The sequence below is a fragment of the Caulobacter sp. genome (assembly GCF_017744445.1).
Lineage (GTDB): Bacteria > Pseudomonadota > Alphaproteobacteria > Caulobacterales > Caulobacteraceae > Caulobacter.
This window is the reverse complement of the sequence record NZ_JAGIBH010000012.1, coordinates 115344-173014: the sequence shown is the minus strand read 5'-3', so window position 1 is coordinate 173014 and position 57671 is coordinate 115344. Positions and strand designations below refer to the sequence as shown.

46 protein-coding genes, 4 tRNA genes and 2 pseudogenes (2 of these 52 cut by a window edge) are annotated in these 57671 nt (G+C 67.2%); 39 read left to right on the top strand and 13 right to left on the bottom strand.

Annotation, left to right across the window (positions count from 1 at the left end; genetic code table 11):
- Nucleotides 1–752, top strand: partial view of an N-acetyl-gamma-glutamyl-phosphate reductase gene (gene argC / locus J7528_RS18145; RefSeq protein WP_291877211.1) — the 3' portion only. 202 nt of this gene lie to the left of the window's left edge; 752 of the gene's 954 nt are visible here — the last part of the coding sequence; its start codon lies beyond the left edge, outside the window; the stop codon is at nucleotides 750–752.
- Nucleotides 753–758: 6 nt separating this feature from the next.
- Here the strand turns inward: argC and J7528_RS18140 are convergent.
- Together J7528_RS18140 and soxR are read right to left on the bottom strand one after the other, a co-directional pair.
- Nucleotides 759–1393: pseudogene (locus J7528_RS18140) on the bottom strand (DUF1287 domain-containing protein).
- Nucleotides 1394–1452: 59 nt separating this feature from the next.
- Nucleotides 1453–1905: a redox-sensitive transcriptional activator SoxR gene (soxR, locus tag J7528_RS18135; RefSeq protein ID WP_291877209.1), complete on the bottom strand. Its 453-nt coding sequence runs from the start codon at nucleotides 1903–1905 to the stop codon at nucleotides 1453–1455.
- A 75-nt stretch (nucleotides 1906–1980) separates the two neighbouring features.
- On the opposite strand from soxR, the gene J7528_RS18130 reads away from it, so the two are divergent.
- Complete coding sequence (locus J7528_RS18130) at nucleotides 1981–2286, top strand: antibiotic biosynthesis monooxygenase (protein WP_291877207.1); 306 nt, start codon at nucleotides 1981–1983, stop codon at nucleotides 2284–2286.
- Nucleotides 2286–2627 carry a hypothetical protein gene (locus J7528_RS18125; RefSeq protein WP_291877205.1) on the top strand — a complete coding sequence of 114 codons (342 nt, stop codon included), beginning with the start codon at nucleotides 2286–2288 and terminating at the stop codon, nucleotides 2625–2627. The genes J7528_RS18130 and J7528_RS18125 overlap by 1 nt, the downstream gene beginning before the upstream one ends.
- 40 nt (nucleotides 2628–2667) lie before the next feature.
- Here the strand turns inward: J7528_RS18125 and J7528_RS18120 are convergent, their stop codons facing one another.
- Entirely contained in the window at nucleotides 2668–4668 is a 2001-nt protein-coding gene (locus J7528_RS18120) for a class I poly(R)-hydroxyalkanoic acid synthase (protein WP_291877204.1), read from the bottom strand.
- An 82-nt stretch (nucleotides 4669–4750) separates the two neighbouring features.
- On the opposite strand from J7528_RS18120, the gene J7528_RS18115 reads away from it, so the two are divergent.
- The 14 genes and pseudogenes from J7528_RS18115 (at nucleotide 4751) to J7528_RS25595 (ending at nucleotide 14225) form a co-directional block, all read left to right on the top strand.
- Complete coding sequence (locus J7528_RS18115) at nucleotides 4751–5194, top strand: hypothetical protein (protein WP_291877202.1); 444 nt, start codon at nucleotides 4751–4753, stop codon at nucleotides 5192–5194.
- Nucleotides 5195–5303: 109 nt separating this feature from the next.
- Complete coding sequence (locus J7528_RS18110) at nucleotides 5304–6527, top strand: LL-diaminopimelate aminotransferase (RefSeq protein WP_291877201.1); 1224 nt, start codon at nucleotides 5304–5306, stop codon at nucleotides 6525–6527.
- 27 nt (nucleotides 6528–6554) lie between these two features.
- Nucleotides 6555–7844 carry a homoserine dehydrogenase gene (locus J7528_RS18105; RefSeq protein ID WP_291877199.1) on the top strand — a complete coding sequence of 430 codons (1290 nt, stop codon included), beginning with the start codon at nucleotides 6555–6557 and terminating at the stop codon, nucleotides 7842–7844.
- A gap of 76 nt (nucleotides 7845–7920) precedes the next feature.
- Entirely contained in the window at nucleotides 7921–8874 is a 954-nt protein-coding gene (glpX, locus tag J7528_RS18100) for a class II fructose-bisphosphatase (protein WP_291877197.1), read from the top strand.
- Nucleotides 8875–8936: 62 nt separating this feature from the next.
- Nucleotides 8937–9914, top strand: a complete 978-nt coding sequence (locus tag J7528_RS18095; protein ID WP_291877195.1) for a class 1 fructose-bisphosphatase — start codon at nucleotides 8937–8939, stop codon at nucleotides 9912–9914.
- A 72-nt stretch (nucleotides 9915–9986) separates the two neighbouring features.
- Entirely contained in the window at nucleotides 9987–11807 is a 1821-nt protein-coding gene (gene recJ, locus J7528_RS18090; protein WP_291877193.1) for a single-stranded-DNA-specific exonuclease RecJ, read from the top strand.
- A 102-nt stretch (nucleotides 11808–11909) separates the two neighbouring features.
- Nucleotides 11910–11984, top strand: a tRNA-Glu gene (locus J7528_RS18085).
- A 46-nt stretch (nucleotides 11985–12030) separates the two neighbouring features.
- A tRNA-Glu gene (locus J7528_RS18080) sits at nucleotides 12031–12105 on the top strand.
- 172 nt (nucleotides 12106–12277) lie between these two features.
- A complete protein-coding gene (cspD, locus tag J7528_RS18075) occupies nucleotides 12278–12868 on the top strand; it encodes a stationary phase survival cold shock domain protein CspD (protein ID WP_291877190.1) in 591 nt (196 codons plus the stop codon).
- Nucleotides 12795–13396: pseudogene (locus tag J7528_RS18070) on the top strand (DUF192 domain-containing protein). Before cspD ends, J7528_RS18070 begins: the two are co-directional and overlap by 74 nt.
- Before the next feature lie 55 nt (nucleotides 13397–13451).
- Nucleotides 13452–13528, top strand: a tRNA-Pro gene (locus tag J7528_RS18065).
- 26 nt (nucleotides 13529–13554) lie between these two features.
- On the top strand, nucleotides 13555–13860 hold the full coding sequence (locus J7528_RS18060; protein ID WP_291877187.1) for an ETC complex I subunit: 306 nt from the start codon (nucleotides 13555–13557) through the stop codon (nucleotides 13858–13860).
- A 26-nt stretch (nucleotides 13861–13886) separates the two neighbouring features.
- A tRNA-Arg gene (locus J7528_RS18055) sits at nucleotides 13887–13963 on the top strand.
- 79 nt (nucleotides 13964–14042) lie between these two features.
- Nucleotides 14043–14225 carry a triose-phosphate isomerase gene (locus J7528_RS25595; RefSeq protein ID WP_363270123.1) on the top strand — a complete coding sequence of 61 codons (183 nt, stop codon included), beginning with the start codon at nucleotides 14043–14045 and terminating at the stop codon, nucleotides 14223–14225.
- 32 nt (nucleotides 14226–14257) lie between these two features.
- Here the strand turns inward: J7528_RS25595 and J7528_RS18050 are convergent, their stop codons facing one another.
- The gene (locus J7528_RS18050) at nucleotides 14258–14623 is read right to left on the bottom strand and encodes a PRC-barrel domain-containing protein (protein WP_291877184.1); all 366 of its coding nucleotides are present in this window, start codon (nucleotides 14621–14623) and stop codon (nucleotides 14258–14260) included.
- Nucleotides 14624–14995: 372 nt separating this feature from the next.
- Between J7528_RS18050 and J7528_RS18045 the strand changes: the two genes are divergently transcribed.
- The 3 genes from J7528_RS18045 (at nucleotide 14996) to J7528_RS18035 (ending at nucleotide 19724) form a co-directional block, all read left to right on the top strand.
- Nucleotides 14996–15580, top strand: a complete 585-nt coding sequence (locus J7528_RS18045) for a sigma-70 family RNA polymerase sigma factor (RefSeq protein ID WP_291877182.1) — start codon at nucleotides 14996–14998, stop codon at nucleotides 15578–15580.
- On the top strand, nucleotides 15546–16514 hold the full coding sequence (locus J7528_RS18040; RefSeq protein WP_291877181.1) for a FecR domain-containing protein: 969 nt from the start codon (nucleotides 15546–15548) through the stop codon (nucleotides 16512–16514). Before J7528_RS18045 ends, J7528_RS18040 begins: the two co-directional genes overlap by 35 nt.
- 219 nt (nucleotides 16515–16733) lie before the next feature.
- Complete coding sequence (locus J7528_RS18035) at nucleotides 16734–19724, top strand: TonB-dependent receptor (protein WP_291877180.1); 2991 nt, start codon at nucleotides 16734–16736, stop codon at nucleotides 19722–19724.
- A 43-nt stretch (nucleotides 19725–19767) separates the two neighbouring features.
- Here the strand turns inward: J7528_RS18035 and J7528_RS18030 are convergent, their stop codons facing one another.
- Both J7528_RS18030 and J7528_RS18025 read right to left on the bottom strand, forming a co-directional pair.
- Nucleotides 19768–23604 carry a LamG-like jellyroll fold domain-containing protein gene (locus J7528_RS18030; protein WP_291877179.1) on the bottom strand — a complete coding sequence of 1279 codons (3837 nt, stop codon included), beginning with the start codon at nucleotides 23602–23604 and terminating at the stop codon, nucleotides 19768–19770.
- 80 nt (nucleotides 23605–23684) lie between these two features.
- On the bottom strand, nucleotides 23685–26606 hold the full coding sequence (locus tag J7528_RS18025) for a TonB-dependent receptor (RefSeq protein ID WP_291877177.1): 2922 nt from the start codon (nucleotides 26604–26606) through the stop codon (nucleotides 23685–23687).
- A gap of 177 nt (nucleotides 26607–26783) precedes the next feature.
- Between J7528_RS18025 and J7528_RS18020 the strand changes: the two genes are divergently transcribed.
- The 3 genes from J7528_RS18020 (at nucleotide 26784) to J7528_RS18010 (ending at nucleotide 32040) form a co-directional block, all read left to right on the top strand.
- The gene (locus J7528_RS18020) at nucleotides 26784–28184 is read left to right on the top strand and encodes an MFS transporter (protein ID WP_291877175.1); all 1401 of its coding nucleotides are present in this window, start codon (nucleotides 26784–26786) and stop codon (nucleotides 28182–28184) included.
- A gap of 77 nt (nucleotides 28185–28261) precedes the next feature.
- Complete coding sequence (gene cobO, locus J7528_RS18015) at nucleotides 28262–28873, top strand: cob(I)yrinic acid a,c-diamide adenosyltransferase (protein WP_291877172.1); 612 nt, start codon at nucleotides 28262–28264, stop codon at nucleotides 28871–28873.
- Between the two features lie 239 nt (nucleotides 28874–29112).
- Complete coding sequence (locus tag J7528_RS18010) at nucleotides 29113–32040, top strand: TonB-dependent receptor (RefSeq protein WP_291877169.1); 2928 nt, start codon at nucleotides 29113–29115, stop codon at nucleotides 32038–32040.
- Between the two features lie 113 nt (nucleotides 32041–32153).
- Here J7528_RS18010 and J7528_RS18005 read toward each other — a convergent pair whose 3' ends face one another.
- Entirely contained in the window at nucleotides 32154–33461 is a 1308-nt protein-coding gene (locus J7528_RS18005) for a M28 family metallopeptidase (RefSeq protein ID WP_291877167.1), read from the bottom strand.
- Between the two features lie 362 nt (nucleotides 33462–33823).
- On the opposite strand from J7528_RS18005, the gene abc-f reads away from it, so the two are divergent.
- From abc-f to J7528_RS17960, 9 genes are all read left to right on the top strand, one after another.
- Nucleotides 33824–35452 (top strand): ribosomal protection-like ABC-F family protein, encoded by a 1629-nt coding sequence (gene abc-f / locus J7528_RS18000; protein ID WP_291877166.1) that lies wholly within the window; start codon nucleotides 33824–33826, stop codon nucleotides 35450–35452.
- Nucleotides 35453–35697: 245 nt separating this feature from the next.
- Nucleotides 35698–38115, top strand: a complete 2418-nt coding sequence (locus J7528_RS17995; protein WP_291877163.1) for a TonB-dependent receptor — start codon at nucleotides 35698–35700, stop codon at nucleotides 38113–38115.
- A 62-nt stretch (nucleotides 38116–38177) separates the two neighbouring features.
- Nucleotides 38178–39482: an MFS transporter gene (locus tag J7528_RS17990; protein ID WP_291877160.1), complete on the top strand. Its 1305-nt coding sequence runs from the start codon at nucleotides 38178–38180 to the stop codon at nucleotides 39480–39482.
- A gap of 21 nt (nucleotides 39483–39503) precedes the next feature.
- Nucleotides 39504–40568 (top strand): LLM class flavin-dependent oxidoreductase, encoded by a 1065-nt coding sequence (locus tag J7528_RS17985; RefSeq protein ID WP_291877156.1) that lies wholly within the window; start codon nucleotides 39504–39506, stop codon nucleotides 40566–40568.
- 5 nt (nucleotides 40569–40573) lie between these two features.
- Nucleotides 40574–41209 (top strand): cysteine hydrolase, encoded by a 636-nt coding sequence (locus J7528_RS17980; RefSeq protein ID WP_291877153.1) that lies wholly within the window; start codon nucleotides 40574–40576, stop codon nucleotides 41207–41209.
- Nucleotides 41210–41211: 2 nt separating this feature from the next.
- A complete protein-coding gene (locus J7528_RS17975) occupies nucleotides 41212–42597 on the top strand; it encodes a peptidase M20 (protein ID WP_291877151.1) in 1386 nt (461 codons plus the stop codon).
- On the top strand, nucleotides 42597–43091 hold the full coding sequence (locus tag J7528_RS17970; RefSeq protein WP_291877149.1) for a flavin reductase family protein: 495 nt from the start codon (nucleotides 42597–42599) through the stop codon (nucleotides 43089–43091). The genes J7528_RS17975 and J7528_RS17970 overlap by 1 nt, the downstream gene beginning before the upstream one ends.
- A gap of 15 nt (nucleotides 43092–43106) precedes the next feature.
- Nucleotides 43107–43919, top strand: coding sequence for a TauD/TfdA family dioxygenase (locus J7528_RS17965; RefSeq protein ID WP_291877146.1), 813 nt, complete (start codon nucleotides 43107–43109; stop codon nucleotides 43917–43919).
- Nucleotides 43920–44059: 140 nt separating this feature from the next.
- A complete protein-coding gene (locus J7528_RS17960; RefSeq protein ID WP_291877144.1) occupies nucleotides 44060–44878 on the top strand; it encodes an NAD(P)-dependent oxidoreductase in 819 nt (272 codons plus the stop codon).
- Here the strand turns inward: J7528_RS17960 and J7528_RS17955 are convergent, their stop codons facing one another.
- The 3 genes from J7528_RS17955 to J7528_RS17945 all read right to left on the bottom strand — a co-directional run bounded on the left by J7528_RS17955 (nucleotide 44879) and on the right by J7528_RS17945 (nucleotide 47208).
- Nucleotides 44879–45364 (bottom strand): VOC family protein, encoded by a 486-nt coding sequence (locus J7528_RS17955; RefSeq protein ID WP_291877143.1) that lies wholly within the window; start codon nucleotides 45362–45364, stop codon nucleotides 44879–44881.
- Between the two features lie 17 nt (nucleotides 45365–45381).
- Nucleotides 45382–46200 (bottom strand): oxidoreductase, encoded by an 819-nt coding sequence (locus J7528_RS17950; RefSeq protein ID WP_291877142.1) that lies wholly within the window; start codon nucleotides 46198–46200, stop codon nucleotides 45382–45384.
- Nucleotides 46201–46350: 150 nt separating this feature from the next.
- On the bottom strand, nucleotides 46351–47208 hold the full coding sequence (locus tag J7528_RS17945; protein ID WP_291877140.1) for a TauD/TfdA family dioxygenase: 858 nt from the start codon (nucleotides 47206–47208) through the stop codon (nucleotides 46351–46353).
- Between the two features lie 273 nt (nucleotides 47209–47481).
- Between J7528_RS17945 and J7528_RS17940 the strand changes: the two genes are divergently transcribed.
- The 7 genes from J7528_RS17940 (at nucleotide 47482) to J7528_RS17910 (ending at nucleotide 54356) form a co-directional block, all read left to right on the top strand.
- Nucleotides 47482–48705 (top strand): SRPBCC family protein, encoded by a 1224-nt coding sequence (locus tag J7528_RS17940; RefSeq protein ID WP_291877139.1) that lies wholly within the window; start codon nucleotides 47482–47484, stop codon nucleotides 48703–48705.
- The gene (gene ygiD, locus J7528_RS17935; protein WP_291877136.1) at nucleotides 48702–49490 is read left to right on the top strand and encodes a 4,5-DOPA dioxygenase extradiol; all 789 of its coding nucleotides are present in this window, start codon (nucleotides 48702–48704) and stop codon (nucleotides 49488–49490) included. Before J7528_RS17940 ends, ygiD begins: the two co-directional genes overlap by 4 nt.
- Before the next feature lie 9 nt (nucleotides 49491–49499).
- Nucleotides 49500–50576 carry an acetamidase/formamidase family protein gene (locus J7528_RS17930; protein WP_291877134.1) on the top strand — a complete coding sequence of 359 codons (1077 nt, stop codon included), beginning with the start codon at nucleotides 49500–49502 and terminating at the stop codon, nucleotides 50574–50576.
- Nucleotides 50577–50580: 4 nt separating this feature from the next.
- Nucleotides 50581–51618 carry an AraC family transcriptional regulator gene (locus J7528_RS17925; protein WP_291877131.1) on the top strand — a complete coding sequence of 346 codons (1038 nt, stop codon included), beginning with the start codon at nucleotides 50581–50583 and terminating at the stop codon, nucleotides 51616–51618.
- An 86-nt stretch (nucleotides 51619–51704) separates the two neighbouring features.
- A complete protein-coding gene (locus tag J7528_RS17920; protein WP_291877130.1) occupies nucleotides 51705–52034 on the top strand; it encodes a DUF2322 family protein in 330 nt (109 codons plus the stop codon).
- Between the two features lie 211 nt (nucleotides 52035–52245).
- On the top strand, nucleotides 52246–52929 hold the full coding sequence (locus J7528_RS17915; protein ID WP_291877129.1) for a heavy metal response regulator transcription factor: 684 nt from the start codon (nucleotides 52246–52248) through the stop codon (nucleotides 52927–52929).
- Complete coding sequence (locus J7528_RS17910; RefSeq protein ID WP_291877128.1) at nucleotides 52926–54356, top strand: heavy metal sensor histidine kinase; 1431 nt, start codon at nucleotides 52926–52928, stop codon at nucleotides 54354–54356. The genes J7528_RS17915 and J7528_RS17910 overlap by 4 nt, the downstream gene beginning before the upstream one ends.
- On the opposite strand, the gene J7528_RS17905 is transcribed toward J7528_RS17910, so the two are convergent.
- The 3 genes in view from J7528_RS17905 to J7528_RS17895 are tightly spaced (each overlapping or abutting the next) and all read right to left on the bottom strand, a layout consistent with a single transcriptional unit that may run on beyond the window.
- A complete protein-coding gene (locus tag J7528_RS17905) occupies nucleotides 54353–55729 on the bottom strand; it encodes an efflux transporter outer membrane subunit (RefSeq protein ID WP_291877127.1) in 1377 nt (458 codons plus the stop codon). The two genes, J7528_RS17910 and J7528_RS17905, sit on opposite strands and share 4 nt — an antisense overlap.
- Nucleotides 55716–56900 carry an efflux RND transporter periplasmic adaptor subunit gene (locus J7528_RS17900; protein ID WP_291877125.1) on the bottom strand — a complete coding sequence of 395 codons (1185 nt, stop codon included), beginning with the start codon at nucleotides 56898–56900 and terminating at the stop codon, nucleotides 55716–55718. Before J7528_RS17900 ends, J7528_RS17905 begins: the two co-directional genes overlap by 14 nt.
- On the bottom strand, nucleotides 56893–57671 hold the end of the coding sequence (locus J7528_RS17895) for an efflux RND transporter permease subunit (RefSeq protein WP_291877123.1). The gene runs 2404 nt beyond the window's last position; the window shows 779 of its 3183 coding nt (coding positions 2405–3183); its start codon lies beyond the right edge, outside the window; it ends in the stop codon at nucleotides 56893–56895. Before J7528_RS17895 ends, J7528_RS17900 begins: the two co-directional genes overlap by 8 nt.

Genomic DNA, 57671 nt, shown 5'->3' with positions numbered 1-57671 from the left:
CCGTGTCGCTGGTCACCAATCCGAACACGGTGATCATCGACGCCTCGACCGCCTATCGCACCGCCGAGGGCTGGGCCTATGGCTTCGCCGAGCTGGACAAGGAACAGCGCGGCAAGATCGCCGCGTCCAAGCGGATCTCGAACCCGGGCTGCTATCCGACCGGGGCCATCGCCCTGACGCGGCCGCTGGTCTCGGCGGGCATCCTGCCGCCCGAGCTGCCGGTCTCGTACAACGCCGTCTCGGGCTATACCGGCGGCGGCAAGACCATGATCGCCCAGTTCGAGAACGAGAGCGCCCCGGACTACACCCGGGCGCCCTACATCATCTACGGCCTGTCGCTGACCCATAAGCACGTGCCGGAGATGCAGAAGCATGGCGGCCTGCTGACCCGTCCGATCTTCACGCCGGCGGTGGGGCGCTACGCCCAGGGCATGATCGTCGAGCTGCCGCTGCACTTCGCCACCCTGGACGGCGCGCCGTCGCTGGGCGACATCCACGAGGCCCTGGCCAAGCACTACAAGGGCGAGAAGTTCGTCGAGGTCGCCTCGCTGGACGAGGCCAAGAGCCTGACGACCCTGGACCCGGAAGGCCTGAACGGCACCAACCGCCTGAAGCTCTTCGTGTTCGGCTCCGACACCAGCGGCCAGGCGCGCCTGGTGGCGCTGCTGGACAATCTGGGCAAGGGCGCTTCGGGCGCGGCGGTCCAGAACCTGAACATCGCCCTGGGCCTCAAGGAAGACGCGGGGCTCTAGCCCGCGTCAGACCCGCCAGCGATAGTGGCCGGCGGGCTTGTGCAGCTTGAACATCCACAGCGGTTCCTCACGGACGCCGGCGCCGATGTTGTGCGCTACCCGCACGGTCCCGTAGTCATCGACCACGACGCCCAGGTGCGGACGCCCGCCGCCGGACAGCCGCCAGGTCAGCACGTCGCCGGCCTGCGGGCTCTTGAACGCGTCACCGCCCAGCAGGCGGGCCGAGGGCAGGGGAATGCTGGCGTTCTGGCGGCCAGGAAGGTCTCGAGATTTAGCACCCGCCGGTGATCGATATTGGCGTCCGGCTTCTTCAAGCCCCAGGTGCGGCGCGACGGATAGGCCTCGAAGGCGCGGACCATGTCCTCATGCACCCGCCGCTGCAGGTCGATGTCCCAGGCGTCGCGAGCGGCGCGGATCAGCACGTCCGAGCAGACGCCACTGGTTCGCAGCACGTCGCCGTTGGGATAGCCTATCGATCGATAGCTGGGGTCGTAATCGACCGTGACGCCGATCTGCTCGCGGGCGGCGGAGGCCAGCTTCTGGCCGGCGTTCTGGATCAGGGCGAGGCCGGGCCCCGCGCCCGCCATCAGGGGCGAGGCGGCGAACATCCCCAAGGCTGTCCGGCGGTCGAGCGTGAGCATGGCGCGGAAGCTCCGCCGTACTCGTGGCGACTTTTGGGCGAACGTGGGTTGCCGATGTGTCAATCGTCGATAAGGACGCGGGGACCGGCCCCGGCGCTGGCCATGACGTCACCCGGATTGCGCAATGGGCATTCCTTGAGCGACAGGCAGCCGCAGCCGATGCAGCTGTCGATCTGGTCGCGCAGGCCGGTCAGGTGGCGGATGCGCTCGTCCAGCTCGGCGCGCCACGACTCGGACAGGGCGCGCCAGTCGTCGGCGCTGGGCGCGCGATCCTGGGGCAGGTGATCCAGGGCGGCCTTGATCTCGACCAGCGAGATGCCGGTGCGCTGGGCGATGCGGATCAGCGCCACCCGGCGCAGGACCGCTCGCGGATAGCGCCGCTGGTTGCCTTCGGTCCGCAGGCTGCGGATCAGGCCCTTGGCCTCGTAGAAATGCAGGGTCGAGACCGCCACGCCGCTGCGCTTGGCCACCTCGCCGACGCTCAAGGTCGGAGGCGAAGGAGATGTCGACATCGGCGCTTGACCTCAACTTTGGTTGAGGTTGTACGGGGAAGGCTCCTTCACAGGCAACAGCGCCAAGGAGCCCGCATGGATACCGCCCCCGTCATCAGCATTAGCGTCATCCGCCCCAAGGCCGGGCGCCTGGAGGACTTCATGGCGCTGCAGCTGGAGCAGCACCAGCGTGTGCGGGGCAAGGTCGACGGCCTGCGCGGCGCGCGGCTGTTCCGCTCGGATGACGGCGTGGTGCTGATCTCGGTGTTCGACAGCGCCGCGCAGGCCGATGCCTTCCGCCGCGACCCGATGTTCACCGATCACATCGCCCGCGTCCGACCGCTGATCGAGACCTCCGAGGCTGGCGCCTTCACTCAGGCCTATGCGGTGGGAGAAATCTGATGGCCGCGTCCGCTATCCGCCTGGTCGAGGTGCTGGAGCCGGCCGCGCCGGCGGTCTCGATCAGCGTGATCCATCCCAGGCCTGGCATGCTCGACGCCTTGCTGGCGGCGCAAGCTGCCCAACACCTCCGCCTGGAGGGCCGCGTCGCGGGCCTGCGCGGCGTGCGCTGTCTGCGGGCCGGGGAGGTCGTCGTGGTGATCACCACCTTCGACGACCCGCTGGACGTACTGGCCTTCGCCCGCGACCCGCGCCGGTTGGCGCATCTGGAGCGCATCCGGCCGCTGGTCGAACGGGTCGAGACCGATGTCTTCGAAGAGGTCTATGCCAGCGGCGTGCTCTAGAGCGCGTTAGGCGAAGTGTCTGCGGTTCGCCTCCTAAGCATCAAGCCTGCGACTTGACCATCACGAAGCTGCCGGGGGCATTCTCCAGCGGCTTCAGCTTGCCCTTGGCCGGATCGCGGGCCGGGACCTGATCGCCCGAGCGCGAGCGCAGCCACTCGGCCCAGTGCGGCCACCAAGAACCCGGATGCTCGGTCGCGCCGGCGATCCACTGGCTGACGTCGCTGGGCAGGCCTTCGTTGGTCCAGTGCTGGTACTTCTTGGCGTCCGGATGGTTGATGACCCCAGCGATGTGGCCCGAGCCGGCCATGGTGAAGGTCACCGGCCCGCCGAACGCCTTGGCCCCGCGATAGACGCTGCGATAGGGCGCGATGTGGTCGTCCTTGGACGACTGGACATAGATCGGGGTCTTCACCTTCGACAGGTCCAGATGTTCGCCACCCAGGCTGAGCTGGCCCGTGGTCAAGGCATTGTCCTTGTAGAAATTGCGCAGATAGAACAGGTGCAGCGCCTTGGGCATCCGCGTCTGGTCGGCGTTCCAGAACAGCAGGTCGAAGGGGCGGGGCTCCTTGCCCATCAGGTAGTTGCTGACGAAGAACGACCAGATCAGGTCGTTGCCGCGCAGGGCGTTGAAAGTGTCGGCCATCGACTGGCTGGGCAGGAAGCCGCCGGCGGCGTCCATCTGCTGCTCGATCGACTGCAGCCATTCCTCGTTGGTGAACAGCAGCAGGTCGCCGGCTTCGGCGAAGTCCTGCTGGGCGGCGAAGAAGGTGGCCGAGTTGATCCGCTTGTCGCCGCGCGCGGCCATGTGGGCCAGGGCCACCGACAGCAGAGTGCCGCCGATGCAGTAGCCGACGGTGTTGATCCGATCGACGCCGCACTGTGTCATGACCTGTTGGGTGGCGTCGTAGATGCCTTCGAGCATGTAGTCCTCGAAGGTCTTGGCGGCCAGCTGCTGGTCCGGATTGACCCACGAGGCGACGAACACCGTGAAGCCCTGGCTGGTCAGCCAGCGGATCATCGAGTTCTCGGGCCGCAGGTCCATGATGTAGAACTTGTTGATCCACGGCGGGAAGATCAGCAGTGGGATCTCGCTGACCTTGTCGGTGCTGGGATCGAACTGCAGCAGCTGCAGGATGTCGTTCTGGTAGACGACCTTGCCTGGCGCGGTGGCGACGTTCTCGCCGACCTTGAACTTGGCCAGGTCGGTCTGGCTGATCGCCAGCTGGCCGCCGCCGCGCTCCAGGTCGGCGGCGAAGTTCTCCATGCCGCGCACCAGGCTCTGGCCTTGCGTCTGCACCACCTCGCGCAGGGCGGCGGGATTGGAGATCAGGAAGTTCGACGGCGAAAAGGCGTCGGTCAGCATCTTGGTGAAGAACTCGACCCGGCGCTTGGTCGCGGGGTCGACGCCGTCGACCTCGGCGATCAGGCCGTTCAGCCAGTTCGACGACAGCAGGTACGACTGCTTCATCAGGTCGAACATCGGGTTCGACGCCCAGTCGGGATCGTTGAAGCGCTTGTCGCCGGCGGCCGGCGCAACCACGGGCGCGACTTCTTCGCCGGCGGCGCGGCGGGCGGTCGACTGCCACAGTTCCATGTACTGGCTGAAGAGGTCGGCCTGGGCCCGCATCAGCCGGTCGGGCTGGGCGGCTAGGCGGGTCATCACCTCGTTCAGGGCCGGGGCGACGTGGAACGGGTCCGGGGTGAGGGCGGCTGGGCGGTCGGCCTGGCGCAAGGCGGCTTCGGCTATCGCGCCCTGGGCAGTGACGGCCGCGCGGGCCAGGTTCGCCGACAGGGTCTCGACCATCTTCAGCTGTTCGGCCGACATCACGTTTTCGAACGGCGGGAAGGGCGGGGGCGTGGCGCCGCCATGGAAGCTGCCTGCGCCCTGACTGGCCGATTCGGTCTTCAGCGGCGGTTCAGCGGTTTCGGGCTTGGCCTTGGCTTTGGATGCCTTTGGCGCGCTCTTGGCCTTGGGTTCGGCGGTCTCGTCCTTGGGGGAAGCCTTCTTCCGGGCCTTGGGAGCCGCCTTTGCCGTGGCCATGAGTTCCTCCGCGTAGGGTGTTCGCGAAAAGCGGCGTCGAACGCCTTTCGCTCGCCGCGATCATCGCATAAGACCAGAACCAATGAACGGCGAAACCCGCAAAATCGTACGTGTCGCTCTGATCGTCGGCCTGGCCGCCGGCGCGGCCGCGTGCGTGGCCAGTCCGTTCACGACCGCGCAGGTCGATCCCAGCTCGCCGATCGCGGCCCGGGCGACCGCCGCCGCCAAGGCCAAGGCGCCGCGCCGCAAGTTCTCGGACATCCCGACGATCCCGAAGGACGTGCCGAACGCCAACCAGGTTCGCGCCGCCGTCGTCGATCAGCAGCGCGCGGGCGACGCCCTGACCAAGGCCGTCGCGCCGGGCACTTGGGAACTCAAGGACACCGAAGGCTACGCCGACAAGGCGCGCCGCGACGTCAAGCCGGGCAACTTCGAAGCCCCCACCGACGCCGACCGCGCCGCAACCGAAGCCTTCGCCCGCGCAGCCCGCGGCCGAGCTAGCGCGCCTCCGTCCCAGCCCCAATAGGGCGACGGAGGCATAATCTTCCTTGAACTGGCTTGGCTTGGCCCCGCTCGGGGTCTATCCATGCCCGACTTTTCGCTCCCAGAGCGCCGAAGCGGCGCACAGAGCCCTCATGAGCACCGATTTTCACCGTATCCGCCGCCTGCCGCCCTACGTTTTCGAAGAGGTCAACAAGATCAAGGCGCGCCTCCGCGCCGAGGGGACCGACATCATCGACTTCGGCATGGGCAATCCGGACATGCCCACGCCCCAGCACATCGTCGACAAGCTGATCGAGACGGCGCGTGATCCCAAGGCGGGCCGCTATTCCGCCTCCAAGGGCGTGCCTGGTCTGCGCAAGGCCATGGCCAACTACTACGGCCGCCGTTTCGGCGTGAAGCTGAACCCCGACACCGAGGTCATCGCGACCCTGGGCTCGAAGGAAGGCTTCGCCAACCTGGCCCAGGCCCTGACCGGTCCCGGCGACGTCATCATCTGCCCGAACCCGGCCTATCCGATCCACGCCTTCGGCTTCATCATGGCCGGCGGCATCATCCGCCACGTGCCGGCCCTGTCGCCGGAAGAGTACCTGTCCAACATCAGCCGCGCGGTGAAGCACTCGGTGCCGCCGCCCAGCGTGCTGATCCTGTCCTATCCGTCGAACCCGACGGCCCAGTGGGTGGACCTGGACTTCTACAAGGACGCCGTAGCGCTCGCGAAGAAGCACGACCTGCTGGTCATCAGCGACGTGGCCTATGGCGAGATCTATTTCGACAACAACCCGCCGCCGTCGATCCTACAGGTCGAGGGCGCCAAGGACATCGCCGTCGAGGTCAACTCGCTGTCAAAGACCTACGCCATGGCCGGCTGGCGGGTGGGCATGGTAGTCGGCAACGCCCGCATCTGCGCGGCCCTGGCCCGCGTGAAGTCGTATCTGGACTACGGCGCCTACACCCCGGTGCAGGTGGCCGCCGCCGCGGCGCTGAACGGCCCGCAGGACTGCGTCGACGAGATCCGCGGCATCTACAAGAGCCGCCGCGACACGCTGATCAAGTCGATGAAGGGCGCGGGCTGGGACATCCCCAATCCGCCAGCCTCGATGTTCGCCTGGGCCAAGATCCCCGAACAGTACCGCGAAGCCGGCTCGATGCTGTTCTCGCGCCTGCTGATCGAGGAGGCCGGCGTCGCCGTGGCTCCGGGCATCGGCTTTGGCGAATATGGCGAGGGCTATGTGCGGATCGGTCTGGTCGAGAACGAGCACCGCATCCGCCAGGCGGCGCGCAACGTGAAGAAATTCATCGCCAATGCCGACTCCATCCTGGCCAAGGCCCACAACAAGATGGAACAGGCCTCCTAGAGGCTGGTTCGACCTAAGGATTCGAAGATGACGAACAAGACCTGGCGCGTCGGCGTCGCGGGCCTGGGCACCGTTGGCGGTGGCCTCCTGCAGTTCCTGGCCGACCGTCCGGACTTCGCGCCGGCCGGCGACAAGGCGGTCGTGACGGCCGTCTCGGCGCGCTCCAAATCGCGTCCGCGCACGGTCGACATCTCGAACTTGGCCTGGTTCGACGATCCGGTGGCCCTGGCGGCCTCGCCGGACGTCGACATCTTTGTCGAACTGGTCGGCGGGTCTGACGGCCCGGCCAAGGCCGCCGTCGAGACGGCCCTGAAGGCCGGCAAGCCGGTGGTCACGGCCAACAAGGCCCTGATCGCCGAACACGGCGCCGAACTGGCCGCCCTGGCGGAAGCCAACAACGCGCCGCTGCTGTTCGAAGCCGCGGTGATGGGCGGCGTGCCCGCCGTGAAGATGATGCGCGAAGCCCTGGTCGGCGATGATATCGCCTCGGTGGCCGGCATCTTGAACGGCACCTGCAACTTCATCCTCTCGGAGATGGAGAAGACGGGCCGCTCGTTCGCCGACGTGCTGCGCGAGGCTCAGGGCCTGGGCTATGCCGAGGCCGACCCGACCATGGACGTCGGCGGTTTCGACGCCGGCCACAAGGTCAGCATCCTGGCCGCCCTGGCCTTCGGCTGCGCCCCGAACTTCGCGGCCGCCGAGATCGAAGGCATCAGCGAGGTCGACCTGCTCGACATCAAGCTGGCCAAGGACCTGGGCTATCGCATCAAGCTGATCGCCAGCGCCGCCAAGTCCGAGGACGGCGTCGCAGTGAAGGTGCATCCGTCGCTGGTGCCGCTGGACCACCCGCTGGCCCAGGCCGGCGGCGCGCTGAACGCGCTCTTCATCGAAGGCAAGCGTATCGGCCGCATCTTCGTGCAGGGTCCGGGCGCGGGCGCGGGTCCGACCGCCGCCGCCGTGGCCGCCGACATCGCCGATGTGATGACCAAGGCCGTGCGGCCTGTTTTCCAGGCGCCGGCCGGCGCGCTGACCTCGTTCACGCCGATCGATCCGGCTCGCGCCGTGGGCAAGGCCTATCTGCGCGTGATGGTGAAGGACGAGCCCGGCGTGATCGCCGCGATCTCGGAAACCCTGGCCGAATGCGGCGTCTCGATCGACAGCTTCCTGCAAAAGCCCGTCGATGGCGCGGGTGGCGTGCCGATCGTGCTCGTTACGCATGCGACGCCGGAATCGAAGCTGCTGGACGCGATTAGCCGCATCGAAAAGCTGCAGACCGTGCTAGAGCGTCCCCGCCTTCTGCGCGTCGCGCGCATCTAACGACCGGGAAAACTCGGCGTCGAGGGCGACATTGGGAACTAGGCCGCCCTTTTCCGGGGGCGGTCGGGAGAGACGGATGAGTTCGAACACCCTGGACCGCTCGCTGGTCCTGGACGCCGTTCGCGTGACCGAAGCCGCCGCCATCGCCTCGTGGACGATGCTGGGCCGCGGCGACGAGATGGCCGCCGACCAGGCGGCCGTCGACGCGATGCGCAACGCCCTCAATGAGCTGAACATCGACGGCGAGATCGTCATCGGCGAGGGCGAGCGCGACGAAGCGCCGATGCTCTACATCGGCGAGAAGGTCGGCACGGGCAAAGGCCCCAAAATCGACATCGCCCTGGACCCGCTGGAAGGCACCACCCTGGCCGCCAAGGCCCAGCCCAACGCCCTGACGGTGATGGCCTGGGCGCCGAAGGGGACGCTGCTGAACGCGCCCGACACCTATATGGACAAGATCGCCTGCGGTCCGGGCCTGCCCGCCGGGGTGATCGACCTGGACAAGTCGCCGGCTGACAACATCAAGGCGATCGCCGACGCCAAGGGCGTGGCCCCGACCGAGATCACCGTCTGCGTGCTGGACCGTCCGCGTCACGCCGAGATCATCGCCAAGGTCCGCGCCGCCGGCGCTCGCATCCATCTGATCACGGACGGCGATGTCGCCGGGGTGATCAACACCACCGATCCCTCGACCGGCATCGACCTGTACCTGGGTTCAGGCGGCGCGCCGGAAGGCGTCCTGGCCTGCGCGGCCCTTAAGTGCGTCGGCGGTCAGTTTCAGGGGCGCTTGCTGTTCCGCAACGGCGACGAGCGCGCCCGCGCCGCGCGTTGGGGCATCACCGAGCTGGACAAGAAGTACGACCTGCACGAGATCGTCCGTGACGAGGCGATCTTCGCCGCCACGGGCGTGACGCGCGGCGGGCTGGTGGACGGCGTTGTGTTCCGCGACGGCTGCGTCCACACCCACACCCTGGTAATGAACTCGTCGACGGGCACCGTCCGCGAAGTTCGCATGAAGCGGAAGGTCTGAGACTTATCCGTCACGGTCGCCCTGTAGAGGCGGCCGTTCTGCTTTCTGGTTTCGAGGTTCCTATGACCACCTTTGTCGACTTGGCCGCCTGGCTCGCGGCGGAGCCGGCGGACGCCGCCCTTAAGGACGTCGTCCAGACGGTCGCCACCACCTGCGCGCAGATCAGCCGCGTGGTCGCCTCCGGCGCCCTCTCGGGCAGCCTGGGCGCGGCTGGCAGCACCAATGTGCAGGACGAAGAGCAGAAGAAGCTCGACGTCATCACCAACGACATGCTGAGCGACGCCCTGAAGGGCTGCGCCGCCGTCGCGGGCCTGGCCTCGGAAGAGCTGGAACAGGTCGAGCCCACGGGCCGCGTTGGCGGCTATCTGGTGACCTTCGACCCGCTGGACGGCTCCAGCAATATCGACGTCAACGTCTCGGTCGGGACGATCTTCTCGGTGCTGCCGGCGCCGGCCGATCACGCGCCGGCGGAAGCCGACTTCCTGCAGTTGGGCCGCAACCAGGTCGCGGCCGGTTATGCCGTCTACGGCCCGCAGACCATGCTGGTCCTGACGCTGTCGGGCGGCGTCAACGGCTTCACCTTGAACGCTGACGGTCAGTGGCTGCTGACCCATCCGGCTATCGCCATCAAGGCCGACACCGCCGAGTTCGCCATCAACATGTCGAACCAGCGCCACTGGGCGCCGCCCGTGCGCCGCTATATCGACGGCTGCCTGCAGGGCAAGGACGGTCCTCGGGGCAAGAACTTCAACATGCGCTGGGTCGCCTCGATGGTCGCCGACGTCCACCGCATCATGATGCGCGGCGGCGTCTTCATGTATCCGTGGGACGCCCGCGAGCCCGATAAGCCCGGCAAGCTGCGCCTGATGTACGAGGCCAACCCGATGAGCCTGCTGGTCGAACGGGCCGGCGGCAAGTCGACCGAGGCGGTGATCGACATCCTCGACATCCAGCCGACCAAGCTGCACCAGCGCGTGCCGGTGGTGCTGGGCTCGGCGAACGAGGTGGAAGTTATCCGCGCGGAAGCCAAGGCAGGCTAAGCAGACTCACGTCCGGTACTGACGGGGCGGCGCCGCATGGTCCGAATCCGCCTTAACGGATAGTCTGCCGCGATGGCCGCTGATGGTGCTTCCAACTTCGATACTACCGCCTTCCTAGGCGTTGAGCGCTCGCTGAGCGGCCGCGCCTGGCGTGAGCGTCCGGCCGACATGGCCGTGGTGCGGGATATTCAGCAGCGCCATGGCCTGACGGAGCCGCTCGCCCGCGCCCTGGTCTCGCGCGGCGTCACCCTGGATCACGCCGAGCACTATCTGCGCCCGACCCTGAAGGCGCTGTTCCCCGATCCGTCCAGCTTCACCGACATGGACCGGGCCGCCGAGATCCTGATCGACGCCCTGGAGCAGGGCAGGCCGACCATGGTCTTTGCCGACTATGACGTCGACGGAGCTACCAGCGCCGCCCAGCTGGTCCGCTGGTTCCGCTACATGGGCGTCGAGCTGCCCATCTACATTCCCGACCGTCTGACCGAGGGCTATGGCCCCAGCCCAGCTGCCTTCAAGACGATCCGTGAGAGCGGGGCCGAGCTGGTCGTGACGCTGGACTGTGGCGCGGCGGCCTATGACGCCATCAACAGCGCCGGCCAGATCGGCCTGGAGGTCGTGGTCATCGACCACCACCTGATGCGCGAGGACCCGCCGGCCGCCGCCGCCGTGGTCAATCCTAACCGTCCGGGCTGCCAGAGCGGGCAGGGGGTCTTGGCCGCCGCCGGCGTCACCTTCGTGCTGCTGGCCGCGCTGAACCGCGAGGCCCGCAAGCGCGGCCTGTTCACCGACGATCGTCCGCAGCCGGACCTTCGCCAGTGGCTGGACCTGGTGGCCTTGGGCGAGGTCTGCGACGTCACCCAGCTGGTCGGCTTCAACCGCGCCCTGACGGCGCTGGGCCTGCGCACCATGGGCGCCTGGGCCAATCCGGGGCTGAAGGCCCTGTTCGAGGTTGGCAAGGGCTCGGGTGACCCGTCGGTCTTTCACGCCGGCTTCATCCTGGGGCCGCGCATCAACGCTGGCGGCCGTATCGGCCGCTCCGATCTCGGCGCCAAGCTGCTCTCGACCGACGACCCGCTGGAGGCCGCCGCCCTGGCCGAGGAGCTCGACAGCCTCAACACTGAACGCAAAGCCGTCGAGGCCGCCGTGGTCGAAGAAGCCGCGGCCCTGCTGGAGCGCGGCAGCAACTTCAACCCGGACGCGCCGGTGATAGTGGTGGCCGGCGACGACTGGCACCCGGGCGTCATCGGCATCGTCGCCGGCCGCCTGCGCGAACGTTATCGCAAGCCCGTGGTGGTCATCGGCGTCGACCGCGCCGCCAATGTCGGCAAGGGCTCGGGCCGTTCGCAGCCTGGCGTGAATCTGGGCAAGGCGATCCAGGCGGCCTTCGAGGCGGGCTTGTTGATGGCCGGCGGCGGCCACGCCATGGCGGCGGGTCTCTCAATTCGCCCCGACTCGATTCCCGAATTCCGCGCCTTCCTGGAAGAGCGCCTGGCCGGCGAGATGGAGGCGGTGGGAATCGAGTCAGTCGATATCGACGCCTTGCTGCAACCGCGCGCGGCGAATCGCGCATTGCTCGACGACTTCCAGCGCCTGGCGCCGTTCGGTCCCGGTAATCCCGAGCCGATGTTCGCCCTGAGCCAGGTGCGGCCCGATCGCGTCTCGGCCCTGAAGGGCGGGCATGTCCGCATGGACTTGGTCGGTCCCACGGGCGACCGCATCAAGGCGATCAGCTGGCGCAGCGCCGAGACGCCGCTGGGCCAGCGCCTGCTGGCTGGCGGCGGCGCGCTGGACGTCGTCGGCAAGCTGAAGCCGGACGACTACATGGGTCGCAACGGCGTGCAGCTGGAGATCGAGGACGCCAGCGATCCCAGAGCCAGATACTCGGAATAGGCTGTTTGCCGCACCCGATGTGGACGGACTGAAAAAATGACTTTCGGCGGCTTGCGCACCCCAAAGGTCGCGGCTATACACCCGCTTCCTCGCGGGGCCGCTGGTCCCTTCGTCTATCGGTTAGGACGCCAGATTTTCAATCTGGAGAGAGGGGTTCGACTCCCCTAGGGACTGCCACCCGCGAGGACTACATATCGGCTATGTTCCGCTTCGGCGGTTATGTGGTCCCTTCGTCTATCGGTTAGGACGCCAGATTTTCAATCTGGAGAGAGGGGTTCGACTCCCCTAGGGACTGCCATCTCTGGCTGTATTTCAGGATTGTTACTGTGCTGTTTCTGCGACGAAATGTCGCGGAACGCCCCCACCTGGGGTTTTGACGTGATTTCGTCATTGACGGTTCTCGTCACGCGAGAACACTGTTCTCGTAGTGCTCGCTCCGATGGGCTGATTGGGCGAGCCAGAGGGGTGGGATGTCTGGTTTCGATTTTGAGGACGCTGATGCGCACGAAGAGTTCGTGCGCATCAGCGGGAGGGTGAAGTGGTTCGACGCCGGCAAGGGCTATGGGTTCATCGTCCCCGATGATCCCGGCCAGACCGGGCTGAAGGACGTGCTTCTACATGTGACGTCGCTGCGTAATTGCGGCCGCGAAACCGCCATGGAGGGAGCGGTTATCGTGTGTGATGTCGTCAAAAGGCCGAAGGGCTGGCAGGTCTGCGAGGTGGTCAATCTCGACGAGACCTCGGCGCCCGCGCCGCTGGAGCGCCAGAGGCGGACCTTCGCCGAAGGCCCGACGCGACGCGATGTCCTGCGGGAAGGGCACGGGCGTCACGCGCTTGAGCCCGAGGGGCCGCCGGAGCACGCCAAGGTCAAGTGGTTCAACCGCACCAAGGGCTATGGCTTCGTGATCCGCGACGCCGAGCCGGGCGACATCTTCGTGCATATCGAGACGCTCCGCCGGGGCGGGCTCGAGGACCTGCAGCCGGGCGATGACGTCCTGGTGCGGTTCGCGCGGGGGCCCAAGGGCCTGGTCGTGGCGGAAATCACGGCCGGCGACGCCTGACTTCCGCCGTCTCGCGGCGAAAGCTAGTCTGATGGGGACTAGCTTTCAGCGAGGTGGTGCGTGGCGGAGCGGATGATCGACAGACGGGCCTTGCTGGCCGCGCTAGGACTTGGTCTTGGCGCGGGCGGTGAAGTGTTGGCCGCGCCCAAGCTGGAGACGGTCGAGGTCGTCACCGGCCGCGGTCGCGCGCGATTCCAGGTCGAGATCGCCGCCACCCTGGCTCAGCAGAAGCAGGGACTGATGTTCCGTAAGTCCCTGGCGCCAGACCGGGGCATGCTCTTCACCTACAAGCGGCCGCAACCGGCCGCCTACTGGATGAAGAACACGCTGATTCCGCTGGACATCATCTACATCGCGCCCGACGGCCGGGTCCTGTCGATCGTCCGCAACGCCCGTCCGCACGATGAGACGCCGTTGCCGTCGGGCGGCCTGATCCTGGGCGTTCTGGAGATCGCCGGAGGCCGCGCGGCCCAACTGGGGATCTTGCCGGGAGACCGCGTCTTGCACAGGATCTTTCCAAAGGCGTGACGCTTCCGTTGATCCGCGCTCCGAACCCCTGTAGAGCAGCCGCCTGCCGATGTTTCGGAGCGTAGCGCAGCCTGGTAGCGCATCTGTTTTGGGAGCAGAGGGTCGCAGGTTCAAATCCTGCCGCTCCGACCATCGGTAAGGTACTTTGGAGAAGGTCCATGCTGGCCCGCATCTATCGCCCCGCCAAGAACGCCATGCAGTCCGGCAAGGCCAAGACCAAGGACTGGGTGCTGGAGTTCGAACCGGCTTCGGCGCGCAAGCCTGACCCGCTGATGGGCTGGACCACGTCCAGCGACATGAACGGCCAGATCCGCCTGACTTTCGAGACCCGCGACGAAGCGGTGGCCTACGCCCAGCGTCACGAGATCGCCTTCCAGCTGTTCGAGCCGAAGGCCCCCAAGAAGATCATCAAGGCCTACGCCGACAACTTCGCGGCCAACCGCAAGCGGCCCTGGACCCACTAGGGCGCTCGCGGGGCTAGCCGGCATGCGCGCCCTTAGCTCAGCTGGATAGAGCACTCGCCTTCTAAGCGAGCGGTCGCTGGTTCGAATCCAGCAGGGCGCGCCAGCTTCCCGGATGGTCGCGGATATGCGCGACCATTCCGAATGGTTTCCTTTTTTCATGTTCAAAGCGGGGTGATGTCACGATGCCTTGGGCGCGGGGCTTCGTCCTTGGACACTCCGAGCGTCGGTCCGGTCATGGCGAAACCGATGACCTGATCGCCGCCAAGGTGCGGCGCCTCACTCAAGAGCGACAGCTTCCTTCCCATTATCCTCAGCGCCGCGGAGGCGGCGGCCCTAGTCGTGGGGTGAAAGGGGCCGTGGGGTGAACGGCGCCGGCGGGCTGGCCGGCGCCGATCGGTTAGCCCTTCCAGTCGGGCAGGGCGGCAAGTTGCGCCTTGGACAGCTTGGTCCGGACGATGTGGTCGTCGCGGTCGCCGGGCTCGGGCGCGACGGTCACGTCCGCCAGCGCCACCACGACCTTCTTGTCCGGACCCATGCGGTCAATCTCGATGACGATGGCGGTCGGCTTTCCGGCCGCGTCCAGCAGCACGTGCTCGACCTCGCCGGCCTCACGGTTGGCGGAGTCGATCACATCCGCGTCTTCGATCTGACCGACCGTGAAGGCGCCCTTGGCGGGCAGCGTCTCGTTGTGGGCGATGGTCGTCTGAGCCCAGGCGCCGGTGGCGATAGCGGCGAGGGACAGGCCAAGAACGGTGATCTTCATGAGCTTACTCCTTGCTACAGAGGCCCGGCCTATCCAGGCCGGGCCCCTTGCGTCGCCCCGCGGGAGCGAGAGGCGACGCCATGGCAAGACAGTGCGCCTGCTCAACTGACAGACCCCTGACGATTTTTCACGGCGTCCGCAGGTCTCGCCCGCTGCCGTGCTTATCGGATCGGGGCGATCCGAGTGTTCTCAAGCATCCCTGGAGGGTCTCTTATCTGCGGTCTCGGACTGAAACGGGGCGGAAAACACGCCCTCAATGTGATCCGCTATTTGGGATCCACGATGCGCGTGAAAAATGTTTCGCATCGGATGACGGAACCGCGCCGCCGGGGTGTCTTGATGTCTAAGATATGAGGGAAAGGCCTCAGCGGGGTGGAACGGCTTAGGCAGGACGTCGTCGTCTGGATCGGACGTGAGATCATTCCTCACGAACCGGCTGTACGCGCCTGGCTCAAACGCAACGCCCCGAGTTCGATCGAGGCGGAAGACATTCTACAGGAAGCCTATTGTCGCCTGTCCGATCTCCAGTCCGTGGAGCAGATCGCCAATCCGCGGGCGTACTTTTTCAGTGTCGCGCGCAACCTGCTGCTCAACGCCATCCGCCACGCTCGCGTGATCCGCATCAGCAGCATCACCGATCTGGAGCTGGCGACCCTGGACGATGGTCAGCCGTCACCGGAGCGCGTGGTGGCCGGGCGTCGAGAACTGGAACGCGTGCGAGATCTGTTGGCGAGCTTGCCCGAGCGTTGCCGACGCATCATCGAGATGCGGAAGGTCGAGGGCCTGTCCCAACGCGAAATCGCCGAACGGCTGAACGTCACGGAGAATGTCGTCGAAAACAACGTATCGAGGGGGCTTCGTTTCTTGAGCAAGGCCGTGAGCGAGGATCCGATCGCTCCGTCCAGAGCGCCTGGCAAAGACCATGACCGAACGAAGAACAGCAAGAACCGTCCATAAGGAGGCGGCCCAATGGGCGGCCCGCGCCGATCGCGGCGACCTGACGTCCGCCGAGACGCAGGCCCTGGACGCATGGCTGGCGGCCGATCCGCGCCACCGCGGCGCCTATGCGCGCGCCGCGGCCATCTGGAGCACGCTCGATCGCGCCAAGGCCCTGGCCGCGCCCGTTCATCTCAAGGTCGCGCGCTCGCGGCGGGGCTGGGGGCTGGCGGCGGGCGCCGCGGCGTTGGCCGCGGTGGCGGCGGCCGCGCTTGTTTCCGTGCAGGTCTTCCCGCGTTCGAGCGCGGCCTACGAGACCGTGGTCGGTGAGGTGAAGCACGTGGCCCTGGCCGACGGCTCCTCGGCGGACATCAACACCAACAGCGCCCTGAGCATATCGATGACGCCGCGGGCGCGGGCCGTCGCGCTCGAGCGGGGCGAGGCCTGGTTCAAGGTGGCCAAGAATCCGTCCCGGCCGTTCATCGTCTCCGCCGGAGATATTCGTGTCCGCGCCGTGGGCACCGCCTTCGCGGTGCGCCGGATGAGCGGCGGCGCCGAAGTCCACATCACCGAGGGCGTCGTCGAAATCTGGAGCACCGCGGCGCCCGGCGTGCGCACGCGGGCGCCGGCCGGCGGTCGCCTCTATGTGCCGGCGAGCGGCGAGGGGCCGCGGTCTCTGGCCGGACGTGGCGGTGTCGACGAGGGTCTGGCCTGGCGTCAGGGGCGCCTTGCCCTGGAGGGCATGTCGGTCGCCGAGGCTGCTGTCGAGTTCAATCGTTACAACAAGCGACGCATCGTCGTGGCCGATCCCGCCCTGGGCCGAAAGGGCTTGGTGGGCTGGTTCCGGACCAATCAGCCGGAGCATTTCGCCGAGGTGGTCGGCCAGACCTTCGGCGCTCCCGTGACGACCGACGCCACGACGATCAGATTGGGCGCGCCGCCGCACGAGCGATGAGTCGCGGCGGACGTTAGAACGACCGAGCGCGCCAAGATCGCGCCGGCGAGGGAAGGGGAGGAAAGTCTGAACAGCGGCGTGGGGCGAACGCCGTGGGCCTGGATGACGGGAGCGACGCTCGCGCTCGTCGCCGGGAACGCGACCGCCCAGACTCTAAGTTTCGATGTCGCCGCCCAACCCGCGTCCAGCGGGGTGCCCGCATTCGGCCGTCAAGCCGACTTGCAGATCTTGCTCGACCAGAGCGTGGCGGAGGGGCGGCGCGTCAATGCCGTGCGAGGACGCTTCAACGCCCGCGAAGGTCTCGCCCGTCTTCTGGCCGGTACGGGTCTTTCGATCCGCGCCGACTATGGCCACACCATTCTCCTGGCGGCGACGCCTGCGCCGCGTCCTCAGGCGCCTCCGCCGATCCTGGCCCCGGCCGCGCCTGAGCCTGACGTCGCCGTCGAGGCGGTGATCATCGCTGGTTACCGCGCCAGCCTGGCCAGCGCCATGGCGATCAAGCGCCAGGCGGCGGGAGTGGTCGAGGCGATCGTCAGCGAGGACGTCGGCGACTTCCCCGACGCGAACCTGGCGGAGTCGCTCCAGCGCCTTTCGGGCGTCTCGATCGAGCGCGACGCCGGCGAGGGGCGCGCCCTGTCGGTGCGGGGTCTCGGCGGCGATTTCGTCAGGGTGCGCCTAAACGGACTCGAAACCCTGGCGACGAGTGGCGGCACCGGTGCGGCGACCAATAGCGCCAACCGGACACGTGGGTTCGATTTCAACACCTTCGCGTCGGAGCTCTTCTCGACCCTGACCGTCCGCAAGACCGCCTCGGCCGAGATCGAAGAGGGTGGGCTGGGCGCGACCATCGATTTACAGACGCCCAGGCCCCTCGACACGCCGGGCCTTCACGCCACGGTCGCCAGCCAGGCGGCCTTCTACGAGCTGGGCGACCGTCAGGCCTATCCGCGGGTATCGGCCCTGGTGTCCGACACGTTCGCGCAGGACCGTCTGGGCGTCCTGTTTTCCGTGGCCTACAGCCGGCGGCGTAGCCTCGAGGACAGCTACAACTCGACCGGAGACTATATCGCCAGCTTCAACGGCGGCTTCTGCCCGCCGACGGGCGCCGCCTGTCCGGGCGGGGGCGAACGCTCGACGGCGGAGGCCTATGGCGTGATCACCGCCGGATCGCCGGTGACCTATATGCCGCTGGTCCCTCGCTATGGCCGCTATTCTCACGACCAGGAGCGCCTTGGCGTTTCGGCCACCGTGCAGGCCCGGCCGCGAGAGGGCACGCTGCTGACCCTGGACTATTTCGCCTCGCGCTACGACGAGCACCGGCTGGATCGGAACATCGAGATCCTGAGCCTCAATCGCGACAATCGGGGCGCGCCGGATCCGCGTTTCGTGGGGCGGCCAGCCATGGCGGTGACCGCGGCTCAGGTCTCGCCGCAGGGCGAGCTGGTCTATGCGCGGTTCGATAATACCGACATCCGCACCGAGGTCTTCGCCGACGACTTCGTGACTCGCTTTGATCAGCTGTCCCTGAAGCTGGACCAGACCCTGTCGCCCAGGCTGAGGGCGTCCGTGCTGCTGGGGCGCTCGCGCTCCCGGTTCTCGGACCCGAACCAGCGCCTCGTCGGCTATGACGCCTTCGACCAGGACGGCGTCGTGTTCGACGCCCGCGCCAAGGGTGAGGTGCCGATCCTGCGGTTTGGAAGCGGCCTCGATCCGGCCTCGGCCGGGGCCTGGAGCTTCGCCGAAGGCTATTCTGAAATCCGGCGCTTCAGCAATTTCATCGACAACCGGTATGACGCCGCGCAGGCCCATCTGGTCTTCGACGCGCGCCCTGGCGTGACGATCAAGGCCGGCGTCAGTCTGAGGCGCTACGGTTTCGATCAGACCCGCGATCAGCGGTCGGCGCCCTTCACCAGCGTGCCGGCCGTTGGCGATCTGCGCGATCTCAGTGTGCTGGTGGATCGCTGGGGCGTCAGTCTGCCGCGCGCGCCCGGAGGCATCAGCGCCTGGCTGTCGCCCGATATCGACGCGTTCGAGCGGCGTTTTGGCCTCAGCTGCAATTGCGTCAACGCCTGGGGCGACTGGCGTATGGCGGCGGCCGGCAACTCACGCCTGGAAAATCGCGGCGTCATCGAGGACGATCTGGGCGGCTATCTCCAGGCTGACGTGGTCGGCCAGGTGGGGGCCGTGCCGTTGCGGCTGGTGGCGGGCCTGCGATACGCGGCTACGCGCCAGCACGCCTATGGCCTGACGACCACGGGCGAGTGGCAGCACGATCGGCGCCGCTACGACAATCTGCTGCCTTCGGCGACGTTGGTGGGTGATCTGACGCCCGACACCCGGCTCCGCATCTCGCTGGCCCGCACCATGGCGCGTCCGGCGCTGAGCGCTTTGACGCCGGCCGGCGTGTTGACCAGCGATTCCGCCGGCTTGAAATACCTGACCGGCAATCCCTCGGTTTCTCCCTATCAGGCCACGAACCTTGATCTGTCGATCGATCATCGACTGGGACGAGAGGGGCTGATCTCGGCCTCGGTCTTCCATCTGACGATCGACAATTTCCCCCAGGCGCTCAGCCGTGTCGGCGTCCTGGCCGACACCGGCCTGCCGAACGTGGCGCTTCCCGCCGGCGCCACGAACCTGACGCCCGTTGCGATCACCCAGGTGGTCAATACCAAGGGCGGCTGGTTACGAGGGCTGGAGATCGGCTTCCAGAAACCCCTGACCTTCCTTCCGGCGCCGTTCGACCGCCTGGGCGTGATGGTCAACTACACGCGCATACAGTCGGCGCTGGACTATGTGCTGGCCCCGACCGCGCCGGACCAGACCTATCGCGCACCGCTGGTGGGGACGTCGCCGACGGCGATCAACGCCACGGTCTACTACCAGACCCCGCGCTACGCCGTGCGCCTGTCGGCCGCGCGACGCGGGGAGTACACCCGCACCGTGCCCAGCCGGGGCGGCGTCTGCGGGCCGGAGGCCACGGCCGAGTGCCCGACGCCCTATATCGCCGATGTCGACGGGGCCGACGCGACCTTCAATCTCGACGCCTCGGCCAGTCTTAATCTGACGGGGCGGCTGCAGCTGACCCTGGACCTGCTGAACCTGACCGACCAGGCCCAGTCCTACTGGACGGGCGCGGCGCGCCGCGGGCCGCTGGTCTATGGCCGCACGGGCCGCCAGATCTTCCTCGGCGCGCGCTGGCGGTACTGAAAAGGGTGCGGGCCCGCTGGGAGGACAGCGGACCCGCGTCTCGTCACCGCGTTGGAGGTAGGGACAGGGGGACGAGATTGTTGGCCTGGGTGACCTCGCGGACATCGCCCTCGAGCTTCAGGCGTACGCGGTAGTCGCCCGGCGCGGCCTTGGCCGGCAGGTTCAGCCGGACCTCGACGGTCTTGGGCGTCAGGTCGGCGGCCGAGGGCAGCGGCGGGATCGGCGCCGAGGCGATGGTCGCGCCGACGGCGGTTTCCAGGACGAGCGTTCCGGCCGGCGCCGGCTTGGACCCCAGGCTGTGGACGGTGGCGGTCAGGCGACCCTTGGTAAGTCGCAGGTCGTCGGTTCCAACCCCGATGTCCGGACGGGTGGAGGGATCCTCCCAGGCCGTATCCAGCGCCAGATCCAGCACAGTCGTCTGGCCGGGCGGCAGGACGATATCGATCCCGGCGCTCCGCTCCAGGACCACGCTGCGCTGCGTGGGCGCATCGGCCTTGTCGTCGCCATTGGCGTCGACGCCTTCGCTCAGAGTCCAGCGGCCCGCCGCGACGTCGGCGCCGACCAGCGTGGCCTTCACCGGCCGGTTGGCCAGGTTGAACAGCACCGCCTTGAAGGCTTTCGGCGTTGATTGCGGGATCAGGATAGCCACCTGCTCGGCCGCGTCGGGACGGTCGAAGCGCCAGCTGACCAGGTTGCCGGGGAAGTACTGGTTGCGGTTATGCGCGATCCCGCCCAGGCGCGAGCGCTGCAAGATGGACCAGGGCACATTGACCCGGTCCGACCACAGATGGCCCTCGGTGATCAGGTGCATGCGCTGGCTGTCGAGCGCGATCTCGCGGCCGTAGATATCGGCGAGGATCGACTTGTCGCCAGTCTCGCGCCAGCGCTCGAAACGGGCGTAGTCGGCCAGGTCGCCGCCGCGTCCGGTCAAGGACGCCTTGGGGGCCGCGAGCGCCGAGAGCTTGGCGCCCCAGCTATCCTTGCGGTTTGCCAGGCCCAGGACGTCGGCGTTGAGCAGCAGCAGGCTGGACCAGTCGCCCTTGGCGACCTCGCCGTTCAGCGGGCGGAGGTACTTCTCGTCGCCGGTCCACTTGTAGGCGGCCCAGAAGACGTGGATGGAACTGGCGAATCCCGAACCGCGATCGGCGTCGGTGCGCCAGTGGATTTCGGCCGGGAACGTCCAGGTCCCGTCGGCGGCCTGCTTGCCGTGGGCCAGGTAGCCGTCGGCCAGCTCCAAGACTGTCTGCTTGATCTTGGCCGAACCCCAGTATTCGCCGAGCAGCAGGCCAGGGTGCAGGACGAGGTAGGAGTAGGGCTTGCCCCATTCCCACACGCTCTCGCGCACGATGTCGTCGCCGCTGTAGTAGCTGGAGACCGGGTGGCGATGGCCGGCCGGATTGACCTGGTAGAGACGGTCGTAGTTGCGCGCCGTCTCCATGGCCCGCTCGACGGTCTTGGGATCGCCGAACTGCAGCATCATGCCCTGGGCGACGGCGTTTATGCCCTCTTCGTAGGTATGGAGTTCGTCGGTGCGGATGCGGCCCAGGCCGTTCGACCACATGCCGTTGACATAGGTCTCGTCCAGCATGCGGCGCTGCGAGCGCGCCAGACCCTCGGGATCGACGCCCATCTCCGCCAGGCCCACCCACTGGTTGGTCAGGTCGACGTCGTCGGAGAGGCCGCCGCCGAACTCGCCGTTGGCGATCTGGCGGTTGTCGATCCACCAGCGCACGAAGCGGCTGGCCAGCTTCAGGTCCTCGGTCTGGCGGAAGGCCCACAGCGGCACGCCCGCCGGCGGCTCTGGTTGGACGAACGGGGCATAAGGCTGCTCGGGGTTCTTCTCGACCCAGTAGCTGCGCGCCACGGCGTTGTCGGGGTCGACCTTCAGGACGTCGGAGATGTCGCGCTCGAAGCGGGTCCAGGTCGGATACAGCCGGATGTTGGGCTGCTCCTCGACCAGGAAGCTCAGATTGTCGCGGGCCTGCTCGAAGCGGTCGGCGATGTGTTCCGGGGCGGCGGCCTTGCGGTCCTTGAACACCAGGCGCACCCGCAGGCCGTCGACGGAGGCCGGCCCGAAGTCGCCGCCCGATCCGGCCAGGGTCAGGTACAGGCTCTTGCCGTCGGGCAGGATCCGGTCGCGGGTGTCCAGCCACAGGGTGCGGGCTTCATTCGGCTTGACGGCGACATTGACGTCCAGCAGGTCGCGCTCGGGCCAGCTGGGGTCCTTGACCCGGATGTTGAGCAGGAAGAACTCGCCGTGGGTCGGCTTGACGTCCAGAGCGGGCAGGTCGATCGCCAGGCCGTCCAGGCCCGCATTCAGGTTCTCCCAGCCATAGGAATAGCGGGCCACGGACCCCCCCGGCGCGACGTCTCGGAAGTCGGCTGGGATCAGCACGTGGACCAGCGGTAGCTGCGGTCCCGACGTCTTGGCGCGCGGCGCGGACGGCGCGCCGGCCGGCAGGGCGACCACGGTCGCGCGCTCGTCGGCGACATAGCGCCCGGCGATGAAGCCGTTCAATTCGGTCAGGGTCGGATAGGCCGCGCCCGCGCTGGCCCGGACCTGGTAGCTGAGCTTGAAGGCGTCTTTCGGCTCCTCGCCAGGCGTGACGTTGTAGGCGGCGATCTCCTGGATCGGCGTCTCCTGGGCGGTGTTGGAGAACCGCAGCACGCCGGCGCCTAGCGGGGCGGGCAGGCGAGTCGAGGTGCGCTCCTGGCCGGCGGGACGCGCGCCGATCGTCGTCTGGCGGCCGCCGGTCGGGGTGAAGCTCAAGGCCCCATAGGCCGCGCCGGTGATCTCCAGCGTGTTCCAGGGCTCGTCGGGCAGGGTCAGGTCGTAGGCCTTGCCGCCGTCGGCATAGACGTTCCAGTCCGGCAGCTCAAAATAGTCATGGCGTCCGGCCAGGCGCGAGCGGTTGTAGACGCCGGGCCAGGTCGTTTCGCGGATGCCGTCGGCGCCGCGGAACATCCGCATCTTCAGATCGCGGGTGTCGGCGAACTCGACCTTGCGGATCTTGGTGGCCGCCGCCGCCAGATAGGCGGGCAGGTCGCCTGGCCGGTTCCAGCCGTAGCGCATCCACCATTCGTCGCGCCAGCGCGGCTCGGACAGGTCGCGGCGCGGCGCGGGAGAGGCGACCTCGGTCTTGGCGGCCAGGGACGCGACTTCGGTCTCGGCCAAGCGGTGGTCGTAGATCTTCAGCTCGTCGATGTCGCCGCCGCGCCGATAGTTGTAGGCGCTCTGGACCTGATAGGGGCTGATCACCCGGCTGTGCGGGCCAAAGCCGAAAAGGCCCGCGTCGAGCGTGGTCTTGGCGTCCTTGCGGGCGGCGGGCTTGCCGTTGACGAACAGCTGCACGCCCTGGGTCTCGTCCCAGGCGAAGGCCAGGTGCGTCCAGGTCTCGGGCGAGGGGGCGGGGGCGTCGAAGCTGACGCGCGTGCGGGCCAGGTTGGTGTCGGTGACGAAGGCGTCGAAGCCGTGGCCGTTCCAGTCGATGCGCAGCCAGACCATGTCCCAGCTGGTGTGATCGGCATAGCCGACGCGGAAGATCGGGAAGGCGCTGCGACCCACCGGGGTGCGAGCGCGCCAGAAGAACGAGACGGTGCCACGCTGGGCATAGATGTTGGCCGGGCCTGACCAGGCCAGAACCTGGTCATCGGAGGCGCGCAGGGCGGGGCCCGCCGCGCCGTCGGCGACGACGTCGACGCCCTCGGCGAAGATCGGACCGGCCATGCCCGCCGCCCGGTCGGCCGTCAGGCCCTTGTCGCCCGACAGGCTGAACAGCAGACCGTCCGATTGCGCGTAGGCGGCGGACGCCAGGGTGAGCGCCGTGGTGGTGACAAGGGCCAGGCGCAGGGCGCGCGGCGTCATGAAGCTCGAGGACATCTTGGCCTGCATGGTCGGAATGAAAATGCGGGCGCCGGCCGCAGACCGGCGCCCAGGAGCTAGCGCGTTGGAGAGGGACGCTAGAACTTGTACTGCAGCCCCACGTTGAACTGCCGTCCGGTGTGGGTGTAGACGAACGCGCTGTTGCGCGCGGAGTCCTGGTACTGGTCGACGAATTCGTCGGTCAGATTCAGGCCCTCGAAGGTCAGCTTCAGCTTCTTGGTCACGGCGAACGAGGCCGAGGCGTCGACGGTCAGCAGCTCGTTGGTGCCGTTGATGTCGTTACCGGTGTTCCCGCCGGGGACCGAGGTCAGGTACTTGTCGCGATAGGCCGCCGAGACGCGGGCGCTGAAGCGGCTGTCTTCGTAGTAGAGCGTGGCGTTGAAGGCGTTCTTCGACAGGCCGACCAGGTCGGCGCTGGTCGACGAGCCACCCGTGGCGCTCAGGAAGTAATCGATCTTGCTGTCGACATAGGTGTAGTTCAGCAGCGTGCCGAAGTGCTCGGTCCAGCGGGGCAGGAACGGCAGCACGTCCGGCAGGAAGGTGAAGGCCTGCTGGTAGTTGATCTCGAAGCCCTTCAGCGGACCGCCCTTGGTGTTGGCCGGGGTGCGGAAGGTGAAGATGTCCGTCGGCGCGGTCTGCGAGTTGGCCAGCAGGTCCAGCGGCAGGCCCGACGTGTTGAACGGGCGATCTTCCTGCAGGCTTTGGATGTAGGTCTCGATGTCCTTGTAGAAGACGCCCACCGACAGCAGCGAGTCCTTGGCGAAATACCATTCGACCGCGCCGTCCACGGTCTTGGCGCGGATCGGGTCGAGGTCGGGATTGCCCGCGCTGACCGAACGCGCGCCGGTGACCGTGATGCTGCCGCCGGGGGTCAGGTTGCCCAGCTCGGGCCGGGCGATGACTTTCGAGGCCGCGAAGCGCACCAGCAGTTCGGGGGTCACCTCCGCCGTCAGGTTCAGCGACGGCAGGATGTCGTCGTACTCACGCTCGGCGGTGACCTGAACCGGCGCGGCGCCCAGCAGCTGATAGCCGCGCGAGCTCTGCTTCGTCTTCACGTAGCGCACGCCGATGTCGCCGCGCACCGTGAAGGGCAGGGCCTCGGTGCGGAAGTCCAGCTGGGTCCAGGCGGCCTTGGAGACTTCCTTCACGCCACGGATGTTGCCGCGGGCGCTGGAGTTGGTCACGCCGGTCAGCTCGAACAGGCCGGTGTTGCTGTAGATGCCCAGGGCTTCGGAGAACTTGTCGATGTCGGGCACCACCCAACTGGTGATGTTGGTCCCTGGCTGGCCCAGGTTCTTGCCAAAGCCGGTGACCAGCTTGGTCAGGTCGGCCAGGGTCTTGCCTGCCGGCAGGGCGGGCAGCAGTTGGCTGTTGAGACGGCCGGTGCTGCGCGTGTCGAACTCGTACTTCCGGTACTCGACCCCGGCCTTCAGCGTCAGGCCGTCGGTCAGGTCGAAGCCGCCGTTGAAGTTGGCGGTGTCGAAGGTGTTCTTCACCCACTGCGGCGCCATCCGGATTTCGGAGACGTTGTTGATGAAGGTGAAGTTGGCCGGATTGGTCGTGTCGAAGCCGTAGTTGATCGTCGGCAGGCGATTGTTCTGGCGCAGGTCGTAGCTGTAGCCGTCCGAGTTCAGGCGATCGAGCATGATCGTGGTCTGGATCGGGTTTGCGAAGTCCGAGGTCGAGTGGCCGACCAGGCCCTCGATGCGGAAACGGTCGTTGAACCGGTGCTTGCCAGTCAGCACGAACTGTTTGAATTCGGTGGTCAGCTCGTCATAGCGCATCTCCGAACGGATCCGCGCGCCGTCGAAGACGCCGTAGACGAGGTCGCCCGTCGGCGAGACCACGGCGCTGCGCACGCTGTTGAGCGGCTTGCCCAGGTTGGACAGCGCCCGGCTGAAGCCGAAGTTCTCGAGCCAGTCTTCCTCGCGCTTGGCGTCGAACTTCGAATAGAGGCCGTCCAGCGTCAGGGTCGTGTCGGGGGTCGGCTCCCACTGCAGCGAGGCCGTCACGCCGGTGCGCTTCTGGTCGTGGGTCAGGCGGCCGTAGCGCGGCAGGCGCGGCATGTGGACATTGGCGCCGCTGGCGGTGGTGTAGGCGGCGATGTTCTCGGGCGTGCCGGCCGCGCGTGGCACGGTGATGCCAGCGGCGGTCCCGCAGGCCGTGGCGCTGGTCCCAGTCGCGGCGCTGATGGGTGGATTGGCCGGGGTGACGCCGATCGGGCTGCAGAAGCCGCCATTGGTGTTGACCAGGTCCCAGCCGACGGTGCCGAAGCCGTCCTCATACATGTGGCGGCGGGTGTAGGCGGCCGAGACCAGAGCGCCGAAGCGGCCGATCGGGGTGTCCCAGGTGTTGGAGACCAGGCCAGCCAGGCGCGGGTCCCACTTGCCGCGCAGGTCGTTGTAGCCCTGCTGCGCCGACAGGGCGAGGTTGAAGCCCTTGTAGTCGAACGGCCGCGAGGTCTGCAGGTCGACCGTGGCGCCCAATGAGCCTTCCTGGACCTCGGCGGCCTGGGTCTTGCGCACCGTGATGCTGTTGAAGAGTTCCGAGGCGAAGGTGTTGAAGTCGAAGCCCCGGCCGCGATTGGCGCCGCCCGAGCTGTCGGTGCCGCCGGTCGTGCTCTGGGCTTCCATGCCGTTGATGCGCACCCGCGTGAAGCTGGCGCCCAGGCCGCGCACGGTGATCGAGCGACCCTCGCCCGCGTCGCGCGAGATCGAGACGCCTGGCACGCGTTGGATGGACTCGGCCAGATTGGCGTCCGGGAAGTCGGCGATGTCCTCGGCCTTGATGACGTCGACGACGCCGGCGGCGTTGCGCTTGAGGTTGATGGCGTTGGCGAGGCTGGCCCGGAAGCCGGTGACCACCACTTCCTCGACCGTCGCGGCCTGGTCGGCCGGCGGCGCCGTTTGCGCCAGGGCCGGAACCGCTGACGCCAGAACAGCGCCCGCCGTAGCGGTGAACAGATACCCCTTGAACGTGATTTTGCGCGTGGTTTTCACGGCAACCCTCCCATTGTTCGTTGTCACGCCTTGATGGCGCTTCAACCGGGAAGACCCGCCGACGGGCGGTTTCCGTCACCGTCCGATCGCTAAATTTTCGTGATCTCGCGCAGGCCCTAATCGCGCTTGGCAACCCTCGGCCGACTGCGGTAGCAGGGCCGAACCGAGGGGGTGGTCATGGATACAAACGAACCCGCCACGCCCATTCGGCGGAGCTACAGACTGGTCGCCCTGATCGTCGCCTGCGCGCTGTTCATGGAACAGATGGACGCGACGGTGCTCACCACCGCCTTGCCGACGATGGCGCAGGACCTGGCGGTCTCGGTCACGCGCCTGAGCTCGGCCCTGACCGGCTATCTCCTGGCGTTGGCCCTGTTCATCCCGGCCAGTGGGCGATTGGCCGATCGTTTCGGCGCTCGCGATCTCTTCCGCGTCGCCATCGTGCTCTTCACCCTGGGATCGTTGCTGTGCGCCCAGGCGCCGAACTTGCCGTTCCTGGTCGTCGCCCGATTTCTTCAGGGCGTGGGCGGCGCGATGATGATCCCGGTCGGACGCCTCATCCTCATCCGCAGCGTGGCCAAGGAGGACATGGTCGCCGCCACCGCCTCGCTGATCCTGCCTGCGTTGGCGGGCGCGGTGCTGGGGCCGCCGATCGGCGGGTTGATCGTCATGCATCTGGACTGGCGCTGGATCTTCTATCTGAACCTGCCCATCGGCCTGCTCGGGATCGTGCTCACCACGCTGTTCATCACCGAGACCCATGAGCCGCGCCCCTTCCAGCTGGATGTCGTGGGCTTCCTCATCGCGGGCGCCGCGATCAGCTGTCTGCTGTTCGGCTTCGAGATGGCCAGTCAGCCGGGGCGCGCCCTGGCGAGTGTCGCGGTCATTATCGCCGGGCTCGCGATCGGGGCTGTCTACCTGCGCCATGCCAGGCGCTGCGAAGACCCCGTGCTGGACCTGTCGCTGCTGACCTATCGATCCTTTCGCCTGTCGGTCATCGGCGGGTCGTTGACGCGTATCACCCAGGGGGCGCAGCCCTTCCTGCTGCCGATGATGTTTCAACTCGGCTTTGGCATGCCTGCGGCCACGAGTGGTCTGCTTATGATCGCCGGCGCGATCGGCGCGCTGCTGACCAGGTGGGCCGCTCCGGTCGCCTTCAAGCGTTTTGGTTTCCGCAACAGCATGATCTTCAACGGGCTTGCCGGCAGCCTGGGCTACGCCGTCTGCGGCCTGTTCAGGCCCGCCTGGCCCATGCCTCTCATCGTGGCGACGCTCCTGGTGTCGGGTTCCTTCATGTCGCTGCAGTTCACTGCCTACAATCTGGTGGCCTACGAGGAGATCCCGCCCGAGCGGATGAGCGCGGCGACCAGTTTCTATGCGACCCTCCAGCAGCTGATGCTGTCCATGGGGGTGTGCGCTGGCGCATTCGCGCTGCAGACGGCCATGACATTCACGGGCAGAACCGTTCCGTCTCTGATCGAGTTCACGGTCGCTCTGACCGTCGTCACGACCATTTCAGGCGTGGCGATCGTCTGGAATCGACGCTTCGCCCACAACGCCGGCGCGGCGTTTCATTGACACGGAAGGGCGCGTGGCGTCCCGGATCCAACAGCGTGGCGGAGGCTCGCCTGCCTCTCTCAGGAGTAAATCGTCCCATGACCGACGAAGCCGATCTCAACGCCCGGCACAACGCCAAGATGGCCAAGATCCAGACCGCGCGCGCCAAGATGATGGCCGAGCGCCAGATCGAGAAGGGCCTGCTGATCGTCAACACCGGGACCGGCAAGGGCAAGACCACGGCCGCCTTGGGCATGGTCTGCCGGGCCATCGGCCACGGCCAGAAGGTCGCCGTCATCCAGTTCGTGAAAGGGGCGCTGAAGACCGGCGAAAAGGTGGTCTTCGACGCCTTCCCCGACCAGGTCGAATTCACACCCATGGGCGAGGGTTTCACCTGGGACACCCAGGACCGCGCGCGCGATATCGCCGTCGCCCGCGTGGCCTGGGAGGCGGTGAAGGCGCGCATCGCGGATCCCGACATCGACATGGTGGTCGCTGACGAGCTGAACATCGTCTTGCGCTACGAGTACCTGCCGGTCGAGGAGGTAGTCGAGGCGATCACGGCGCGCCCGGAGGGCAAGCACGTTATCGTCACGGGCCGCAATGCGCCCCAGGCGCTTATCGACGCCGCGGATCTGGTTACCGACATGACCCTGGTCAAGCACCCGTTCCGGTCTGGCGTGAAGGCCCAGGCGGGTATCGAGTTTTGATTTTGACTCGCCGAAGCGCGGCGGCGGGACTGGGCATCCCGCACAGGGCGCCAACGGTGGCGCCGGGGCAAAGGGGCGCGCGGACTGCACAGGGTTGGTTTTGTGCGGCGCGAAAGATGCCCAATCTCTAGGCGATTGCCAATCTTAATGGCGACTACTCGACGCAAGCGCAATCTGTGGCAGATTTGTGGCGTAACGGCGTTACCAGTGTAACGTTTGTATCGGGGAGTGGCAGAGTTATGTTCCAAGTGCGTGTATCGAAGAGCCTGCGTTGGCGCCTTCTGACCGGCGTCGCCATCGCAGCGGGCTCTACCTTGAGTCTGGCGGCCAATCCGGTTGCCGCGGCCGAGCAGGCCGAAGTCCTCCAGCTGGCCGTCCAGGCGACGGGTGCGCCGGCGGCGCAACAGGGGGAGGCCAGCCAGGTCGAAGAGGTCGTCGTCACCGGTTCGCGCATCGTGCGCAACGGCAACGAGGCGCCGACGCCGACCACCGTGCTGTCGGCGGCGGACATCCAGGAACGCAACCCGACCAATATCGCCGACTACATCACCCAGCTGCCCTCGATGGGCACGGGGAATACGCCGCGCACGACAACTTTGTTCGCGAATGCCACCGGTGGCGCCAACCAGCTAAGCGCGCGTGACCTGGGCGTCACTCGCACGCTGGTGCTGCTGGACGGCCGTCGCGTGGTGGGCTCGGGCATGTCGCCGGCCGTGGACGTCAACATGCTGCCGCAGAACCTGGTGCAGCGGGTCGATGTCGTGACGGGCGGCGCCTCGGCCGCCTACGGCTCCGACGCCGTTGCTGGCGTCGTCAACTTCATCCTCGACACCGGCTTCACCGGTCTCAAGGGCGGCGTCAACTACAGCAAGACCGATCACGGCGACGGCAAGATCATCTCGACCGACCTGGCCTATGGCCGCAAGTTCGCGGGCGGCCGCGGCCATCTCCTGCTGAGCGGTAACTACTACAAGGGCGATCGGATCGACTTCTATGACGATCCCCGCGGCTGGTTCCAGCCGGGCCTGCGCCTGATGAACAACCCGAACTGGACGGCCACCAACGGCCAGCCCGGTCAGATCGTCCGCACGGACGCGGGCTACAACAGCACGCCGGGCGGCGTGGTCGCTTCCGGTCCGCTGATGGGCATGGCCTTCGGGCCAGGCGGGACGCTGCAGAACTTCGTCTTCGGTCCGATCCAGCAAGGCCAGGTGCAGGCCGGCGGCACGGTGGAATCCATGCCCATCCGCGGCGCTCTGCTGCCCGACGACGAGCACTGGAGCCTCTTTGGTCGCGCCAGCTTCGAGCTGACCGACAAGATCACCGCCACCTTCGAGGCCAGCTACGCCGGCAACGACACGGTCAACTGGTCGGCGGTCTATAACCGCCAAGGGGCCACCGCGATCACGGTCAACCGGGCCAACCCGTTCCTGCCGATCGGCGCGCAACAGGCCATGGACCGGGCCGGCGTCACGTCGTTCCAGATGAACCGGCTCTTCTACGACATGATCAACACGCCGGGGACCCACATCGGCGAGGCGGGTTACTATCGCCGGCAGGACCGGATCCTGGCGGCGCTGGACGGTCGCTTCCTGGATAGCGGCCGTTGGCGCGCCTACTACCAGCACGGCCACAGCAAGGTCTGGTACACCCGTGACAACAACATCATCCTGAACCGCTTCAACCAAGCCATCGACGTGATCGCCAACCCGGCGACCGGCGGCGTGGCCGGTGTCGCGGCCGGTTCGCCGATCTGCCGCTCGACCCTGACCGCGCCCACGAACGGCTGCGTACCGATGAACATCTTCGGCGAGGGCTCGCTGGGCGCGGCGTCCATCGCCTGGGTCACGGGCGCGTCCGAAGGGCTGCGCACCCGTCAGGATCTGGATTTCAACCAGGACGTCTGGTCGATCGACGCTCAGTACAGCCCGTTCTCGACCTGGGCTGGCGAGGTCTCGGTCGCCGCGGGCTTCGAGTATCGCAAGGAGACGTTCGACTCGACGGCTGACGCCTACTCGCTGCAGTCGCTGTGGAACGTTGGTAACTTCAAGAACGGCTCCAACGGCTACAACGTCAAGGAAGGCTTCGCAGAAGTCCTGGTGCCGCTGCTGAAGGACTCCGTCGTGGCCAAGAGCCTCGAGTTCAACGGCGCCGTCCGTCGGACCGACTACTCGACCAGCGGCAAGGTGACCACGTGGAAGGCGGGCCTGACCTGGGACATCAATGATGACCTGCGTCTGCGCGGCACCCGTTCGCGTGACATCCGCGCGCCGAACCTGAACGACCTGTTCGCGCCCAGCAGCCAGTTCGTGAACGCGTATCTGGACCGGACCCAGCCCGGCAGCCCGCAGGTGCCCAACATCACCTTGAGCGGCGGCAATCCGAACCTGACGCCGGAAATCGCCAAGACCTGGACCGCCGGCGGCGTCTATCAGCCTCACTGGGCGCCGGGCCTGAGCCTGTCGGTGGACTGGTACAAGATCGATATCGCCGACGCCATCACGGCCGTCGGCGCGCAACAGATCATCGACATGTGCTACGGCTTCAACCGGCCGCAGAACCCGGCGGCCTGCGACTCCATCGTCAAGGCGCCGGGCGCGACCAATCTGGTCAACGCCACCATCTACACCAGCGGCATCAACGCCCAGACGGTCTCCGTCGAGGGCATCGACTACGAAGCGGGCTATCGCACCACGCTGGACCGCATCAGCAAGTCGCTGCCGGGCGCCGTCAACTTCCGCCTGCTGGTCTCCCAGCGGCTGAAGGATGAAACTGTCCTGCCGGGCGATGTCGCGCCGCCGACCCTGGGCACCTTCGCGAGCCTGAAGTGGCGCGGCATGCTGACGACGACCTATGTCGTCGGCGACAGCCGCACCACCCTGACCACGCGCTACCTGGGCAAGGGCAAGATCACCAACCAGCCTGAAACCAGCCGCACCGGTATTCCCGAGGCGCTGAACAAGGTGGACCCGGTCTGGTACGTCGAAATCGCCGAGAACTATGACGTCACCATTGGCGGCCGTCGGATCACGCTGTTCGCAGCTGTGGAGAACCTGTTCAACCGCGATCCCGAGCCGATCCCTAGCAGCGGCACCTCGTTCGGCACCAGCGCGCCCTACGACCTGCTGGGCCGCTCGTTCCGGGCTGGCGCGCGCTTCAAGTTCTAAGCGCCAGACCGCAGCGTCGCCGCCGGCCTTGGTCCGGTGGCGACAAGGCCTAGAAATGAAAGAACCCGCGCAGGCTAGCCTGCGCGGGTTCAATCTTTTTGGTTGTCAGGCGCTTAGCGCGGAGGGCGCGGGGCGCGTCCGCCGAAGGTGACGATGCTGTCAGCGCCCGTGGACGACAGCGCCGAGACGCCGAAGAAGGTGTCGTCGACGTTTACGTTCTTGAGCAGCAGCTCAGTCGCATCAGCTGGAACGTCGCGATGATCGGTCCAGTCCTGCTTGTCGTTGCGACGCCAGTGGACCCGGTAGCCGGCCGCGCCGGGTGCGGCGGTCCAGGACACGGTCGTGTCGCTGCCCAGGGCGCCGCGCAGCAGCACCTGATCCGGCGCGGCCGGGGCGGCCGCGAGGCGCGCGATGGTCCCGACGTTCACCGCCGTCACCTTGGCCAGATACGGGAAGTCCATCTTGTCGACGGTGTCGCCATATTCGACGCCATCGGCGGTGCGCAGGTCCTGGTGCTGCTGGTTGTAGTTCTCGATGGCCACCGAGAAGCGGACCGCCGGATAGCCCAACTTCAGGAAGGGCTCATGGTCGCCGCCGCGGCCGAAGCGATCGGGACGGCGGTCCACGAAGACGTCCAGACCGCCAGGAATGCTCTCGCCGACATGGTCGATGGCCTTGGCCAGCGCGCGGCTGGGGCCGTCATCCTCGCCGCCGTTGCCGCGGCGGGTCAGCTGCTCGGGCGCGCCTTCGCTGGCCCGGATGCCTTCCGAGAACACCCGCACCCGGTCGGCGACGCGCGTGCCGTTCTGGCCGACCGTGTTGCCGACGATGTCGTTGTTCAGCACGGCGGTGACTTTCCAACCCCGTTCCTTGGCCGTGTCGGCCAGCAGGGTCCCGCCTAGCAGACCCTGTTCCTCGCCCGAGAGCGCGGCATAGACGATGGTGGCGTCGAACTTCTGGCCCGACAGCAGTCGCGCGGCTTCCAGCACCAGCGCCACGCCCGAGGCGTCGTCGTTGGCGCCCGGCGCGTCGCTGGTGAAATTCATGACGTCGGTCACGCGGCTGTCGATGTGACCCTGCACGATCACCACGCGGTTCGGATCGCGGCCCGGCTGGATGGCCAGGACGTCCACGACATTCACGCCCTTGGGCGCACGGTCATTGGTGAACACGCGCTCGATGGTGGAGATCTGCAGGCAGTCGCCGCACTTCGCGCCGGTCCGCTTCATCTCTTCGGCGAACCAGCGCCGCGCCGCGCCGATGCCGCGCGTCGGGTGATCGGGATCGGACAGCGTATGCCGCGTGCCGAAGCTGACCAGCTTGGTGACGTCAGCCTTGAGCCGGGCCGGATCGGGCGCCTTTTGAGCAGACGCGACTGTAGGCAGCAACAGAGCCGCCAGAACCATGGACGAGATACGCACAACTTCCCCTTCGTTTTCCGGTGAACCGGTTTGATCGCCCAAGGCAACACCAGCCCCGGTGTCGTCGTCATCTGATACGCGGCATTTCTCCCTACGCACCGTGACCACGCTTGAGCGCGGATGACTCTAGGGTCTGGCCGACGCCGAGCCCACGCCCGACGCCTTCCGTGCCCCAGAAGGTTGCGAGCTTGAGTTAAGGGCGCCTTGTATAGCGCTGGCAACGCCCAAATTTCGCCCTGACGTTGCGGTGGGCGTGTCTCTCGAAGACCAAGCCCCTAGGAAGCGAGTCGTTGTGACCCGCGCCTGGAATTGATGCTCTCTAAGGCTGGCGTTCCGCGTCCGCTCGGGCTAGCAGACCGCCCATGATCCGCCTCGACAACATCTCCAAGCAGAACGGCCACCAGATCCTGTTCATCGAAGCCTCGATGGGCATCCAGAAGGGTGAGAAGGTCGGGCTGGTCGGCCCGAACGGCGCCGGCAAGACGACCCTCTTCCGCATGGTCACCGGTCAGGAGCAGCCCGATGACGGCCTGGTCACGATCGATCCCGGCATGAAGATCGGCTACTTCAGCCAGGACGTCGGCGAGATGTCGGGTCAGAGCGCGGTCGCCGCGGTGATGGACGGCGTCGGTCCCGTCAGCGCGCTGGCCGCCGAGATGGCCACGCTGGAAGCGGACATGGTCGATCCCGACAAGGCTGACCAGCTTGACGCCATCATGGAACGCTACGGCGAGGTGCTGGAGCGCTTCCAGGAGCTGGACGGTTATGCGCTGGAGGCCCGCGCGCGCGAAGTGCTGGCGGGCCTGAGCTTCAGCCAGGAACGCATGGACGGCGATGTCGGCATGCTGTCTGGCGGCTGGAAGATGCGCGTGGCGTTGGCCCGCATCCTGCTGATGCGTCCCGACGGCATGCTGCTGGACGAACCGTCCAACCACTTGGATCTGGAAAGCCTGATCTGGCTTGAGGCCTTCCTCAAGAACTACGACGGCGCGTTGCTGATGACGTCGCACGACCGCGCCTTCATGAACCGCATCATCGGCAAGGTGGTCGAGATCGACGCCGGCTCGCTGATCACCTATTCGGGCGCCTTGGACTTCTACGACCAGCAGCGCGCGCTCAGCGAAGCCCAGCGTCAGGCGCAGTACGAACGCCAGCAGGCGATGCTGGCCAAGGAAATCAAGTTCATCGAGAAGTTCAAGGCGCGCGCCTCGCACGCCGCCCAGGTTCAGAGCCGGGTCAAGAAGCTCGACAAGATCGAACGCGTCGAGGCTCCGCGTCGTCGCCAGACGGTGCAGTTCGAGTTCCAGAGCCCGCCGCGTTCAGGCGAGGACGTGATCAGCCTGCGGGGCATCCACAAGGGCTATGGCGACAAGCCGATCTATGACGGCCTGGACTTCCTGGTGCGCCGCAAGGAGCGCTGGTGCGTTCTGGGCGCCAACGGGGCCGGCAAGTCGACGCTGCTGAAGCTGGTGGCCGGCGACACCAAGCCTGACAAGGGCGCGGTCCATATCGGGGCCAGCGTGAAGATGGGCTATTTCGCCCAGCATTCGATGGACCTGCTGGACGGCGAAGAGACGATCTTCGAATCCCTGGAGCGCTCGTTCCCGCAGGCGGGGCAGGGGGCGCTGCGCACTCTGGCGGGGTGCTTTGGCTTCTCCGGCGACGATGTCGAAAAGCCCTGCCGCGTGCTGTCCGGCGGCGAGAAGGCGCGTCTGGTCATGGCCAAGATGTTGTTTGATCCGCCCAATCTGTTGGTGCTGGACGAGCCGACCAACCACTTGGACATGGTCACCAAGGAGATGCTGGTCGCGGCCCTGGCGGATTTCGAGGGCACCATGCTCTTCGTCTCGCACGACCGCCACTTCTTGGGCGCCCTGTCGAACCGCGTGCTGGAGCTGACCCCCGAGGGCTTCCACCAGTACGGCGGCGGTTACACCGAGTATGTCGCCCGTACCGGCCAGGAGGCGCCCGGTCTGCATCCGGGCGGGTAGAGCGGGTCCCCTCAGAGGGGGCACCTTTGGGCCGCCTCTGGTTCGCTCTGAAGCAAGTTTCGATGGCGCCGCGCCGCTTTCGCGGTCGCCAATGGCTCAACATGCGTGCGGCGGGGACATTTTGAGTGAAATGTCAGTCGCCGCTGCTCGCCGCCGGGCCTGAGCGGCGGATGATCAGTCCCGAGGCGTCGACCTGGGGATAACCGCCGCAGGCGGTGGGCGCGACGGCCTCGGATGAGGACCGCATGTCGACCTATCGACTTTTGATGGCGGGTTGTTCCGCCCTAGTCCTGCTGGCGCACTCGCAGGCTGCTTTCGCTGACGACACCACCACGCCGCCGTCCGACACGGTCGACGAGGTCGTGGTCAAGGCGCGCGACAAGGCTGGGCTGATCGAGAAGCAGCCTAACAACACCGTCTTCGGCATCGACAAGCCGCTGCTGGAGACGCCGCGCTCGGCCAGCTTCGTCAGCGACGTGACGCTGCAACGCTACGGCATCGAGACGATCGACGGCCTGACCGCCGTTTCGCCCGGCACCTACACGGCCAGCTTCTACGGCGTGCCCGGCGCGCTGAACATTCGCGGCACCCTGGCCGAGAACTACTTCCGCGGCTTCAAGCGCATCGAGAACCGGGGCACCTATTCGACCCCGATCGGCGCGGCCGACCAGATCCAGATCGTGCGCGGTCCGCCAACCCCGATCTACGGCTCGGGCAAGGTGGGCGGCATGCTCAACTTCATTCCGAAGTCGGGCAAGAACGAGGGTGGTTACCTGACCGAGCCGACCGGCGAAGTCACCCTGACCTACGGCTCGTACAACAAGAAGAACGCCACGGCCCAGCTGGGCCTGCCGGCCAACTTCGGTTCGATCACCGGCGGCGTCTATCTGTACGGCGAGGTCGAGGACAGCCACAGCTACTACAAGGGCATCTATCCGCGTCGCCAGACGCTGGAGGCCTCGTCGGATTTCGACCTGGGCAACGGCTGGACCACGGCGTTCGGCGGCATGTACTACCACTCGGACGGCGACGTTCAGACGCCCGGCTGGAACCGCCTGACCCAGGACCTGATCGACAACCGGACCTACATCACCGGTCGCGACACCACGCTGAAGGACACCGACGGCAACGGCCGCCTGACGCCGAACGAGATCGGCTTCTATCCGTACTCCAGCGCCATGTACCTGGCCTATTACGGCTTCCCGGACAGCAACGCCTTGCACACGCTGGACGTCGGTGTCGGCACGACCAAGCTGAACCCGCGCAACGTCTATATCAGCGGCGCCGACTTCTCGAAGACCAACACCAACACCTTCTATTTCGACCTGGCCAAGGAGCTGTCGCCCGACAGCGCCCTGAAGCTGCAGCTGTTCTACGACGACCAGGAGAACAAGCGCTTCGTCAGCTACGGCTATCCGGCCTGGTTCGACAGCAAGGTGTGGGAAGCGCGCGCGACCTACAACTTCGCCTATGACGTGGGGGCCATCACCTCCAAGTCGTTCGTCGGGGCCTCGTACCGCAGCTTCGAGGGCCGTCGCCGCGAGAGCTACAACAGCGGCCTGATCGCCCTGGATCGTCGCGACATCAGCTTCGGCGCCACGCCGACCGACATCATCGACAGCCCGTTCTCGACCGAGACCGGCGCGGGCGTGCAAGGCCTGCTCTGGGAGAACGACAACAAGAGCACGTGGCAGCAGGCCGGCGTCTTCGCCATGACCGACATCATGGTCGGCGAGAAGCTGAACCTGATGCTGGGCGGCCGCTACGACGACTACGACGTTAAGTCGAACGACACGGGCTATCTCAGCTACCAGATCGCCGGCCAGCAAAAGGCCAGCAAGGGTAAGTTCACCTACAGCGCCAGCGCGACCTACAAGGCGCCGGCGGGCATCATGCCCTACATCACCTACGCCAAGGCTTCGGCCCTGGAGATGAGCCAGGCGGGTGACATCGCGCCGGGCCTGGTGGCCGACGCCAGCGACGCTTGGCTGTCCAACAGCGATCTGGCCGAGGCCGGCGTCAAGTTCCAATGGCTGAAGGGCACGCTGGTCGGCTCGCTGGCGGGCTATCGCCAGAACCGCACCCAGCTGACCGGCATCACCGGCACCCCGACCGGCACCCGCGCCAAGGGCGTGGAGCTGGAAGTGCGCTGGCTCGCCAGCGAGAACTTCAGCTTCACCTTCTCGGGCAATACCCAGCACACGACGGTGAAGGGGCCCGACAACTCGTTCCAGTACATCCCGGCCTATACCGCCGGCGTGCCGGGCGCTCAGGCCTATGGCGGCACCTATGTCGTCTGGGCGTTCAGCAGCCTGCCGGGCCGCGCGGGCGACTACGACTACACCCTGATCCCCAAGTCGGTGGTCAGCCTGTACGGCGCCTATACCAGCGACGAGCATAAGTGGGGCAAGGCCGGCGGCACTCTGGGCGTGACCCACGTGACCAAGACGGCCGGCACAGTCCAGAACGCCGTGACCTATCCCGCCTACTGGGTGGCCAGCGGCAGCGTCTACTACGAGTTCGGTCCGTACACGGCCACGCTCAACGTCGATAACCTGTTCGACAAGCTCTACTTCACACCCGACGCCGACAGCTACGCCAACCTCGGCGCGCTGCCCAGCAAGGGCCGTGAGTGGCGCCTGACCCTGTCCCGTAAATTCTAGTTCCCCCGCGCGGCGCGCCCCGCGAGGGACGCGCCGCGAGCTTGCATGGAGGCTCGATGGCGATGTCGACGATCCAATGGCGCTCCTGGACCCTCCTGGGCGCTCTTTCCCTGTTGTTGTTCCTGATCACGGCCTCGACGTTCTCGTCGCTGGGCGTGGTCCTGCCGGCCATGATCAAGGACCAGCAGTGGAGCTTCGCCTCGGCCTTCCTGGGCTTCACCCTGCTGGGCGCGTTCTGCGGCGGCTCGTCGTGGCTGCCGGCGCTGCTGATCCGCAAGATCGGCGTGCGGGCCACGATCGTCGCCGGCTCGGCCGTGATGATCGCGGGCTTCCTGTGCCTGACGACAGCGCAAGGGCTGCCGGTCTATCTGACGGGTACAGCCTTGCTGGGCATCGGCTACCAGATGATGGCGCTGATCCCGGGCACGCACCTCCTGTCGATGCTGTTCAAGAAGCGGGCGCTGCCCTTCGGGATCTATTTCACGATCGGCTCGCTGGGCGGGGTCGTCGGCCCCTGGATGGCCCTGGTCGGCATGGAGATGGCCGGCGGCGCCTGGCGGCCGTACTGGGCCTGGCAGGCGGTCGCCTCGGCCGTTGTCGGCGCCCTGGCCGCGGCCCTGGTCGGCGGCAAGGCGTGGCTGGAAAGCGCGGCGGTCGAGACCGACAAGGCGGTAGCTGAAGACGCCGCCGCACAACCGGCGAACGCTCGCGTCTACCGCACACAGGTCGACTGGACGATCAAGGAGGCGATCCGCACCCCGCAGTTCTATGTGATCGTCGCGGCCTATTTCGCTCACCTGCTGGGCGGCGTCACCGCCGTCAGCCTGGCGCCCAGCCACTTCAGCGAGATGGGCGTGGTCTCGGCCGTGGCGGTCGCCGCGCTGAGCCTGGAATCCCTGATGCAGGTCGTGGCTCGGATGGGCGGCGGCCTCCTGGGCGATCGCATCGACCCGCGCTGGCTGCTGGCCGGCGCGCAAGGGATGATGGCCGTGGGCCTGCTGGCCCTGGCCAATGCCGCGACCTGGCCGATGATGGTGATCTTCGCGCTGGGTGTGGGCGTCGGCTTTGGCATGACCGTGCTGGCGGTCAGCATCCTGCTGCTCAACTACTACGGCCGGAAGAACAATCTCGAGCTCTTCTCGATGGTCTGCCTGGCCGGCGCCGTCTCGGCCCTCGGGCCGGTGATCGGCGGCGTGATGCGCGACCGCCTGGGCGGCTTTGCACCCACCTTCCAGGTCTTCGCCGCCGTGATCGGCGTGATCTTCGTGGCGGCGCTATTCATGCGTCCGCCGCGCAAGGCCACCGAGGAAACCACGACCGCGCCGGTCCCGGCGCCCACGCCCGTCCTGCTGCGCGACGCGGCCTAAGACAGTTCAGGGAGTAACGCCATGTTCCACCGTCCTTCCCAGCACAAGGATTTCGGGGTGTTCCTGCCGGTCGCCAACGGCGGCTGGATCATCTCCAAGACCGCGCCGGTCCTCGACGGCCTTTATGAAACCAACCGCGCGGCGGCCGTGAAGGCCGATGAGGTCGGCATGGATTTCGTCATGTCGATGGGCAAGTTCCGCGGCTTCGGCGGCGAGACCGACCACTGGGGCACAGCCCTGGAGTCCGTCACCATGATGGCCGGCATCGCCGAGGCCACCAAGAACGTGAAGATCTGGGCGACCATCCATCCGCTGCTGCAGAACCCGGCCGTGGCGGCCAAGATGATCGCCACCCTGGACCACATCAGCGGCGGCCGCGCGGGCCTCAACATCGTGGCCGGCGCCTATCGCGGCGAGTTCGACCAGATGGGCGCGTGGGACGACAGCCTGACTCACGACGACCGCTACGCCCTGACCGAGGAATGGACCACGATCGTCAAGCGGCTGTGGTCGGAGGACAGCGTCGACTTCGACGGCAAGTACTTCCAGATGAAGGACTGCCAGTCCAAGCCCAAGCCGATGTCCAAGCCGCGCCCGGACCTGGTCTGCGCCGGCATGAGCGACCGGGGCTTCCAGTTCTCGGTGCGCGAGGCCGACATCTGCTTCATCGGCGGCCGCACGCCCGACGAGCGTCGCGACGCCTCGTTGCGCGCCAAGCAGGCCGCCGAGGGCATGGGCAAGACCATCAAGACCTTCGCCATGTGCACCGTCGTCCATGGCGACACGGATGCGGACGCGCAGGCCAAGGTCGAGCACTACAAGGACGGCGCCGACATGGGCGCGATCCTGGCCATGCTGGAAAGCTGGGGCGTGCCGGCCGAGAAGCTCTCGACCGTCGCCAAGGCCCAGGGCGCGTTCATGACCCACACCGTGGTCGGCTCGCCCAAAACCTGCAGCGCGCAGATCGAGGAGTATCTGCGCTACTGCGAGCTGGATGGCCTGATGATGATCTTCCCCGACTATGTCGAGGGCCTGACCATGTTCGGGGCCGAGATCCTGCCGGGTTTGCGCGCGGTGTTCTCGTGAATGCCATGACGTTGGAGCGTGACGGCCTGGCGACCTGGATCGCGCCATCGCGGACGGCGGTCCTGGTCATCGACATCCAGGTTGACTTCGCCTCGCCGGACGGTGCGCTGGGCGCCTATGTCGACATGGCCGCGGTGCGGCCCGCCGTGACCGCCGCCGAGCGCATGGTCGAGGCCGCGCGTGGGGCAGGGGTCCCAGTGATCTTCGTTGGCCTGTTCACGACGCCCGAGACCGACTCCCCCAGCTGGAAGGAGCGCATGCGTCGTCGCGGCGGCGATCCCGATAATGAGAGCGCTCTCTGCCGTGAGGGCGAGGTCGGCTCGGACTTCTACGGCCCCAAGCCGCTGCCCGACGAGCTGGTGGTGAAGAAGGTCCGCTACAGCGGCTTTGTCGGCACCAACCTGGATGCGCGCCTGAACGCCCTGGGCGTCGACACCCTGGTGGTGGCGGGCCTGACCACCGAGTGCTGCGTCGACAGCACCGTCCGCGACGCCTTCAGCCTGGACTACCACGTGTTTGTCGCCGCCGACGCCTGCGCCGCCTACGAGCCCGAGATCCACGCCGCCTCGCTGAAGGTGATGGAACTGAACAGCGCGATCCTGACCGACACGGCCGCGATCGCGCACGCCTGGAGCGCCTGATCATGGCCGATGGATTTCCGAACCTGGGCGGAGCCGCCCCCTACACGGTCACCGAAGCCGACCGCGCGGCGATCGCCGCCGCCATCGACGAGACCGAGATCGTCGAGCTGGCCCTGACCCTGGGCAATATTCCCGCGCCTTCGGGCAAGGAACTGGAGGTCGCCAACTACGTCCACGACTGGATGGCCCGTGAAGGCTTTTCGCCGCGCAAGGTGGGGGCCACGCCCGAGCGGCCCAACGTCATCGGCACGCACGGCGGCAAGGACGTGGGCAAGAACCTGCTGTTCACCGCCCACCTCGACACCGAGGCGCCGACCTGGAACCCCGACCTCGACAGCTACAAGTACAGCGCCGAGACCCTGGCCAATCCCGAGTGGGAGAAGTGCTGGCTGGAGGACGGCAAACTCTACGGCTACCCGATCGCCAATGACCGCGGTCCGATGAGCTGCTTCCTGATCGCGGCCAAGGCGCTGAAGAAGGCCGGCTATGAGCTGGCCGGGAAGATGTACCTGACCGCCTGTCCGGGCGAGATCGGCCCCGAGCCGATCGAGGAACACCGGGGCGTCGCCTACATGGGCAAGGACATCGGGGCCCACTACCTGTTCCACCACGGCGGCGTCGCTCCCGACTACGCCATCGCCGCCGAGGGCTGCGACTTTGGCCTGACCTGGGTCGGCTGCGGCTATGCCGTATTCCGCTTTCAGGTCTGGGGCGAGGGGGTCTTCACCCCGCTGCTGGAGCACCCGGCGACGGCGGACCAGCACCCCAACCCGATCTACAAGCTGGGCAAGCTGACCGAGGCGATCCACGCCTGGAGCGGCGAGTACGAGAAGAAGAGCCGCTACGACAGCCCGGGCGGCGTCGCCCAGCCCAAGTCGCAGATCGGCTCGGTACGCGGCGGCATTCCGTTCGCCTTCGGGGCGGGGACCGAGCTGGTGAACCTCTATCTGGAGGTCGGCCTGACGCCCAAACAGCGCGTGGCCGACATCCAGCATTCGCTGGAGGCCATGGTGCGCGAGGCGGGCCTGGGCCGCATCGACATCGAGCCCGTTGTGGTGCGCCACGGCTTCGAGGCCGACGCCGCCGAGGTGGCGCCGCTGGTCGGGGCCGTGGACGTCGCCACCCAGCTGGGCCTGGGCCATCCGGTCGCTTTGGCCAATCCGGTCTATTCCAGCATGTGGCGCGACCACAACGTCTTCAACATGCACCGGATTCCGGCGATCACGACCGGCTTCCGCCGCTGGCGTCCGACGCCCAAGGACCTGGTCGACAGCGCCCTGATCTACGCCCTGACGGCCCTGGCCATCTGTGGCCGCGCCAGCCCGGACGAGAGCGCCAGGCGCCCGGCCTCGGCGGTCTATCCCGACAACCCGTTCGGGAACGAGTGATGAGCGCCGCGCCTCAAGTCCACGCGCCCGAACCGGCGGACTTCCGCAAGGCCATGGGCAGCTTCGCCGCCGGCGTGACGGTGGTCACCGCCTGCCATGACGGCCGGCTGGTCGGCACGACGGTCAGCGCCTTCAGCTCGGTGTCGATGGACCCGCCGCTGGTCATGGTCTGCCTCAAGCGCGACAGCCGCACCCTGGCGGCGCTGAGTCAGGCGCGGACCTTCTGCGTCAACATCCTGGCGCAGGAGCAGGGCGACCTGGCCTACCGCTTCGCCAAGAGCGGGGCCGACGACCGCTTTGCCCTGACCGCCGTCGAGGCCGGCGTCTGCGGCGCGCCGCTGCTGGCCGATTGCGTGGCGGCGGTCGAGTGCGAACTGCATGCCGCCCACGACGGCGGCGATCACGAAATCCTGGTCGGACGCGTCCGGCGCGTCGTGACCGACGAAACCAAGACGCCGCTCGTCTATGTGCGCGGCGGCTTCCTGAACGCTTAGTTGGAGTTGCGCCGCATGGCCTATGACGTGCTCGACGTGAAGCCCATGACCCGCCGGATCGGCGCGGAGATCTTCGGCGTCGACCTTGGGCAGCCCCTCTCGAACCGCCAGTTCGAAGAGATCCACCAAGCCCTGACCCAGTACCAGGTGATCTTCTTCCGCGATCAGGAGATGTCGCACGACGCCCACAAGGACTTTGGCCGCAAGTTCGGGGACCTGGCCATCCATTCGGGCGTGCCGGGCCTGCCTGATCATCCCGAGATCGTGGCCATCCATGCCGACGCCAATTCCAAGTTCGTGGCCGGCGAGAACTGGCACTCGGACCTGACCTGCGATCCCGAGCCGCCGCTGGGCAGCATCCTCTACATGAAGGTCCTGCCCGACGATGGCGGCGACACCTGTTTCGCCAGCATGTACTGGGCCTACGACACCCTGTCGGACCGGATGAAGACCTATCTGGAAGGCCTGCACGCGGTGCACGACGCCAACCCGGTCTACAAGGCGATCTTTCCGGACATCGACCGCAAATACAATTGCTCGACCCATCCGATCGTGCGCACCCATCCGGTCAGCGGCCGCAAGAGCCTGTTCGTCAATCCGTCCTACACGACCCACATCGCGGGCGTGTCCAAGGCCGAGAGCCGCGCAATCCTGGAGTTCCTGTACCAGCACGCCAGCAATCCGGACTTCCAGGTGCGCTTCCGCTGGAAGCAGAACTCGGTGGCCTTCTGGGACAACCGTTGCACCTGGCACCAGGCGATATGGGACTATTTCCCCGACACGCGGACGGGCTTCCGGGTGACGGTCGCTGGCGACAAGCCGGTTTGATCAACAGCCGTTTCCCCGGCGAAAGCCGGGGCCTAGATCGAACCCACAGACGCCTGATGCGCTGACAACGGCGCATCTCGGATCATCCCAAGAGGCTCAGGCTGGATCTGGGCCCCGGCTTTCGCCGGGGAAACGGGAATATGTTGAGCGATCTTAGAATTCTTCTCCTCGGCGCCGCCGGCGGCATCGGAGACGCGATCCGCCAGGGCCTGCGCGGCCGCTATGACCTGATGCGGCTGGCCGACATCGCGCCTCTGGCGCCGGCGAGGGCAGGGGAGGAAACGCTGGCCGTCGACCTTCTGGATCTGCCCGGCCTGACAGCGGCCATGGCGGGGATCGATTGCGTGGTCCATATGGCTGGCGTGCCGGTCGAGCCCGAGGACAACGCCTGGGAACAGGTGCTGCCGGCGAACATCATTGGCGTCCATAACCTGTTCGAGGCGGCGCGGCTCGCTGGCGTAAAGCGGGTGCTCTTCGCCTCGTCGCACCACGCAGCGGGCTTCCATCAGCGCGCGACGCCGACGCCCGAGACGCTGGTCCCGCGCCCCGACAGCTACTACGGCGTCAGCAAGGTGTTCGGCGAGGCCATGGGTCGGATGTACGCCGACAAGTTCGGCTTGCAGGTGCTGTCCCTGCGCATCGGCGCCTATCGTGAGCGGCCGTCCGATCCGCGTCAGCTGGCGGTGTGGGTCAGCCCGCGCGACATGGTCGAACTGGTCCGGTGCGGGATCGAGGCGCCCGACTTCGGCTATGCCTCCGTCTACGGTGTCTCCGCCAACACGCGGAACTTCTGGGACAATTCAGCCGTCGCTTTCCTGGGCTATGCCCCGCGCGACAATGCCGAGGACTGGGCGGCCGAGGTGATGGCCGGGCCGCCCGAGGATCCGATCGCCGCCCCGTTTCAGGGCGGCTGGTACTGCGCTAAGGACTTCGTCGGTGAGCCTTCGCGCGTCGACTGACTATTCGCGCGTGAAGTCCGCCGGGATTTGCGGATCAGGACCCGCCTTGCCCCACAGCACGATCTCGTTGCCCCACGGGTCGCGGAAGGCGTGGTTGTAGCCGTTGAATTCCTTCCAGTAGTGGTTCTTCCAGAGGATCGTCGCGCCCAGTTCCTCAGCGGTCCCCAGGATGCGGTCGGCGCTGTCGTCGTCGCTGATCAGCACCCAGATGCGCGGCTTGCGGCCTTCGGTGCTGAGCGCGCGGGGCTCTACGCCTTCGGGCTCGGGGTGGGGACGCGCGTTGGCGGCCTTGAAGATCCCCAGGTGCAGGTTGCCGATCTGGCTGTCCGTCCCATCGGGCTGCTTGAAGAACCCCCCCGGCACCATGCGATGATAGACGCCTTCCGGGCGGGCGTCGTTCTGCCAGCCGAACACCTTGGCGTAGAAGTCGCCGGCTTTGGACGGGTCTTCGGAGGCCAGGTCGACGAAGATCAGGGTGTTGGTCACGTGAGGTCGCTCGCGGTTCAAAAGCCGATGGAGAGGGAGAGGTCTTTCCAGGTCTCGATGTCGGTCGACAGGCCCTGGGCGGCGTAGCCGGCGTACTTCAGGGCGTCCTCGCCCAGCAGCAGGTGCATCGGCGGGCTCTCGGCGTCGGCGATCGTCAGGATCGCCTGAGCCGCCTTGGCCGGGTCGCCGGGCTCCTGGCCGGCGTGGTCGGCCATGATCCGCTCGGCGTCGCGGGCCAGACCGTCATAGTCGGCCAGCTTGGTCGCCACGATGGTCTTGGAGCCCTGGGCGAAGTCGGTGCGCATGCCGCCGGGGGCGACGTTGATCACCTTGATCCCTAGCTCGGCGACCTCTTGCGCCAGGGTCTGGGTCAGGCCCTCCAGCGCCCACTTGCTGGCGCAGTAGACACCGGTGCCGGCCCAGACCGCCAGGCCCGAGACCGAGGTGATGTTGATGATCCGTCCCGCACGACGGGCGCGCATAGCGGGCAGGGCGGCCTTCAGCACCGCCAGCGGGCCGAAGACATTGGTCTCGAACTGCGCGCGGACCTCGTCCAGCGAGGCTTCTTCGACAGCGCCGACCAGGCCGTAGCCGGCGTTGTTGACCAGGACGTCGATCGTTCCGGTCACGCTCTTGGCCTTGGCGACGGCGGCCTTCACCGCCGTCTCGTCGGTGACATCAAGGATCACGGCACGACCGCCTAGCGCCTCGAACGCGGTCGCGGCTTCCGGCTTGCGCACCGTGCCGATGACGGTATCGCCACGCGCCATCGCCGCCAGCGCGATCTGGCGCCCCAGGCCGGCGGAAACGCCAGTGATGAACCAAGTCTTCGCCATGCGCGGTTCCAAATTCACAAACTCCGTCTTCCCGGCGAAAGCCGGGATCCAGATCCACCCCCAGCATTAACCAGCACGGGCGCGGTCCAGCCTTATGATCTGGGCCCCGGCCTTCGCCGGGGAGACGGCCATTTAGGGAGGCGGGTGAAGTCAGAAGGGCTTGTCGCCCTTCACCCACAGGCGGTGCATCGTCCGGATGTACTTGGTGTCGTCGTACAGCGTGCCGGTGTGCAGGGTGCAGCGGTTGTCCCACATCAGCAGATCGCCGACGCGCCACTTGTGGCGATAGACGAATTCGTCCTGGGTCATGAACTCCACGAGTTCGTCCAGCAGAGCCAGGCCCGCCGGACCGGGCATGCCGATCACCTCGGTGACCGTGCCGGTCGAGGGCCACAGCGCCTTGCGGCCGTCCGCCGGATGGGTGCGGATCAGCGGGTGCTCGACGTCGGGATTGGCCGCCTCCAGCTCGGGCGACAGGTTCTGCTGCTGGCCAAACTGCCGGGTGGCCATGAAGTGCTTGTAGCTGTGGTGCAGCCGCAGCTTTTCCAGCATGGCCTGCTTGTCGGCGGGCAGGGCGTTCCAGGCGGCGCAGCCGTCGGCCAGCAGGGTGTCGGAGCCTTCCTCCGGAACCTCGACCGCATAGAGCATGGTCAGCATGACCGGCTCGGGCTTGTAGCTGTAGTCGGTGTGCCAGCCGACCCCATCGTTGTGGGCTCCTATCGGCTTTCCGTCCACGACGCGGTTAGAGAGGATGAAGATCTTCGGATAGCCCGGCAGGGTGAAGCGGGTCTGGGTGTGATCCTCGGCGTCGCCGAAGCGGCCGATGAAGCGCATCAGATCATCGGGCGTCATCTTCTGGTCGCGCAGGGCGATGGCGCCGTGGCGATGGAAGGTGTCCACGACCTGATCCAGGGCCGCGTCGGGGGCCGAGGCCAGGTCGATGCCGGAGATCTCGGCCCCGAAGCCCGGCTTCAGATCCTTGATGGCGATGTCGGCGGTCAGCGTCATGGCGTCCTCCGTGGGCGATATCCACGATTAAGAGCCTAGGCGCAGCGATGACGCCGGTCTTGTCTCAGCGCGCACGACAGCTTTCTCGGCGGCGCGGTGAGTGACCGTGACTTGGGCGCCGCAAGCGTCATCCAGGCGCCGGACGCCTGCAAATCCGGCGGCGGGCCTCGAAGGGCGCGCGACGACCAACTCTTCGTGCGCGCTGAGGCAAGACCGTTCCACGGTGCGCTCCTAGCGTGATGGTCGACATCCGACCTTTCAGAGCGCTTCACGATGAACCCGCGCCCGCCATTCCTCAGCGACGCTTTCTTCGACGGCCTTTCACGCTCGATGCTGGGCGTCGAGGCCGCCGAGACCTTGCCGCCCGCCTGCTACACCGACGCCGACTTCTACGAGTTCGAGAAGGAGGCGCTGTTCAATCACGAATGGCTGTGCGTGGGCCGCGTCGACTGGGTGAAGGAGCCCGGCGACTTCTTCACGACCAAGATCATCGGCGAGCCGATCATCGTCACGCGTAACCGCGACAACGAGATCAAGGCGATGTCGGCGGTCTGCCAGCACCGCGCCATGCTGGTGGCCGAGGGCCGGGGCAATACGCGCGGCTTCGTCTGCCCCTATCACCACTGGGTCTATTCCCTGAACGGCGACCTGGTGAACGCCCCGGCCATGGAGCGCACCTGCGACTTCAACAAGAAAGCGGTGAAGCTGCCGACCTTCAAGGTCGAGGTCTGGCTGGGCTTCATCTTCATCAATTTCGACTCCGAGGCCGCGTCGCTGGCGCCGCGCCTGACGGCGGTCGAGGCGGCCGTGGCCAATTATGACCTCGCCAATGCCGACGGCCTGTCGCCGCCGATGACCGGCCAGTTCGCCTGGAACTGGAAGGTCATGTTCGAGAACAACAACGACGGCTACCACGCCAGCAAGCTGCATCGCGGGCCGCTGCACGACTTCATCCCCAGTGAGCTGTGCAGCTTCCCGGAAGCCGGGGAGGGGGACGCCGGTTTCCTGCGCTACAACGGCACACTGCACGCCGACGCCAGCTTCAACCCGACCCAGAAGGCCGTGCTACCGATCTTCCCGAACCTGACGGACGAAGACCGTAACCGCGCCACCTTCGCCAACATCCCGCCGACGCTGTCGCTGGTGATGACCAGCGACATGGTCATCTACCTGATCCTGCGGCCCACGGGTCCCGAGACCATGGAGCAGGACACCGGCATCCTGGTGGCGCCGGGCGCGACCGAAAGCTCCGGTTTCGAGGAGCGCCTCGAGATGATCATGACCTCGGCCGGCAAGATCATCGCTCAAGACATGCATGTCGACGAACTGGTCCAGCAGGGCCTGCGCTCACGCTTCGCCATCCGTGGTCGCTACTCCTGGCAGGAGGGCGCGCAGGTGCAGTTCAATCGCTGGCTCGCGCCTCGATACCAACAGACCTGGGCGGCGATGAAGGCCGGTAGCGCGCCGGCGCCCGCCAATTCGGAGGCCGCCGCATGAGCCGCTTGCCCGTCATCTTCTTTGGTCACGGCAGCCCGATGATCGCGCTGGAGACCAACGACACCACGCGGACCTGGAAGGCCATGGGCGACGCCGTCGGCAAGCCCAAGGCGATCCTGTGCGTCTCGGCCCACTGGCTGACGCGCGGCATTGCCGTCACCGCCATGACCAAGCCTCGGACCATCCACGACTTCGGAGCTTCCTTCCCCAAGGCCTTGTTCGATCAGCAATATCCCGCGCCCGGCTCGCCCGAATTGGCGGCGCGGGTGGCTCAGGTCCTGGCGCCGACGCCCGTGAAGCTGGACGACAACGGCTGGGGCCTGGATCACGGGACCTGGTCGGTGCTGGGCAAGGCGTTTCCGGACGCCGACGTGCCGGTGGTGCAGCTCAGCATGGACGCCACCAAGCCGCCGGCCTGGCACTTCGAGATCGGCCAGCGCCTGGCTCCGTTGCGGGATGAAGGCGTGCTGATCGTCGGCACCGGCAACATCGTCCACAACCTGCCGGCCATGGACTGGGGCGATCGCCACTGCGCGCCCTACGACTGGTCGCAGCGGTTCAACGACTACATCAAGACCGCCATCGCCGAGGACGCCCCCCAGCGCGCCGTCGACTTCGAGAGCCAGGGGCAGGACGCCAAACGTTCGGTGCCGACGCCCGACCACTATTGGCCGCTGCTGTACGTGCTGGGCGCGCGCCTGCCAGGCGACGTCGCCGCCTTCGCCCCCGACCATATCGAGCACGGCTCGCTGAGCATGACCTCGGTCACGCTCGCTAGCGCCTGAGGACATCCGATGCCTTTCATCTGCGAACCCGGCCAGACCCGTGAGGACATCGTTCCCGGCGCGCTGCACTGCCTGAAGGCCACGCCCCAGACCGTGCACTGGGGCTATTTCGATCCCTCGACCAAACCTTCGCTGCGAATCAAGAGCGGCGACCTGGTCCAGGCCGAGGCCATCACCCACCACGCCGGCGACGCGCCCGAGCTGATGATGGACGAAGCGATCACCCGGATCTTCAAGGAGATCCCCGAGGACGACCGCAACCCCGGCGTCCACATCATGACCGGCCCTATCTATGTCGAGGACGCCAAGCCCGGCGACGTGCTGGAAGTGCGCTACCTGCGCATGGTCCCGCGCAACAACTACGGCTCCAACCTCGCGGCCAACTGGGGCTATCTCTACAAGGAGTTCGGCGAGAAGGAGCGGGTGACGATCTACGAGCTGGACGCCAACACCAACACCGCCAGCGCCCTCTATGCCTATGACTTCGAGGGCAAATACCTGATCCCGGGCACGATCACGAACTGCCCGGAATGTGATCGCCAACCGGCCCTGAAGGGCGTGCGGATTCCGGCCCGTCCACACCTGGGCACCGCCGGCGTGGCGCCGGCCGTCAACGGGCGGATCAGCACCATTCCGCCCGGCGAGCACGGCGGCAATATCGACAACTGGCGCATCGGGGCGGGGGCCACGATGTACTACACGGTGCAGGTCGAGGGCGGCCTGTTCTCGATCGGTGACCCTCACGTCAGCCAGGGCGACGGCGAGCTGTCGGGCACGGCCATCGAAAGCTCGCTGAACGTCCTGATGCAGATCGTACTGCGCAAGGACATCCAGACCCCGGGACCGCTGCTGGAGACGCCCAAGTGGTGGATCGTCCACGGATTCAACGAAGATCTGAACCTGGCCATGCGCGACGCCTCGACCAAGATGCTGAGCCTGCTCAGCGACCAGGTCGGTCTGTCCAAGAACGACGCCTATTCGCTGATGAGCGTCGCGGCCGACTTCGGCGTCACCCAGGTGGTCGACGGCACGCAAGGCTGCCACGTGCGCATCCCGCGCGACATCTTCCCCAAGATGAAGGAATAGGACCATGAAGGCCTGGTCGTTCAGCACGGAAAGCCATCCTCGCGCCGAGCGGGCCGAGGCCTGGCGCGAAGCCATGAGCCGCCTAGGCCTGCCGATCGAAGGCCTGTCCGACGCCGAGCCGGCCGCGGCCCAGGTGGTGTGCCTGACCTCGCCGCTGGGCATCGAGTTCGCGCTGGTCGAGGCTGGGGCCCAGACCATCTCCGGCCGCCTGTCGGGACAGCCGGCGGCGGTCTGGCTGGCCGTACTGCTGCATGGCGAGGCGACGTTGGTCACCGAGGAGCTGGCCGTCAGCGTCGCCACCGGCGACATCGCCTTCGGCCCGACCGGCCAGGCCGCGGCCCTGCGGTTGGATACGCGCTCGCGGCTGCTGTTCGTCCGCGCGCCGCGCGTCGCCCTGGATCACCGCCTGATCCGGCCCTTCAACCTGCGGGTCGGCTGGCTGGACGGGTCCAAAGGCGTACCGCGCATCCTGTCGGACCTGCTGCGGGGCACGGCCGAGGAGCTGGAGAACCTGTCGGTCGACCAGCTGCGGCCGGTAGATCTGGCGCTCACGGAGTTCTTGGCCCAGTGCCTGATCGAGCAGGGCGCCGGGTCATCCGACGTCTTCGACCCCTCGGCCCCGACGGCGCATCTACAGCGCCTATGTCAGACCATCGAAACGTTGCTGCCGGATGCGGAGCTTTCGCTGCGCCGCGTCGCCGACGAGGAGGGGGTCTCTCCACGATATGTGCAGAAACTCTTCGCCTCGGCCAACGAGACCTTCAGCCACTACCTGCGCTCGCGCCGCCTGGAGCGCTGCCGGATCGACCTCGCCAGTCCGCAGCACGCGCGGCTGTCGATCTCCGAGATCTGCTTCCGCTGGGGCTTCAACGGTTCGGCGCACTTCAGCCGCGCCTTTCGCGAGCAATACGGTCTGTCACCACGTGAATTTCGGCACGCCAGTGAAGACGGCGCGGCGGTCGATCCTCCGCCTGCGCAGACGAGCAAACTGTCGGCCCAGGTCTCGGGAATGCACGCCTCGAGTTCGTCGTTTCGAGGCTAGCTCGGATTGGCTGATCGCCTGTCGCGGATAATTGCCGGGAGTGCTAAAGGGCCGCCCCTTACCTCAGGAATTCGAGATATCGGGCGATGATTCAACCAGGCGCGACCTTCAAGGACAATCTTCAGCAGCTGCCGACCATCGACGACGTGCAGCGCGTCGACCTCGTGGACGCCAGCGGCGACGTGGTCGCCAGCATTGAAAATCAGCCCGGCAAGCAAGGCTCGCTCGCGATCTACCAATACCTCAAGCGGCAGTTCGGCGGCCTGGACGCGAAGGCGGCGGAGCACGGCTTGGCTGTGTTCGGTGAGCACACGGCGGATGCCCGCAATCGTCCGGGCGCGCATCCCAACATCGACCGTCTGTTTTCGATCGCCGCCGGCGGGGCCCCACTGAAGATCGAAGTCATCGCGGTCTGACACTGACCGGCGCTTCCGGGCGTTTCCGGTCAGAAATGTCATCCGGCGGTCAGCCTTGTGACCGGGCAGGGGTGGCAGGATGCCCCTCGTCCTTGCCCCGCCGCCTGTCCACCACCCCCCACCCCCATGGCGACGGGCGCAAGGACGCTCTATCTTGCCGGCCTGGAGCGCGCCTGCGTTCCGGGCTGTTGGTCGTGAGACGCCTCGCTCTATGAAGATCCTGATCGTCGAGGACGAACCCAAGACCGTCGCCTACCTGCGTAAGGGGCTGACCGAGCAGGGCTATGCGGTGGATTTCGCCAGCAATGGCGAGGACGGCCTGCACCTGGCCCAGACCCTCGACTACGACGCCGTGGTGCTGGACGGCATGCTGCCCGGGCTGGACGGGGTCGAGGTGCTGGAGCAGCTGCGTCAGACCCGTCAGACGCCGGTGATCATGCTGACCGCTCGCGACAGTGTCGAGGATCGCCTGAAGGGCCTGGGAGCGGGCGCCGATGACTATCTGGTCAAGCCATTCTCGTTCCTGGAGCTGCTGGCCCGACTGCAGGCCATCACCCGTCGCGGGCGCAGCGAGTCGACCACCATCACGGTCGGCGACCTGCATCTGGACCTGATGGCGCGGCGCGCCACGCGGGCGGGCAAGCGGCTGAACCTGACGGCCAAGGAGTTCGCCCTGCTGGTCGTGTTGGGCCGCCGCCAGTCGCAGATCGTCTCCAAGACCATCATCACCGAGCTGGTCTGGGACATCAATTTCGACACCAACACCAACGTGGTCGAGGTCGCCATCAAGCGCCTGCGGGCCAAGATCGACGGCATGTTCGAGACCAAGCTGCTGCACACCGTGCGCGGCATGGGCTACGTCCTGGAACACCGCCCCGAGGGGAGCTCGTCATGATTTCAGCCCCCAAATCCATCGCCGGCCGCCTGGCCCTGATGTTCGCGGTCGCCACCAGTCTGGTCTCGATCCTGGCGGGCGTGGCGATGTTCAGCTTCCAGAGCCTGGAGCTGAAGCGCCACCAGGCCGAAGAGCTGAGCGCGCGGTCCGAGATCATCGTGGCGATGATCCGCCGTCTGGAGGATCCGACCCGCTGGCCGCTGATGGCGGACAAGCTGAGGTCCTTCACCCCGGCCGACGGCAGCATCCGCTACCGCATCGAGTCTCCCGATCCGCGCTTCCAGTTCACGCCGGGCAAGGCGCTGGAGCCTGCGCGCAATGGCTTCGGCGTCATCCACGCCGACGGCAAGCGGTTCATGACTCTGGCGCGCAAAGTGCCCGCCTATGGGCGACGTCCCGACGTGAGGCTGGTGATCGCGGCCGACACCGCGCCGTTCGACGCGTCGCGCTATGTGCTGGGTGTCGGCGTACTGGGCGTGTCGGTGCTGACGACGGCGCTGGTCAGCCTGCTGGGCTGGTGGATCGCGCGACGGGGCTTGGCGCCCGTCGATCGTCTGTCGCACCGCGCCGGGGCGCTCAACCCCGCCGACCTGTCCCTACGCATGCCGACCCAGGACCTGCCGGCCGAGCTGGTGGGTCTGATGAGCGCCTTCAACGGCGCGCTGGATCGTTTGCAGGCGGCCTATGAGCGGTTGGCGGCCTTCAATGCGGACGTCGCCCACGAGCTGCGCACGCCGCTGGGCAACCTGATCGGCCAGACCCAGGTCGCTCTGTCGCGCACGCGAGACGCCGACGAGCTGGAAGACACGCTGCATTCCAATCTCGAAGAACTGGAACGGCTGCGCACCATCATCAACGACATGCTGTTCATGGCCCGCGCCGACCAGGGGGCGCTCGCGGCCAACCTGGCGCCGCTGTCGCTGGCGGCTCTGACTCACAAGACCGCCGACTTCCTGGATGTGCTACTCGAGGACGCCGAGGTGCGGCTGGAGGTGCGCGGCGACGCGACCGTTACCGCAGACGCCTCGCTGCTGGGCCGGGCGGTCACCAACCTGCTCGACAACGCCATTCGACATGGTGTCGATTGCAAGACCGTGCGGGTCACGATTGAGCTCCAGGACAAGGCTGTCTGCCTATCGGTGCGCAACAAGGGGGGACCGATCCCCGAACCACACCTGGCGCGCTTGTTCGACCGCTTCTACCGGATGGATCGCGCCCGCGAGCACAGCGGCGAGATCCACGGCCTGGGCCTGGCGGTGGTCAAGGCCATCGTCACCATGCACGGCGGGTCGGTCTTCGCCCGCTGCGAGGGCGGCGAGGTGCTGATCGGGTTCCTGCTGCCGAAGGCGGAGCCGCTCACGATGGACGGTGGTCCGGCGACCGCAGCCGCCGTTCCGCCGCCCGAGCGGGAAACCGTCAACGCCTAGCCGGCGCTCCAGCTGCCGCCCAGCGCCCGGATCAGATCGACGCTGGCCGAAAGGCGACGCGTGCGCAGGTCCAGCGCCTCGCGCCGGGCCTGTAACTCCGCGGTCTGCGCCGTAACCACGTCCAGATAACTGGCCGCGCCTTCGCGATAGCGGGTCGTGGCGAGCCCCGTGGTGCGCACGGCGGCATCGACGGCTTCGTCCTGGCGGCCTTGGGCGGCAGCCAGGCGGTTGGCCAGGACCATCTGGTCCTCGACCTCGCGGAAGGCGTCCAGCACGGTCTGGCGATAGCCGGCGGCGGTCTCGTCGAACACGGCGCGGCTGCGGGCGACCTCGGCCTTGCGGGCGCCGCCGTCGAACAGCGGCAAGGCGGCCGCCAGGGGACCTAGAGCCCAGACGTGGTTGGCGGCGGTCAGTAGCTCGCCGCCGTTGGACTGATAGCCGCCCGCGGCCGCGAGCGTCACGCTGGGGAACCAGGCGGCGCGGGCCACGCCGATACGGGCGTTGGCGGCGGCCATCCGGCGCTCGGCGGCGGCGACGTCCGGACGGCGTTGCAGCAGGATCGAGGGCGCGCCGACCGGGGTGATGGGCGCGTCGCTCAGGCCTTCCGTCGAGGCGACGCTGAAGGTCGAGGCCGGCTCGCCGACCAGCACGGCGATGGCGTGTTCCAGCAGGGCGCGGTTGGCCACGGCCTGCTCGTACTGGGCCTGGGTCGCCGCCAGCTGGGTCTGAGCCCGGCCGGTGTCGAGGCCGCTGGCCGCGCCGCCGGCCTGGCGGCGGTTGGTCAGATCAAGGGCCTGGCGATAGGCCTCGACCGTCGAGCCCAGCACCGCGATCTGAGCGTCGGCGCCCCGCAGGCTGAAATAGGTGTCGGCCAGTTGGGCTTGCAGGCTGAGGCGCACCCCGGCTAGATCGGCGGCGCTGGCCTGGGCGTCGGCCTTGCCGGCGGCGACCAGGTTACGGATGCGGCCCCAGAGATCGAGCTCATAGCTGGCGCTGGCCGTCACCGTGTTGGTGTCAAAGCGGCCGTTGGCGGGCGTGCGCTGACGCTCTGTGCTGGCCGAGGCGCCGATGCTGGGCAGCAGGGCGCTGGAGGCCTGGCGCGATAGGGCGCGAGCCTGGTCGTAGCGGGCGAGGGCGGCGGCGAGATCGGCGCTACCCTTCTCCAGTCGGTGTTCCAGGCCATCTAGCGTCGGGTCCTTGAACGTGGCCCACCAGGCGCCGTTCTGCATCGTCTCGGCCGGAGCTGCCGGGGTCCAGGGACCAGTGTCGCGGAAGGTGGCGGGCGCGGCCGTGGTGGGCGGGGCATAGGCCGGCGCCATCGAGCAGCCGGCCAGGCCCAGGCTCGCCAGGACCAGGAGGCTAGCCTTTTGCATTGGCGGCACCCTTCTTGGCCTTCACCGGATTGACCTTGTCGCCGGTGGCGATGGCGTCCGGCGGGCTGGTGACGATCCAATCGTTGGCGGCGATGCCGGAGGCCAGCTCCAGCTCGGCGCCGTCGTCGCGGGCGATCTTGACCGGGTGGATCGCAACGGTGTTGTCGCCGCCGACCACGGCCACAGCGGTGCCTTCCTTGCGGAACAGCAGGGCGTTGGACGGAATCCGCACCGAGGCCGTCGAGGTCGTGCTGGCGGCCTTCAGGTCGAGATTGACCTGGGCGTAGCCGCCCGGCTTCAGGCGGCCGCCGGCATTGTCGACCTCCAGCTGGATCAGCATCGCGCCGGACTGGGCGTCCACCGCGTCGGCCGTGCGCACCAGGCGGGCGTTGAAGGTCTGGCCCTGCAGGTCGGGCGTGGAGAAGGTCGCGCTCATGCCGGGCCGGATCTGGCCGGCCAGGCTCTGGGGCACGCTGACATAGAGGCGCAGGCGCTTGGTGTCGGAAACAGTGAACAGCGGCGTGGTGCGGCCGCCGCCGGCGCTGATCAGGTCGCCCTGGTCGGTGTCGCGACTGGTCACCACCCCGTCAAACGGGGCGACGATGCGCTTGAAGGCCGTGAGACTCTCCAGGCGGCGGACATTCGCGAGCGCCTCGTTGCGCATGGCCTCGCGGGCGGCCAGATCGCCGGCGCGCTCGTCGGCCTCCTGCTGCGAGACGGCGTTGTCGGCCACCAGGCGTTTCCAGCGGGCGGCGCTGGTGGCGGCGAGATCCCGCTGGGCCTGGGCCGTGGCGAGGGCGGCGCGGGCGGCGACCAGCTGCTGGTCGACTTCCGGCGCGTCGATCTCGGCCAGCACCTGACCCGTCTTCACCGGCTGGCCGATATCGACATACCAGCGGCGCAGATAGCCGTCGGTGCGGGCGAAGACCGGGGCCTCGTTCCAGGCCTGCAGGCGGCCGGGCAGGACCAGCTCGCCGGTCTCGCCGCCGCCGGGCTGAATGATGCTGACCGTGGTGACGGCGCTGGCCTGGCTGGTCTTCTTCAGGTCGTTGCTGGCCATCAGCCGCGAGGCCGTGCCGGCCGCCAGGATCAGGACGAAGCCGGCGGCGCCCACCAGGGCGAGACGGCGCAGCCGCTGGGGGCTGGTCTTGGGCAGGTTGGACTCAGACATGGGCGACGCCTTCGGGGGAGGCGGCTTCCGCGTGGGGGCGGCGGCCGTGGACGATGGAGAAGATGGTGGGGACGAACAGCAGGGACGCGCAGGTGGCGAAGATCAAGCCGCCGATCACCGCGCGACCCAGCGGAGCGTTCTGCTCGGCGCCTTCGCCCAGGGCCAGGGCCATGGGCGCCATGCCGATGATCATGGCCAGGGCCGTCATCAGTACGGGGCGGAAGCGGGTGACGCCGGCCTCGAACGCGGCCTGGACCGCGTCGCCGGTGGCGTCCAGCCGCTCGCGGGCGAAGCTGACCACCAGGATCGAATTGGCCGTGGCCACGCCCATGCACATGATCGCGCCGGTCAGGGCCGGGACGGACAGCGGCGTCTCGGTCGCGAACAGCATCCAGGCGATGCCGGCCAGGGCGGCGGGCAGGGCCGAGATGATCACGAACGGATCCAGCCAGGATTGGAAGTTGATGACGATCAGCAGATAGATCATCACGACCGCGCCCAAGAGACCCCAGCCCATGCCGGAGAAGGCGGTGTTCATGGTCTGGTACTGGCCGCGCAGGGTCACCTTGATCTTGGCGGGCTTATCCTTCTCCAGCTTTTTCAGGACCTTCTGGATGTCGGTGGCAACGCCGCCTAGGTCGCGCCCTTGCGTGGCGGCATAGACATTGACCATCGGCTGGATGTTGTACTGCGAGATCACGGCGGGCGTGGCGCCGCGGCTGAGCGTGCCCAGGCCGCCCAGGACCTGCGGGGCTTGGTTGGGCGTACGGG

Coding starts and splice junctions, on each gene's coding strand:
- J7528_RS18030 (WP_291877179.1), bottom strand. CDS start 23,604: ATGTCCTCGAGCTTCATGACGCCGCGCGCCCTGCGCCTGGCCCTTGTC.
- J7528_RS18130 (WP_291877207.1), top strand. CDS start 1,981: ATGGATACCGCCCCCGTCATCAGCATTAGCGTCATCCGCCCCAAGGCC.
- J7528_RS17910 (WP_291877128.1), top strand. CDS start 52,926: ATGATTTCAGCCCCCAAATCCATCGCCGGCCGCCTGGCCCTGATGTTC.
- J7528_RS17995 (WP_291877163.1), top strand. CDS start 35,698: ATGTCGACCTATCGACTTTTGATGGCGGGTTGTTCCGCCCTAGTCCTG.
- soxR (WP_291877209.1), bottom strand. CDS start 1,905: ATGTCGACATCTCCTTCGCCTCCGACCTTGAGCGTCGGCGAGGTGGCC.
- J7528_RS17900 (WP_291877125.1), bottom strand. CDS start 56,900: ATGTCTGAGTCCAACCTGCCCAAGACCAGCCCCCAGCGGCTGCGCCGT.
- J7528_RS18020 (WP_291877175.1), top strand. CDS start 26,784: ATGGATACAAACGAACCCGCCACGCCCATTCGGCGGAGCTACAGACTG.
- J7528_RS17960 (WP_291877144.1), top strand. CDS start 44,060: ATGTTGAGCGATCTTAGAATTCTTCTCCTCGGCGCCGCCGGCGGCATC.
- cobO (WP_291877172.1), top strand. CDS start 28,262: ATGACCGACGAAGCCGATCTCAACGCCCGGCACAACGCCAAGATGGCC.
- J7528_RS18095 (WP_291877195.1), top strand. CDS start 8,937: ATGACCACCTTTGTCGACTTGGCCGCCTGGCTCGCGGCGGAGCCGGCG.
- J7528_RS18040 (WP_291877181.1), top strand. CDS start 15,546: ATGACCGAACGAAGAACAGCAAGAACCGTCCATAAGGAGGCGGCCCAA.
- cspD (WP_291877190.1), top strand. CDS start 12,278: ATGTCTGGTTTCGATTTTGAGGACGCTGATGCGCACGAAGAGTTCGTG.
- J7528_RS17950 (WP_291877142.1), bottom strand. CDS start 46,200: ATGGCGAAGACTTGGTTCATCACTGGCGTTTCCGCCGGCCTGGGGCGC.
- J7528_RS17940 (WP_291877139.1), top strand. CDS start 47,482: ATGAACCCGCGCCCGCCATTCCTCAGCGACGCTTTCTTCGACGGCCTT.
- J7528_RS25595 (WP_363270123.1), top strand. CDS start 14,043: ATGCCTTGGGCGCGGGGCTTCGTCCTTGGACACTCCGAGCGTCGGTCC.
- glpX (WP_291877197.1), top strand. CDS start 7,921: ATGAGTTCGAACACCCTGGACCGCTCGCTGGTCCTGGACGCCGTTCGC.
- J7528_RS17945 (WP_291877140.1), bottom strand. CDS start 47,208: ATGACGCTGACCGCCGACATCGCCATCAAGGATCTGAAGCCGGGCTTC.
- recJ (WP_291877193.1), top strand. CDS start 9,987: ATGGCCGCTGATGGTGCTTCCAACTTCGATACTACCGCCTTCCTAGGC.
- J7528_RS17915 (WP_291877129.1), top strand. CDS start 52,246: ATGAAGATCCTGATCGTCGAGGACGAACCCAAGACCGTCGCCTACCTG.
- J7528_RS18115 (WP_291877202.1), top strand. CDS start 4,751: ATGAACGGCGAAACCCGCAAAATCGTACGTGTCGCTCTGATCGTCGGC.
- J7528_RS17975 (WP_291877151.1), top strand. CDS start 41,212: ATGGCCGATGGATTTCCGAACCTGGGCGGAGCCGCCCCCTACACGGTC.
- abc-f (WP_291877166.1), top strand. CDS start 33,824: ATGATCCGCCTCGACAACATCTCCAAGCAGAACGGCCACCAGATCCTG.
- J7528_RS18050 (WP_291877184.1), bottom strand. CDS start 14,623: ATGAAGATCACCGTTCTTGGCCTGTCCCTCGCCGCTATCGCCACCGGC.
- J7528_RS18125 (WP_291877205.1), top strand. CDS start 2,286: ATGGCCGCGTCCGCTATCCGCCTGGTCGAGGTGCTGGAGCCGGCCGCG.
- J7528_RS17920 (WP_291877130.1), top strand. CDS start 51,705: ATGATTCAACCAGGCGCGACCTTCAAGGACAATCTTCAGCAGCTGCCG.
- J7528_RS17965 (WP_291877146.1), top strand. CDS start 43,107: ATGGCCTATGACGTGCTCGACGTGAAGCCCATGACCCGCCGGATCGGC.
- J7528_RS17930 (WP_291877134.1), top strand. CDS start 49,500: ATGCCTTTCATCTGCGAACCCGGCCAGACCCGTGAGGACATCGTTCCC.
- J7528_RS18060 (WP_291877187.1), top strand. CDS start 13,555: ATGCTGGCCCGCATCTATCGCCCCGCCAAGAACGCCATGCAGTCCGGC.
- J7528_RS18105 (WP_291877199.1), top strand. CDS start 6,555: ATGACGAACAAGACCTGGCGCGTCGGCGTCGCGGGCCTGGGCACCGTT.
- J7528_RS17970 (WP_291877149.1), top strand. CDS start 42,597: ATGAGCGCCGCGCCTCAAGTCCACGCGCCCGAACCGGCGGACTTCCGC.
- J7528_RS17980 (WP_291877153.1), top strand. CDS start 40,574: ATGACGTTGGAGCGTGACGGCCTGGCGACCTGGATCGCGCCATCGCGG.
- J7528_RS17985 (WP_291877156.1), top strand. CDS start 39,504: ATGTTCCACCGTCCTTCCCAGCACAAGGATTTCGGGGTGTTCCTGCCG.
- J7528_RS17905 (WP_291877127.1), bottom strand. CDS start 55,729: ATGCAAAAGGCTAGCCTCCTGGTCCTGGCGAGCCTGGGCCTGGCCGGC.
- J7528_RS17925 (WP_291877131.1), top strand. CDS start 50,581: ATGAAGGCCTGGTCGTTCAGCACGGAAAGCCATCCTCGCGCCGAGCGG.
- J7528_RS17990 (WP_291877160.1), top strand. CDS start 38,178: ATGTCGACGATCCAATGGCGCTCCTGGACCCTCCTGGGCGCTCTTTCC.
- J7528_RS18010 (WP_291877169.1), top strand. CDS start 29,113: ATGTTCCAAGTGCGTGTATCGAAGAGCCTGCGTTGGCGCCTTCTGACC.
- J7528_RS18120 (WP_291877204.1), bottom strand. CDS start 4,668: ATGGCCACGGCAAAGGCGGCTCCCAAGGCCCGGAAGAAGGCTTCCCCC.
- ygiD (WP_291877136.1), top strand. CDS start 48,702: ATGAGCCGCTTGCCCGTCATCTTCTTTGGTCACGGCAGCCCGATGATC.
- J7528_RS18110 (WP_291877201.1), top strand. CDS start 5,304: ATGAGCACCGATTTTCACCGTATCCGCCGCCTGCCGCCCTACGTTTTC.